Origin of the sequence: Burkholderia sp. MS389, from assembly GCF_016899425.1 — a bacterium.
Taxonomy (GTDB): Bacteria; Pseudomonadota; Gammaproteobacteria; order Burkholderiales; family Burkholderiaceae; genus Burkholderia; species Burkholderia sola.
On the sequence record NZ_CP045994.1, the window covers coordinates 3,306,730 to 3,364,400 of the forward strand.

Consider the following 57,671-nt stretch of genomic DNA (forward strand, 5'->3'; position numbering starts at 1 on the left):
GCCGTTCGCGAAGGTGAGCGGCGGCGTGTCGAACGTGTCGTTCTCGTTCCGCGGCAACGACCCGGTGCGCGAGGCGATCCACACCGTGTTCCTGTACCACGCGATCCAGGCGGGGATGGACATGGGCATCGTGAACGCGGGCCAGCTCGGCGTGTACGCCGATCTCGACCCGGAGCTGCGCGAGCGCGTGGAAGACGTGATCCTGAACCGCCGCGACGATTCCACCGATCGTCTGCTCGAAATCGCCGACAAGTTCAAGGCGGGCGGCGCGAAGAAGGAAGAGAACCTCGAGTGGCGCAACCAGCCGGTCGAGAAGCGGCTTTCGCATGCGCTCGTGCACGGCATCACGACCTTCATCGTCGAGGATACCGAAGAAGTGCGCGCGAAGATCGCCGCGGCCGGCGGCCGTCCGATCAACGTGATCGAAGGGCCGCTGATGGACGGGATGAACATCGTCGGCGACCTGTTCGGCCAGGGCAAGATGTTCCTGCCGCAGGTCGTGAAGTCGGCGCGCGTGATGAAGCAGGCGGTCGCGCACCTGATCCCGTTCATCGAGGAAGAAAAGCGGCTGCTCGCGGAAGCGGGCGGCGACGTGCGCGCGAAGGGCAAGATCGTGATCGCGACCGTGAAGGGCGACGTGCACGACATCGGCAAGAACATCGTGTCGGTCGTGCTCCAGTGCAACAACTTCGAAGTCGTCAACATGGGCGTGATGGTCCCGTGCAACGAGATCCTCGCGAAGGCGAAGGTCGAGGGCGCGGACATCATCGGGCTGTCGGGCCTCATCACGCCGAGCCTCGAGGAAATGGCGTACGTCGCGTCCGAAATGCAGCGCGACGACTACTTCCGCGTGAAGAAGATTCCGCTGCTGATCGGCGGCGCGACGACGTCGCGCGTGCACACGGCCGTGAAGATCGCGCCGCACTACGAAGGCCCGGTCGTCTACGTGCCGGACGCGTCGCGCTCGGTGTCGGTCGCGTCGAACCTGCTGTCGGACGAAGGCGCGGCGAAGTATCTCGACGAGCTGAAGTCCGATTACGAACGCATTCGCGACCAGCACGCGAACCGCAAGGCGCAGCCGATGGTCACGCTCGCCGACGCGCGCGCGAACAAGACGAAGATCGACTGGGCCGGCTACCAGCCGGTGAAGCCGAAGTTCATCGGCCGCCGCGTGTTCAGGAACTACGACCTGAACGAACTCGCGAACTACATCGACTGGGGCCCGTTCTTCCAGACCTGGGATCTCGCGGGCCCGTACCCGGCGATCCTGAACGACGAGATCGTCGGCGAATCGGCGCGGCGCGTGTTCTCCGACGCCAAGTCGATGCTCGCGCGCCTGATCCAGGGCCGCTGGCTGACCGCGAACGGCGTGATCGCGCTGCTGCCGGCCAACACGGTCAACGACGACGACATCGAGATCTACAGCGACGAGTCGCGCTCGGAAGTGCTGCTCACGTGGCGCAATCTGCGCCAGCAGAGCGTGCGCCCGGTGGTCGACGGCGTGATGCGGCCGAACCGTTCGCTCGCCGATTTCATCGCGCCGAAGGAGTCGGGTGTGGCCGACTACATCGGGATGTTCGCGGTGACGGCCGGCCTCGGCGTCGACGTGAAGGAAAAGCAGTTCGAAGCCGATCACGACGACTACAGCGCGATCATGCTGAAGGCGCTCGCCGACCGCTTCGCGGAAGCGTTCGCCGAAGCGATGCACGCACGCGTGCGGCGCGAGCTGTGGGGCTATGCGAGCGGCGAGACGCTCGACAACGACGCGTTGATCGCCGAGAAGTATGCGGGCATCCGCCCGGCGCCCGGCTACCCGGCCTGCCCCGACCACCTCGTGAAGCGCGACATGTTCGACGTGCTGCACGCGGACGAGATCGGCATGAGCGTGACCGATTCGCTGGCGATGCTGCCGGCGGCGAGCGTGTCGGGCTTCTACCTCGCACATCCGGACAGCCGTTACTTCTCGGTCGGGAAAATCGGACAGGATCAGCTGGAGGACTACGCGCAACGTATGGCGCTGTCGCTCGACGACGCGCGCCGCGCGCTCGCGCCGCAGCTCTGATCGACGCAAATTTCATCAGACAAAAGAAAAAGCCCGCTCGAACGCGGGCTTTTTTCGTGTCGGGCGAACCGTTCGATCCGCCAGGCAAGGACGCTCAGAAGCCCCAGTGCACGTCGGCCTGGCCCGCCTTCGCTTCGCGCAGCATCGTCAGGAACGGCGCGACGCGCTGGGCCAGGCTCGGCGGCACTTCATGGTGCGCGTGGTCGGCTTCGTCCTCGTGGAAATGGCCGGCGTGCTCGGCGCGCTCCTGCTTCGCCTGCGCGACCGCGCCTTCCAGCTTGGCGATCGCGTGGTCCAGTTCGTCGTGCGTAATGACACCGCGCTCGCCCAGCTGCTTGCCGACGAGACCCAGCACATACACGGCGAAATCCTTCAGCACGTCGAGATCCTGTGCCGCCTTGCTCTTGAACGTAATCATGACAATTCCCTTTTCATCTTGTTGTGCCTGCGCGGCGCGGTTGGGGAACGCCGACAGACCGGCGTCCGGCCTCGCGGACGCGGACCGCCTGAGCGGCATATTAGCACCTGTTAAAATTCTGCGATCCCTGAAACGCGCGCTTAAAAAGCGCGCCGGCGGGCCCGCGTTTCCGGCCGCCACCAACGAAGCCTTCTACCAGCATGCTGCCAGCACACAAACAGACCCTCGAAGCCCTGCTCGCGGATAGCGTCAAGCAGGTCGCACACGCGCTGAAAGGCGCCGACGCGGCGTTCGTCGCCCCCGCCATCACGCTGGAGCGCCCGAAGGTCGCCGCGCACGGCGACGTCGCGTGCAACGTCGCGATGCAGCTCGCGAAGCCGCTCGGCGCGAACCCGCGCCAGCTCGCCGAGCAGATCGTCGCCGCACTGACCGCGCAGCCGGCCGCGCAAGGCCTCGTCGAAGCCGCCGAGATCGCCGGCCCCGGCTTCATCAACCTGCGCCTGTCGGCCGCCGCGAAACAGGCGGTGATCGCCGCCGTGTTCGACCAGGGCCGCGCGTTCGGCACGTCGGATCGCGAGAAAGGCAAGCAGGTGCTGCTCGAATTCGTGTCGGCCAACCCGACCGGCCCGCTGCACGTCGGCCACGGCCGCCAGGCCGCGCTCGGCGACGTGCTCGCGAACGTGATCGCGAGTCAGGGCTATGCGGTACACCGCGAGTTCTACTACAACGACGCGGGCGTGCAGATCGGCAACCTGGCGATCTCGACGCAGGCGCGCGCCCGCGGCCTGAAGCCGGGCGACGCGGGCTGGCCGGAAGCCGCGTACAACGGCGAGTACATCGCCGACATCGCGCGCGACTACCTGAACGGCGAAACGGTCGCCGCGTCGGACGGCGAGCCGGTGAAGGGCGCGGGCGACGTCGAGGATCTCGACGCGATCCGCAAGTTCGCGGTCACGTACCTGCGTCGCGAGCAGGACATGGACCTGCAGGCGTTCGGCGTGAAGTTCGACCAGTACTACCTCGAGTCGTCGCTGTACAGCGAAGGCCGCGTCGAGCAGACGGTCGACGCGCTGGTCAAGGCCGGCATGACCTACGAGCAGGACGGCGCGCTGTGGCTGCGCACGACCGACGAAGGCGACGACAAGGATCGCGTGATGCGCAAGTCGGACGGCACGTACACGTACTTCGTGCCGGACGTCGCGTACCACGTGACGAAGTGGGAGCGCGGCTTCACGAAGGTGATCAACATCCAGGGTTCGGACCACCACGGCACGATCGCGCGCGTGCGCGCCGGCCTGCAGGGGCTGCACATCGGGATCCCGAAAGGCTATCCCGACTACGTGCTGCACAAGATGGTCACGGTGATGCGCGACGGCCAGGAAGTGAAGATCTCGAAGCGCGCGGGCAGCTACGTGACGGTGCGCGACCTGATCGAATGGTCGGGCGGCGCGGCCGCGGGCCAGGAAGCGGCACCCGACCTGATCGACGAGGCGACCATCACGCGCGGCCGCGACGCGGTGCGTTTCTTCCTGATCTCGCGCAAGGCCGATACCGAGTTCGTGTTCGACATCGACCTCGCACTGAAACAGAACGACGAAAACCCGGTCTATTACGTCCAGTACGCGCATGCGCGGATCTGCTCGGTGCTCAACGAACTGAAGTCGCGCTACAACGTCGACGTCGCGCAACTGCCGGGCGCCGACCTGTCGCAACTGACGAGCGCGCAAGCGGCGTCGCTGATGCAGAAGCTCGCCGAGTATCCGGACATGCTCACGCACGCGGCGAACGAGCTGGCGCCGCACGCGGTCGCGTTCTACTTGCGCGATCTCGCTGGCGAATTCCACTCGTTCTACAATGCGGAGCGCGTGCTGGTCGACGACGAAGCGCCGCGCAATGCGCGCGCCGCGCTGCTCGCCGCGACCCGGCAGGTGCTCGAGAACGGCCTGGCGGTGCTCGGCGTATCCGCGCCCGCCAAGATGTAAGGATGTCAGCGCGGCCCCGAACCGGGCCGCGAATGGCCGCGGCAGCACCGGCCGGCGGATGCCCGTCGCCGGATGCCCGCCGCGGCCCTCTCACGATTCTTTTTGCAGGTGACTCAAGCAATGGCACAACCACGCCGAACTTCGAAGCAATCGAAACAAGCAGGAGGGACATTTCTTGGAATCGTGCTGGGCCTGATCGTCGGCCTCGCGATCGCGGTGGTGGTGGCGCTGTACATCACGCGTTCGCCGTCGCCGTTCGTGTCGAAGGTCGCGCCGCCGCCGGCCGACAACGGCGCGAGCCAGCCGCAGCAGTTCGACCCGAACCGCGCGCTGCAGGGCAAGACGCCCGGCCAGCCGGTGCCGCAGGCCGCGCAATCCGCGCCGCCCAACACCGCGCCCGGCCAGGCCGCGAACCAGACCCAGAACGGCCTGCTGCCCGAGCCGCAGATCGTCGAAGTGCCGCCGTCGGGCAACACGAACGGCGCCACCGGCTCGAACAACACCGCCGCGTCGAACAATCCGTCGTCGGGCAACGGCGTCGCCGTCGCACCGAAGCCGGCCGACACCACGCCGCCGCCGAAGAAGACGCAGCAAGCGCAGCAGCAACAGCAGCAAGGCGGCGAGGACGACCTCGCACGCTTCGCCGCGCAGAAGCAGGCGCAGCAGGCCGCCGCGCAAAAGCAGCAGCAACAGCAGCAGGCCGCGAACACGCCGAAGCCGACGTCGTCGGCCGCAGCCGCCGCGGCAACCACGGCGAAGCCGCCGACCGCGAACGACGCGAACACCGGCTACTTCCTGCAGGTCGGTGCATACAAGACGGAAGGCGATGCCGAGCAGCAGCGTGCGCGCCTCGGCTTCCAGGGCTTCGAGTCGAAGGTGTCGAAGCGCGACGTCAGCGGCGTGACCTACTTCCGCGTGCGCGTCGGCCCGTTCTCGAAGTTCGAGGATATGAACTCGGCCCGTCAGCGCCTGTCCGATGCAGGTGTCGACACGGCGGTGATCCGCTTCACGAAGCAGTAAGCCAACCGGCCGCGTCCACGCAGAACCCGTTACGTTCCGTAACCCGAGCAACTGATTCGACGTTCACAACATGAAAAAACTACTTAGCACGCTCCTTCTGTCCCTGGGCCTGGCCGCCGGCCTCGCGCAGGCTTCGCCTGCCGCGCCGGCCGCCGGCAAGGACTTCGAGGTGATGAAGTCGCCGCAGCCGGTGTCCGCGCCGGCCGGCAAGGTCGAGGTCATCGAGTTCTTCTGGTACGGCTGCCCGCATTGCTACGAATTCGAGCCGACGATCGAGGCCTGGGTGAAGAAACAGGGCAACAACATCGACTTCAAGCGCGTGCCGGTCGCATTCCGTGACGATTTCCTGCCGCACTCGAAGCTGTTCTACGCGGTGTCCGCGCTCGGCATTTCCGAGAAGGTCACGCCGGCGATCTTCAACGCGATCCACAAGCAGAAGAACTATCTGCTCACGCCGCAGGCGCAGGCCGACTTCCTGGCTACGCAAGGCGTCGACAAGAAGAAGTTCATGGACGCGTACAACTCGTTCAGCGTGCAGGGCGAGGTGAACCAGTCGGCCAAGCTGCTGAAGGACTACGCGATCGACGGCGTGCCGACGGTCGTCGTCCAGGGCAAGTACAAGACGGGCCCCGCTTACACGAACAGCATCCCGGGTACCGCGCAGGTGCTCGACTTCCTCGTGAAGCAGGTTCAGGACAAGAAGCTCTGATCCCCACCCGCGCGCCGGCATGACTACTCCGCTGAAGGTCTTCATCACCGGCGCGTCGAGCGGCCTCGGCCTCGCGATGGCCGAGGAATACGCCCGCCAGGGCGCCACGCTCGCGCTCGTCGCACGGCGCACCGATGCACTCGATGCGTTCGCGCGGCGGTTCCCGAAGCTGTCCATCTCCGTCTATTCCGCCGACGTGCGCGACGCCGACGCGCTCGCGACGGCCGCCGCGTCGTTCATCGCCGCGCACGGCTGCCCCGACGTCGTGATCGCGAACGCGGGCATCAGCCAGGGCGCCGTCACGGGCCAGGGCGATCTCGCCACGTTCCGCGACGTGATGGACATCAACTACTACGGGATGGTCGCGACGTTCGAGCCGTTCGTCGGCCCGATGACGGCCGCCCGCCACGGCACGCTGGTCGGCGTCGCGAGCGTCGCCGGCGTGCGCGGGCTGCCCGGCTCCGGCGCGTACAGCGCGTCGAAATCGGCCGCGATCAAGTATCTGGAAGCGTTGCGCGTCGAGCTGCGTCCGGCCGGCGTCGGCGTCGTGACGATCGCGCCCGGCTACATTCGCACGCCGATGACCGCGCACAACCCGTACAAGATGCCGTTCCTGATGGACGCCGACCGCTTCGCCGCGCGTGCGGCGCGCGCGATCGCTCGGCAGCACGCGTTCCGCGTGATTCCGTGGCAGATGGGCGTCGTCGCGAAAGTGCTGCACGTGCTGCCGCGCTGGCTGTACGATCGCCTGTTCGAAAAGGCGCCGCGCAAGCCGAAGGCCGGCGCGCACTGAGTGCGTCGCGGATCCGGCGCGCGTCTCGCCGGATCGCTGTCGCGCCGCAGCCTGATCTGCATCGCCATACCGCGCGAATCCGTGCGGATCTCTCCCCTCGTGTCGCACCGCTGCGGCGACCTGTTGGTTCCATTGAGCGCGCGGCGCCGCGCATTTCCGCCGCGCATTCGCAGCCGCCCGCCTCGCCCCGACCCGGAACGTCGCCTCCCACGCCGCGCTCGCACTACCCGCTCCGCCGCATCAACACCCGTTCCGTCGCGAACGCAGCCGTTTTTCGGTCAATTCGCTGCGTTCCGACGCCTTTTTTCACGCGTCGCGCGCTTTGACGGTATCCTATTCGCCAGCCGCGCGGCCCCGCCCGCTTCCGGGCCGCGCCTGCCTCCGTCATCCAGCGAAAAACACACGCCACGTGGGAGATCCTATGCACGTCAAGCCGTTCGCCGTGGCCGCGCTCGCGGTCGCCCTTGCCGCCCCCGGCCTCGCCGCCGCCAAGCCGCTTACCGTCTGCACGGAATCGAGCCCGGACGGTTTCGACGTCGTGCAGTACAACTCGCTCGTCACGACCAACGCATCGGCCGACGTGATCTTCAACACGCTCGTGTCCTACGACGAAGCCGCGAAGAAAGTCGTACCCGCGCTCGCGGACAAATGGGAAGCGAGCGCCGACGGCCTCACGTACACGTTCCACCTGCGCCCGAACGTCGCGTTCCAGACCACCGACTATTTCAAGCCGGGCCGCGCGCTCAATGCGGACGACGTCGTGTTCACGTTCGCGCGGATGCTCGACGACGCGAATCCGTGGCACAAGGTGGCCGGCGCGAGCGGCTTCCCGCATGCGCAGTCGATGGGCCTCGTGAAGCTCGTGAAGTCGGTCACGAAGGTCGACGACAGCACGGTGAAATTCGTGCTGAACGAGCCGAACGCGACGTTCGTGCCGATCCTGACGATGGGCTTCGCGTCGATCTACTCGGCCGAATACGCGGACCAGCTGCTGAAGGCCGGCAAGCAGGCCGACCTGAACGCGAAGCCGGTCGGCACCGGCCCGTTCGTGCTGAAGAGCTATACGAAGGACGCGCTGATCCGCTACGACGCGAACCCGACGTACTGGGGCACGAAACCGAAGGTCGACCGGCTGATCTACGCGATCACGCCCGACCCGTCGGTGCGCCTGCAGAAGGTGAAGGCCGGCGAATGCCAGATCGCGCTGTCGCCGAAGCCGCAGGACGTGCTCGCCGCGAAGGGCGAAAGCGCGCTGAAGGTCGTGCAGACGCCCGCGTTCATGACCGCGTTCGTCGCGCTGAACACGCAGAAGAAGCCGCTCGACAACGACAAGGTGCGCGAGGCGCTGAACCTCGCGTTCGACCGCGCGACCTACCTGAAGGTCGTGTTCGACAACACCGCGACGGCCGCGAACAATCCGTATCCGCCGAACACGTGGAGCTACGCGAAGGACGTCGCGCCGTATGCGTACGATCCCGCGAAGGCGAAGCAGCTGCTCGCGCAGGCCGGCTTCCCGAACGGCTTCTCGACGACCATCTGGACGCGCCCGACCGGCAGCGTGCTGAACCCGAACCCGAAGGTCGGCGCGGAACTGCTGCAGGCCGACCTCGCGAAGGTCGGCGTGAAGGCCGAGGTGAAGGTGATCGAATGGGGCGAGCTGATCAAGCAGGCGAAGCTCGGCCAGCATGACATGCTGTTCATGGGCTGGGCCGGCGACAACGGCGATCCGGACAACTACCTGTCGCCGCTGTTCAGCTGCAACGCGGTGAAGTCGGGCATCAACTTCGCGCGCTTCTGCGACGCGCAGCTCGACAAGCTGATCGCCGACGGCAAGTCGACCGCGGATCAGGCCAAGCGCGCGAAGCTGTACGAATCGGCGCAAAAGATCATCCACGATCAGGCGCTGTGGATTCCGCTCGGCTACCCGACCGCGGCCGCGTTGACGCGCACGAACGTGAGCGGCTATCACGTGAGTCCGTTCGGCCGGCAGAACTTCACGACGGTCGCCGTGCAGTAACCGTGCGTGGCGCGCAAGCGACGGCGTTCGCGCCGCTCGCTTGCGGCCCGCGCGCCGCGCTTGCTACACTGCGCGCTCATTCCTCATACCGGACGCCAGCCAAAGTGAACAACTAAGCCTTCCCGAAATGTTTTCGCCGCCCGTGCCACGCACGCCGCGCGCGAAGGTCTTCATGCATTTTTGGAGGTGCTTATGGCTGCAGCCACGCCCACCGGCGCGCTCGTCGCGCTTCATCACGTTTCCTTCCGCTTCGACGACGGCGTCACGCTGTTCGATTCGCTCGACCTGTCCATCGACCGCACGCCGACCGGCATCGTCGGCCGCAACGGCGTCGGCAAGAGCCTGCTCGCGCAACTGATCGCGGGGCGGCGCACGCCGAGCGCGGGGACGATCGAGCGACATACGCACGTCGTCTACGTCGCCCAGCAGCACGATCTCGACCGCGACGACGCGGCCGCCGCCCCGCCGACCGTCGCGCAGATCGCGGCGCTCGATGCGCCGCTCGGCGCGCTCGCGCGTCTCGCGGACGGTCGTGCGACGCCGCACGACTTCGACCTGATCGGCGATCGCTGGGATCTCGCGGAGCGGCTGCGCACGGCGCTCGACGCGGCCGGCCTGCACGACGTCCACGCCGACACGCCCGCGCATGCGCTGAGCGGCGGCCAGCTCGCGCGCGTCGCGCTGATCGGCGCGCTGCTGTCGGGCGCCGGCCTGCTCGTGCTCGACGAACCGACCAACCATCTCGACGCCCCGGGCCGCGCGTGGCTGCGCGCGGCGCTCGACGGTTGGCGCGGCGGCGTCGTCATCGTGAGCCACGACCGTGCGCTGCTCGCCGGCGTGCAGCGCATCGTCGAGTTGACGCCGCACGGCGCGCGCTCGTATGGCGGCAATTACGCGCTCTACCGCGCGCAGCGCGACGCGCAACAGGAGGCCGCACACGCGGCGCTCGACCATGCGCGCACCGAGCGCGGGCGCGTGCGGCGCAGGCTCGAACAGGAACACGACACGATCCAGCGCCACGCGGCCGCCTCGCTGCGCGACGCGAAGACGGCCAACCTGTCGTCGATGGCGCGCCAGAGCCGCAAGGGCGCGGCGCGCGCGATCATGGGGTCGGTCCGGCGTCATCAGAGCGACTTCAAGGCGACACTCGACACGCGCGTGCAGGAGGCAGCCGCGCGCATCGAAGCCGACGCGCCGGTGCTCGTCTCGCTGCCGGGCACGGAAGTCAGCGCGCGCCGCCAGCTGTTCACGCTCGAGCGCGCGCGATTGCCGTGGCGCGTCGCGGGCGACGCCGACGCGATCACGTGGTCGGCGAGCGGCGCCGTGCGCATCGCGCTGACGGGCCCGAACGGCTGCGGCAAATCGACGTTGCTGAGGATGCTCGCGGGCGAGCTCGCGCCGCGCTCAGGTACCTGCACGACGCACGTGAGCGCCGCGTATCTCGACCAGCGGCTCGCGCTGCTCGACCCGGAGCGCTCGATCGTCGAGCAACTGGGCCTGCTCGATACGCCGCTCGCCGAAGGCGATCTGCGCAGCCGTCTCGCGCTGCTGCAGCTCGACGCGACGCGCGCGACGCAACCGGCGCGGCAACTGAGCGGCGGCGAACGGCTGAAGGCCGCGCTCGCCTGCGCGTTGTGGCGCGGCACGCCCGCGCAATTGCTGCTGCTCGACGAGCCGACCAATCACCTCGATCTCGAATCGGTGCGCGCGATCGAAGCGGCGCTGGCCGGCTTCCCCGGCGCGATCGTGGTCGCGTCGCACGACGCCGCGTTTCTCGCGGCGCTCGAACCGACGCACACGATGCAATGGCATCGCGACGGGTGGCGCTACGAACCCGCCGCGTGATTGGCGCTGACGATCACTTATCTGTGCGCGCACCGCCCGAAACGACGAATTTCTGCGTGAAGAGACGCTCCGATTCCCGCAGGCCTTCCTCCGTCAGGAGGACAGATTTCGCCTTGTTGATCGAGTCGCCGATCAACCCGCGCTCATGCAACCGATTCAGCACATCCCAATCGAAGCCTTTCCATGCGCGATTGCCGTCGTGCAGCGTCAGACGCAAGAGCGCGAGGACGGTGTCGTCGACTGCCTGCAGATCGATATTCATTTCCATGCCCTCCCGTGCCTGTCAGCCGGATCACGCGTCGAGCTTCCCGAGCAGCTTGATGAAATTGCGCTTCGCGCGGTAGGTCTTGCGAATCGCTTCGAGTTCGTCGTCGAATACCGTCTGCTGGCGATGCGCAACGCGCAGCGCGCGAATTTCGCGCACGACGCCGAACGCCTCGTCGTATCGTGCGCTGCCCGCGCCATGGTCGAGCGCGAACGGCAGATAGCGGTGATACAGCGCGATCGCGTCCTCGGGATGCGTCTTCGCCCGCGCAGCGGCCACCGCCGGCCATACGAGGGCTTCGACCGGCCCCTCCTGGAACGCGGCCCACGCTGCGTTGTCGTCCCGCTCCGCAAGCAAGAGCTTCACCAGCTCGGTGCGCGGCGGCGGTTCCCAGCGTCGTGCGCCGTTGCCGGGCCTCCCGGCCGCTTCGCGCTTGCGGGCAGCAGACTGCAGATGCGAGATCGCGCGCGCCTTCACGGTAGCGTCCCGCCCCGTCCGCTTTGCGACCTTCATCAATGCACGGAATGCGTCGGCCGTCGGGTGGTCCGCGAAGCGCTCCCACGCCAGTGCGTCTGCTCGATCGAACGCACGCCGGCGCAAATATTCGTCGATGCAGAAGCCCATCAGCCGATCGTCGTGCCGGTCCTTCATCTCGCGCATTCCGCGTTCGGCCCAGGCCAGCCCTTCATCGAATCGACGGTGCTCCGCGCACAGTTCCGCGATCTGCGCATACCGGTACGAAGCGGACAGATCCTTCGACCAGATGCCGATCAGCGCGTCGACATCACCATCGTGCCTCGCCAGCGACTCCAGCGCATGCTCGAGATTCAGGCGCGCCGTTTCGTACGAGCCCCGATCGTCCCGCCCCGGCAGCAGCGGCGGCAACTCGGCCCAACGAGCCTCGACCTGTTCCCGATAATGGGTCAGACCCGCATCGCCCAATACTTCCGCATAGGCCGGCACCACGTCGCGAAACGTATCCCACTGCCCGCCGGCCTGCAGGCGGAACAGGCGTTCGGCCAGTTTCACCGGATCCGGCCGCGTCTGAATGCATGCGTCGAGATGCAATGCCGCGAGTTCCTCAATCCCCGGCGCCACGCTGCCGTCCGAGTCGTCGATCTGCTCGAGACTCGCTTCGGCCTCGGCAATCGCCAGTTCCGCCAGCTCGACCACCTGCGCGGCATGGGATCTCGTCAGTTGCCGCCGCAGCATGTCGGCGAGCTCGAACAGGCCTTCTCCGTAGGTGTGCGCCTCGTCCCAGCCGAGCGGCCGCGACACGCGCGCCAGTTGTCGGACGGCGGCACGCAGGCTCGCCACATCATCGACATTCGCGCTGCGTGCGTCGAACAGCAGCCTGTCTCGCAACGAGCGGTCGCGCTCGGCCGCATCGAGCAGCCAGTGCCGCAACGCGCGCTCGTCGAGCGTCTCCAGATAGTCACGAATCAGCTCCGTCTGCGTCTTGCGCTTGCGACGCGGCTTCGACGACGGCTCGCGCTCCGCTTCACGGAAGACTTCCTCTCCGCTGTTTTCGAGCCACGACAACGCGACGGCCACCGCATGCTTGCAGAACGCGCCTTCGCCGCCCACCGGGCAATTACACGTGTAGCCGAGCGTGTCGTCGTCGCCCACCGACAATTCGACGCGATAGCGATACGTGCCGCGCACGGTCGCCGACAGCTCGCCGTCGCGCTCGGTCAGCCGCGAGACGGCGCCGTCGTGGTAGTACGCGGTACCGCGCTCGAAGGATTTCGGGTCGGCCAATGCGCGTATTTCCGCGAGCGTGATGACGTCGGCTAGAGAGGTATTGCGAGACATGGATCGCTACGGGTATTCGGATCGGGATCTGGAAATCGCACCAAAGCGCGCCGCGCAACTGCGCCAATGCGCATGCTCACGGTCGCACGAAGCGAATCACGCCGTCGTCCCCCTGCTCGCGCACGAGCTCGCCCGCGAGCCACAGCAGGTTCAGGTGCGCGAGCGCCTCGCCGAGCGCGAAGGTCATCTGGTGGATGTCGAGCTCGCGGCGGCGGAACATGATCGGCACGATATCGGCCGCGCTCATCGGCTGCTCCGCGCACGCGACGCGCACTTCGGCCAGGCGCGCATCGTGGTGTTCGCGCAGTTGCGCGATGCGCGTGCGCACGCCGCGGAACGGCTTGCCGTGCGACGGCAGCACGAGCGTGTCGGGCGCCATCGTCTCGTAGCGGCCGAGCGATTCGAGGTACAGCGCGAGCGGGTTCGCTTCCGGCTCGAGATCGAACACCGACACGTTCGTCGAGATGCGCGGCAGCACCATGTCGCCGGAAATCAGCACGCCGTCCGCTTCGCTGTGGAGCGCGCAATGTTCAGGCGAATGGCCGAAGCCGGTGACGACGCGCCACGTGCGCGCGCCGATCGTCACCGCGTCGCCTTCGCGCAGGCGCCGGTAGCGCGGCGGCACGGCCGGCACGAGATCCGAGTAATAGCCGCGGCGGTTGCGCAGCTTGTCGAGCGCGGCCGGATCGGTCAGCCCGTGGCGCGCGAAGTGCTCGGCAGCCGCCGCGCCGCCCGCGTTCGAACCGTTGCCGGCCGCCATCAGGCAGCCGAACAGATATTCGCCGAGCGTCATCCACAGCCGCACGTTCCAGCGGCCCTTGTCGCCGCCTTCGCACAGCCAGTTCGCGAGGCCGAAGTGGTCGGGGTGGCAGTGCGTGACGAGCACGCGCAGCACGGGCAGGCCGTCGAGCTGCGTGTCGAAGATCTGCTCCCAGTGCGTGCGGATCGCGTCGGACGAGATCCCGCAATCGACGATCGTCCAGCCGGCCTGCCCGTCGATTTCGTCGCGCAGCAGCCAGAGATTGATGTGGTCGAGCGAGAACGGCAGCGGCATGCGCAGCCAGCGCACGCCGGGCGCGACCTCGAACGTGTCGCCCGCGGCGGGCAGCGTATCGGCGAAGGGATAGTCGAGTTGGTGTTCCAGGGCGTTCATCGGTGGGGCGTCTCGTCGTTATCGGTGCGAATGCGCGCCGGCGGCAGGCGCGGCGGGCGGTGCGTCGATTCTATCGCCGTCGCGCGAAACAGGTTCTCGACGACCGCCGGCCCGCCGCAAAAAAGTTCGTGTCAGAATCGGCTCCGTACCCGTATCTTTACGCGAAGATGCACCGAACGGCGCCCAACGGCGAACAACACGCCGATTGACGGCCGCTCGCGCGTCACCCCGAAAGTCATTGAAACGCCGACTTGGGCGCTAAAATGGCGGGTGCTTACAGCCCCTTGAACGAGCCTGCACGCGATGAATCACTTCCCCAAACTGCTGTCGTCGCAGATCGGTTTCGACGTCGCGCAGACGATGCTCGAATACTTCGATCGCCATTACCGGATCTTCCGCGAAGCGGCGGTCGATGCGAAGACGCTGTTCGAGCGCGGCGACTGGCACGGGCTGCAGCGGCTCGCGCGCGAGCGGATCACGTCGTACGACGATCGCGTGAAGGAATGCGTCGAGGTGCTGGAAGACGAATACGACGCGGAGAACATCGACGACGAAGTGTGGCAGCAGATCAAGCTGCACTACATCGGGCTGCTCACGTCGCACCGCCAGCCCGAGTGCGCGGAAACCTTCTTCAATTCGGTGTGCTGCAAGATCCTGCACCGCTCGTATTTCAGCAACGATTTCATCTTCGTGCGCCCGGCGATCTCGACCGAGTATCTGGAGAACGACGAACCGGCCGCGAAGCCGACCTACCGCGCGTACTATCCGGGCACCGACGGGCTCGCGGTCACGCTCGAGCGCATCGTCACGAACTTCCAGCTCGAGCCGGCGTTCGAGGATCTCTCGCGCGACATCGGCTGCGTGATGCAGGCGATCGACGACGAATTCGGCCGCTTCGACGAAGCGCCGAATTTCCAGATCCACGTGCTGTCGTCGCTGTTCTTCCGCAACAAGAGCGCGTACATCGTCGGCCGCATCATCAACGCCGACCGCGTGCTGCCGTTCGCGGTGCCGATCCGCCACGTGCGCCCGGGCGTGCTCGCGCTCGACACCGTGCTGCTGCGCCGCGACCTGCTGCAGATCATCTTCAGCTTCTCACATTCGTACTTCCTCGTTGACATGGGCGTGCCGTCCGCGTACGTGGATTTTCTCTGCACGATCATGCCGGGCAAGCCGAAGGCCGAGATCTACACGTCGGTCGGGCTGCAGAAGCAGGGCAAGAACCTGTTCTACCGCGACCTGCTGCACCACCTGTCGCATTCGAGCGACCGCTTCATCATCGCGCCCGGGATCAAGGGCCTCGTGATGCTCGTGTTCACGCTGCCGTCGTTCCCGTACGTGTTCAAGATCATCAAGGATCACTTCCCGCCGCCGAAGGAAACGACGCGCGCGCAGATCATGGAGAAGTACCAGCTCGTGAAGCGCCACGACCGCCTCGGGCGGATGGCCGACACGCTCGAGTATTCGAGCGTCGCGCTGCCGCTCGCGCGGCTCGATCATGCGCTCGTGCGCGAACTCGAGAAGGAAGTGCCGTCGCTGCTCGAGTACGAGGACGACAAGCTCGTGATCGAGCACCTGTACATCGAGCGCCGGATGACGCCGCTGAACCTGTATCTGCAGAACGGCAGCGACGCGGACGTCGAGCACGGCGTGAAGGAATACGGCAACGCGGTGAAGGAGCTGATGAAGGCGAACATCTTCCCCGGCGACATGCTGTACAAGAACTTCGGCGTCACGCGCCACGGCCGCGTCGTGTTCTACGACTACGACGAGATCGAGTACCTGACCGACTGCAACGTACGACGCGTGCCGCCGCCGCGCAACGAGGAAGACGAACTGTCCGGCGAACCGTGGTATACCGTCGGCCCGCACGACATCTTTCCGGAGACCTACGGGCCGTTCCTGCTCGGCGACCCGCGCGTGCGCGACGTCTTCATGAAGCATCACGCGGACTTTTTCGATCCCGTGCTGTGGCAGGCGAGCAAGGACAAGCTGATGCAGGGCGAATTGCCCGATTTTTATCCGTACGACACGGCCCTGCGCTTCAGCGTGCGCTACCCCGCGCGCTTCGACGCGACGGGCCGCAACGACGGCGCAGGCGACGCGCAGCGCGCCGCCTGACGCCGGCAACACCCGATCCGATATCGACTTGATTTCCGCCAACGGAATCCACACCGATGACTACCCAAGACAATCCGCTTTCACATCTGTTCGACAATAACGATGCCTGGGTCAAGCGCCAGCTCGCCGACGATCCCGATTTCTTCGCACGGCTCGCCGACCAGCAGGCGCCGGAATATCTGTGGATCGGCTGCTCCGATTCGCGCGTGCCGGCGAACCAGATCATCGGCCTGCCGCCGGGCGAAGTGTTCGTGCACCGCAACATCGCGAACGTGGTCGTCCACAGCGATCTGAACTGCCTGTCGGTGATCCAGTTCGCGGTCGACATCCTGCGCGTGAAGCACATCATGGTCGTCGGTCACTACGGCTGCTCGGGCGTGAACGCAGCGCTGCACAACCGCCGCGTCGGCCTCGCCGACAACTGGCTGCATCATGTGCAGGACGTGCGCGAGCGCCATGCGGCGCTGCTCGACGAATGGCCGGTCGGCGAAGCGCGGTATCGCCGCCTGATCGAGCTGAATTCGATCGAACAGGTCGTCAACGTGTGCCGCACCACGATCGTCAACGACGCGTGGGCGCGCGGCCAGTCGCTTACCGTGCACGGGCTCGTGTACGGCGTGCACGACGGCCGGATGCGCAACCTGGGGATGTCCGTGTCGAACTTCGACGCGCTCGACGCCACCTACAAGCGCTGCGTGGCGGCGCTGACCGCACGCGGCCAGCACGCGCCGGACAACGACATGGTCGCGGCGGACGCGGCACGGCTCGAAGACGTCGCGCAGGCGGTCGCCGCCACGCTGAAGCCGTGCGACGATGCGCAGTAACGTGCAGTGACGCGCCAGTCGCCTGACGGCGGCTGCCACGCGGGCGCGGCGCGCATCGAACGAATCTGACACCGGCACTGCCTCGGCGGCGCCTACCCAAGGAGCGACGGCATGAAAACCGTATTGATCGTCGGCGCATCGCGCGGCCTCGGCCGCGAATTCGTCCGGCAATACCGGCGCGACGGCTGGAACGTGATCGCCACCGCGCGCGACGCGGCGTCGCTCGATGCGTTGCGTGCGCTGGGCGCGCAGCCGCATGCGCTCGATATCGCGCAGCCCGCGCAGATCGCGGCGCTCGGCTGGAAGCTCGACGGCGAGCGGCTCGATGCGGCCGTGCTCGTGTCGGGCGTGTACGGGCCGCGCACCGAAGGCGTCGAGACGATCACCGCCGAGGATTTCGACGCGGTGATGCATACGAACGTGCGCGGGCCGATGCAGTTGCTGCCGATCCTGCTGCCGCTCGTCGAGGACGCGCGCGGCGTGCTGGCCGTCGTGTCGAGCCGGATGGGCAGCATCGCCGAGGCGACCGGCACGACCGGCTGGCTGTACCGCGCGAGCAAGGCCGCGCTGAACGACGCGCTGCGCATCGCGTCGCTGCAGACGCGCCATGCCGCATGCATTGCGCTCCATCCCGGCTGGGTGCGCACCGACATGGGCGGCGCGCAGGCCGCGATCGATCCGGAAACGAGCGTGACCGGCATGCGTCGCGTGATCGCCGAATCCGGTTCGGACGTGTCTCAGGCGAACGGCCGGTTCTTCCAGTACGACGGCATCGAGCTCAGTTGGTGAGCCGCGCCGGCAACCGGGCGTTGTTAATTCACATTGCGCATGATTTCGAACCGACCTGACGCGTGCCCGTGCGGCGGCGCATCCCCCGCGCCCGCCGGCAACGCGCCGGCACCGCGCTACGCGGCCTGCTGCGGCCGCTTCATCGACGGCGGCGAAGCCGCCCCGACCGCACTCGAATTGATGCGCTCGCGGTACAGCGCGTACGTGCTCGGCGCGACCGATTACCTGCGCGCGACATGGGCCGCGCGCACCTGCCCGCCCGATCTCGACACCGACCCTGACGCGCCGGACGCGCCGCGCTGGCTCGGCCTCGCGGTCAAACGGCACGTACCGCTCGACGACCGGCATGCGGAGGTCGAATTCGTGGCGCGCTACAAGGTCGGCGGACGCGCTTACCGGCTGCACGAGACGAGCCGTTTCGAGCGCGACGAGCAGGGATTCTGGCGCTATGTCGACGGCGAAGTAAGTGAACGCTGACAAATAGTTGCCATGTCAGACGCCGGGTAATTCCCGCATTGCACAACCTGATTTTGTCGGGCTACGATGGGCTCGACTTGGTCATGTTGCATGGCAGGGCTTACGGATGGCGTTCAGCAAGGTATTGGTGGGATGGATGGCGGCGTGTGCGCTGTCGGCCGCTCAGGCCGGTACGCTGCCGAGCGCCAATACGGGTGCGGGCGCCAGCGGGTCGCTCGCTCATGCCGAGCATTTCGACTACGCCGACTCGAACCTGCCGCAGGTCGCCGCCGATCTCAACGAGCAGATCCTTCGCATTCCGGCCGATGCGTCGGGCGCCATCACGCTCGAGGCCACGCTGTTCAAGCCGAACGGCCCCGGCCCGTTCCCGCTCGTCGTCTTCAACCACGGCAAAAATACCGGCGATCTCCATCTGCAGCCGCGCAGCCGGCCGCTCGCGTTCGCGCGCGAATTCGTGCGCCGCGGCTATGCGGTGATCGCGCCGAATCGCCAGGGCTTCGCCGGTTCCGACGGCACGTACCAGCAGGAAGGCTGCAACGTCGGCAAGAACGGCCTCGCGCAGGCCGCCGACGTCGATGCGACGGTGCGCTACATGTCGCGCCAGCCGTACGTCGATGCGTCGCGCATCGTCGTCGCCGGCACGTCGCACGGCGGGCTCGCGTCGGTCGCGTACGGCACCGAAGCCGCGGCCGGCGTGCGCGGCATCATCAACTTCTCCGGCGGGCTGCGCCAGGACCTGTGCGACGGCTGGCAGCGCAACCTCGTCGACGCGTTCGACCACTACGGCGCGCATACGGCCGTGCGGTCGCTGTGGCTGTACGGCGACAACGATTCGGTGTGGACGCCCGCGCTGGTCGCGCAGATGCACGATGCATACGTGTCGCACGGCACGCAGGCCCGCTTCATCGATTTCGGCCGCTACAAGGACGATGCGCACCGGCTGATCGTCGATCGCGACGGCGTGCCCGTGTGGTGGCCGGCCGTGAACGCATTCCTCGCCGAACTGAACCTGCCGACCGCGGTGCGCTATGCGGTCGCGGACCCGCACGAGCCGAAGGCCACCGGCTACGCGTCGATCGATGCGGTCAACGCGGTGCCGTACGTCGACGAAGCCGGCCGCGAAGGCTATCGCCGCTTCCTGAACCAGCATCCGAGCCGCGCGTTCGCGGTGTCGTCGGAAGGCGCGTGGTCGTGGGCCGAAGGCGGCGACGACCCGATGGCGCTCGCGCTCGACAACTGCGCGAAGCAAGGCGCCGGCGCGTGCCGGCTGTATGCGGTCAACGACCGCGTCGTGTGGAACGCCAACACGACGCAGACGGCCGACAACGGCGACGATCGCACCCGCGATACCGATACGCGCGCGCTGGCTTCGCGCTGACGCTCGGCTGTCGTTCCTCTCGCTTCCCCTTTGCGCACCGTCGATTCAAGATCATCGCGGTGCTCCGCCGCATGCTCGTCAAATCGAGCACGCGCCGCGTAATGCTCGTTTTTACGAGCAATCGACTTGAATTCGCGCCAGATCTCGTCCAGCCGTCCGGGCCTTCCGCGCCCCTGTCGAACTGACGATGCACGAAGCAAGACCGCCCCTCGTCGCCGCCCAACCCGCACCATCATCGTTCCCCATATTTCGCCACCCGGCCGCCCCTCGCCCAGCGATTTTTTCTGTCGGGGGCGTCACTCGAACGTCGTCATCTGCGCGCATTTCGCCCGATCCGCCGCGTTCCGTTCCGAGCCCCTCCGAACTGCGTCGAACTCCCGCCCAGCAAGGCTGTGCGGCGTTTGTAACCGCTAGTGCAACGCGCGGCGGAACACGCTAATCTCTGCGCGTTTCGTATCCCGCCGCGCGGCATCCCGTCGATGCCGCGCGGTCGTTTTACCCCCGGAGTCGCCTTGAGTACGCCAGCCACCGACGACTGGGTCGCGCGCAGCCTGCGCGCGGTCTGGCATCCCTGCACCCAGATGAAGCACCACGAGCGCCTGCCGCTCGTCCCCGTCGCGCGCGGCGCGGGCGTGTGGCTGGTCGACCGTGACGGCCGCCGTTACTTCGACGCGATCAGCTCGTGGTGGGTCAACCTGTTCGGCCATGCGAACCCGGACATCAACGCGGCGCTGAAGGACCAGCTCGACACGCTCGAGCACGCGATGCTCGCCGGCTGCACGCACGAACCGGCGATCGAGCTCGCCGAACGCCTGCATGCGCTGACCGCGCGCACGCTGGGTCATGCGTTCTTCGCGTCGGACGGCGCGTCGGCCGTCGAGATCGCGCTGAAGATGAGCTTCCACGCGTGGCGCAACCGCGGCCGCGCGAACAAGCAGGAATTCGTCTGCGTCGCGAACAGCTATCACGGCGAGACGATCGGCGCGCTCGGCGTGACCGACGTCGCGCTGTTCAAGGATGCGTATGACCCGCTGATCCGCCACGCGCACGTGGTCGCGTCGCCCGACGCGCGCGGCGCGCTGCCGGGCGAGACGGCCGCCGACGTCGCGGGCCGCGCGCTCGCGGACGTGCGGCGCCTGTTCGCCGAACGCGGCGACCGGATCGCCGCGCTGATCGTCGAGCCGCTCGTGCAGTGCGCGGCCGGCATGGCGATGCACGATCCGTCGTACGTGCGCGGGCTGCGCGCGCTGTGCGACGAATTCGGCGTGCACCTGATCGCCGACGAGATCGCGGTCGGGTGCGGGCGCACCGGCACCTTCTTCGCGTGCGAGCAGGCCGGCGTCTGGCCCGATTTCATGTGCCTGTCGAAAGGGATCAGCGGCGGCTACCTGCCGCTGTCGCTGGTGCTCACGCGCGACGACGTGTTCGCGGCGTTCTACGACGACGACACGACGCGCGGCTTCCTGCACTCGCATTCGTACACCGGCAATCCGCTCGCGTGCCGCGCTGCAGTCGCGACGCTCGACCTGTTCGCGCGCGACGACGTGCTCGCGAGCAACGCGCGCAAATCGGCGACGCTGCGCGCGGCGCTCGCGCCGCTCGACGCGCACCGCCAAGTGCGCCATCTGCGCGAGCGCGGCACGCTGTTCGCGTTCGACGTCGCGCTCGACGGCGACGCGGCGCGCGGCTTCTCGCGGCGCTTCTTCGAACACGCGCTCGAACGCGAGCTGCTGCTGCGCCCGATCGGCACGACCGTGTACCTGATGCCGCCGTACGTGATGAATGACGACGACATCGCGTGGCTCGCGCAGCGCACGCGCGACACGCTCGACGCGACGCTGGAGGACCTCGGCCGATGAGCCTGCTCGACACCCTGCAACGCGGCCTCGCCGACCTCGACGCGCAAGGGCTGCGCCGCGTGCGCCGCATCGCCGACACCGCGTGCGACGCGCGCATGACCGTGAACGGCCGCGAGATCGTCGGCTTCGCGAGCAACGACTACCTCGGCCTCGCCGCGCATCCGGCGCTCGTCGCCGCGTTCGCGGAAGGCGCGCAGCGCTACGGCTCCGGCAGCGGCGGCTCGCACCTGCTCGGCGGCCATTCGCGCGCGCACGCCAAACTGGAAGACGAACTCGCCGGCTTCGCGGGCGGCTTCTCCGATGCGCCGCGCGCGCTGTACTTCAGCACCGGCTACATGGCGAACCTCGCGGCGATGACGGCGTTGGCCGGCAAGAGCGCGACGATCTTCTCCGACGCACTGAACCACGCGTCGCTGATCGACGGCATGCGGCTGTCGCGCGCGAACGTGCAGGTCTATCCGCATGCGGACATGGCCGCGCTCGCCGCGCTGCTCGACGCATCGGATGCGGAAACGAAGCTGATCGTCAGCGACACCGTATTCAGCATGGACGGCGACCTCGCGCCGCTTGCCGAGCTTGTCGCGCTGGCCGAGCGCCACGGCGCGTGGCTCGTCGTCGACGACGCACACGGCTTCGGCGTGCTCGGCCCGCAGGGTCGCGGCGCGCTCGCGGCCGCCGCGCTGCGTTCGCCGCATCTGGTGTACGTCGGCACGCTCGGCAAGGCGGCCGGTGTCGCAGGCGCGTTCGTGATCGCGCATGAGACCGTGATCGAATGGCTGATCCAGCGCGCGCGCAGCTACATCTTCACGACGGCCGCGCCGCCGGCCGTCGCGCATGCGGTATCGGCAAGCCTGAAGGTGATCGCGGGCGACGAAGGCGACGCGCGCCGCGCGCACCTCGCCGCGCTGATCGGCCGCACGCGCGCGCTGCTGCGCAATACGCGCTGGCAGCCGGTCGATTCGCACACGGCCGTGCAGCCGCTCGTGGTCGGCAGCAACGACGCGACGCTCGCGGCGATGCGCGCGCTCGACGCGCACGGCCTGTGGGTGCCGGCGATCCGGCCGCCGACGGTGCCGGCCGGCACGTCGCGGCTGCGCGTGTCGCTGTCGGCCGCGCATTCGTTCGACGATCTTGCTCGGCTCGAAGCCGCGTTGATCCAGGCCAGCGAGGAGGCCGCGGCATGACCGCCGCCCCGCTGTCCGTCTTCGTCACCGGCACCGACACCGAAATCGGCAAGACCTTCGTGTCGGCCGCGATGCTGCACGGCTTCGCACGGCATGGCCTGCGCGCGGCCGCGCTGAAGCCGGTCGCGGCCGGCGCGTACGAACGCGACGGCGTGTGGCGCAACGAGGACGCGGACCAGCTCGACGCGGCCGCGAACGTCGTGCTGCCGCCCGAGCTGCGCACGCCGTTCCTGCTGAAGGCGCCGGCCGCGCCGCATATCGTCGCCGCGCAGGAAGACGTGACGCTCGATCTCGACACGATCGTCGCGTGCCATCGCGAAGCGCTGACGCGCGCGGACGTCGTCGTCGTCGAAGGCGTCGGCGGCTTTCGCGTGCCGCTGAACGACACGCAGGACACCGCCGATCTCGCGGTCGCGCTCGGCCTGCCCGTCGTGCTCGTCGTCGGCGTCCGGCTCGGCTGCATCAGCCACGCGTTGCTGACGGCCGATGCGATTCGCCAGCGCGGCCTCGCGCTCGCGGGCTGGGTCGCGAACCATGTCGACCCGGCCATGTCGTTCGCCGACGAGAACGTCGCGACGATTCGCGACTGGCTCGCGCGCGAGCACCGCGCGCCGCTCATCGGCCGCATTGCGCACATGACGCCGGCCGCCCCCGAATCCGCCGCGGCGATGCTCGACATTGCCGCGCTCGTCGAGTCGCTGCGCACCGCGCGGCCTTGACCCAACCGATCCCCCATCCCGCCAGGACAGGAAAACGAAATGACCCAAGCCCAGACCGCCACCGTGCAACCCGACGCGATTCCCGTGGCTGCACCGGCCCCGCAGCGCTGGCGCGTCGCCGACGTCGTCGCGCTGTTCGCGCTGCCGTTCAACGACCTGATGTTCCGCGCGCAGCAGGTGCATCGCGAGCACTTCGACGCGAACGCGGTGCAGCTGTCGACGCTGCTGTCGATCAAGACGGGCGGCTGCGAGGAAGATTGCGGCTACTGCTCGCAGTCGTCGCATCACGACACGGGCCTGAAGGCCGAGAAGCTGATGGACGTCGACACGGTGCTCGACGCCGCGCGCGCGGCGAAGGCGAACGGCGCGAGCCGCTTCTGCATGGGCGCCGCGTGGCGCAATCCGAAGGAGCGCCACATGCCGGCGCTGACCGAGATGGTGCGCGGCGTGAAGGAGCTCGGCCTCGAGACCTGCATGACGCTCGGCATGCTCGAAGACGAACAGGCTCGGCAGCTCGCCGACGCGGGCCTCGACTACTACAACCACAACCTCGACACGTCGCCGGAGTTCTACGGCCAGGTGATCTCGACGCGCACGTACCAGGATCGCCTCGACACGCTCGACCGCGTGCGCGACGCGGGCATCAACGTGTGCTGCGGCGGCATCATCGGGATGGGCGAATCGCGCCGCGAACGCGCGGGCCTGATCTCGCAGCTCGCGAACCTGAACCCGTATCCGGAATCGGTGCCGATCAACAACCTCGTCGCGATCGAAGGCACGCCGCTCGAAGGCACCGCGCCGCTCGACCCGTTCGAGTTCGTGCGCACGATCGCGGTCGCGCGCATCACGATGCCGAAGGCCGTCGTGCGCCTGTCGGCCGGGCGCGAGCAGCTCGACGACGCGATGCAGGCGATGTGCTTCCTCGCGGGCGCGAACTCGATGTTCTACGGCGACCAGTTGCTGACGACGAGCAACCCGCAGACGCAGCGCGACCGCGCGCTGTTCGAGCGCCTCGGCATCCGCGCGAGCCAGGCCGACGCGCTGGCGGACAACGCGTAAGCGGCAACGGCCGGCGCGCCGCGCCCGCCGACGAAAAGCCGGGGCGCGCCCCGGCTTTTTCACGCCCGCGCGCACGGTTCAGGTCGCGCCGCCCAGTGCGCGCGGCTCCATGAACGTGTGCCGGAAATAGTCGCGCACCGCGTGCATCGCGGGACTCAGCTCGATGTTCTTGCGCCACGCGAGGCCGACGCTCATCGGCGGCACCGGGTCGCGCAGCACGATCGTCTCGATGCGCCGCCCTTCGAGCGACCACGGGCGATACACCATGTCGGACAGGATCGCGACGCCGCTGCCGTTCGCGACCATGCTGCGCACCGCCTCGACCGACGAGGTGCGCAGGATCACGTTCGGCCGGTACGGCGTCTCGTTCCAGTAACGCAGCGCGGTCTGCCCGGCCTCGTCCACCGTCAGCATCACGAACGGCTCGTGCGCGACCTCCGCGAACGTGACGCTCTCGCGCCGCAGCAGCGGATGATGCGCGCCGACCCACAGCCTGCGCACCGAATGGATCACCGGCTCCAGCACGAGCTCCGGATTCGACACGTTCGACGTGAGCAGCACGGCCATGTCGTAGCGGCCCGCGATCAGCCCTTCCTCGATCGACTCGCGGTTCAGCTCGTGCAGGTGGATCGTCAGGCGCGGATAGAGCGTATTGAGCCGCAGCACGTGATGCGGCAGGAAGTAGCCGAGCACCGTGTAGCTCGCGGCGATCGCGAGCGTGCCGGTCAGCGTGCTTTCGAGATTCGGGATCCGCATCGCCTCGTCGACCGACGACAGGATCGTGTACGCGTGATTGAGAAAACGCCGCCCGGTATCGGTCAGCGTCACGCCCGCCGACGTGCGCACGAACAGCTGCGTGCCGAGACTGTCCTCCAGTTCCTTGATCGCGCTCGTCACGGCCGACTGCGAGATGGTGAGCTGGATCGCGGCCTGCGAGATCTGTCCGAGCTCGGCGGTCGCGACGAAGTACTTGAGCTGTCTGAGCGTCAGGGCCATGCGCGGTGGAAAACTGATGGGGGCATGGCAACCATCATATCAACCGTCCGTTTCGCGGCAATCCGGGCCCGCCCGACCCGCGCGCATCCGCCTGCCGCGACGCCGGGCGGCCGCTTTCGGCGATATCTGAAAAATCGATACGCTCGCATATAAAAATAGAACTATTTTGACGCACCCCGCACGGCTAACCTGCGTTCAACACGGTGTCGACACGCGCTGCAGCGCACGCGAAACCGGAGAACCTGGAGGAACGAACCGTATGAGGAAGCACAGTGTCGACCTGAATTCGGACATGGGCGAAGGTTTCGGCCCGTGGACGATCGGCGACGGCGTCGACGAGCAGATCATGCCGCTCATCAGCTCGGCGAACATCGCCACCGGTTTTCATGCCGGCGACCCGAACATCATGGCGCGCACGGTGCAGCTCGCGCGCGACGCCGGCGTCGGGATCGGCGCGCATCCGGGCTTTCGCGATCTGGCGGGCTTCGGTCGCCGCACGATCACCGAAACGCCGCAGGCGCTCGTCCACGACATCCTGTATCAGCTCGGCGCGCTGCGCGAGTTCGCGCGGCTCAACGGCGTGGGCCTGCAGCACGTCAAGCCGCACGGCGCGCTCTACATGCACGCGGCGGCCAACGAGGCGTTCTCGCGGCTGCTGATCGAGACGCTGCAGCGCGTCGATCCCGGCCTGTGGCTGTACTGCATGGAAGCGTCGGTCACGTATCGCGTGGCGCGAGAGTACGAACAGCCGGTGATCCGCGAGTTCTACGCCGATCGCGACTACGACCGCAGCGGCTCCATCGTGTTCACGCGCCGCGTCGGGCGCCCCGACCCGCAGCAGGTGGCCGACAAGGTGCTGCGTGCGTGCATCGACGGCAAGGTGCGCACGATCGACGGCGACGACATCGACATCGATTTCGATTCGGTCTGCATCCACAGCGACACGCCCGGCGCGCTCGAACTCGTGCGCGAAACGCGCGACGCGCTGGTCCGCGAAGGCATCCGGACCGCCGGCCCGCAACCGCTCGCCGCTCATCACTGAACCCGATTCAAGGAGACGCAAGATGGCATTGCACGACATCGTCAGCCCGCTGCCGGGCACGTTCTACCGACGCCCGTCGCCCGAGGCGGACTACTACGTCGCGGTGAATGCGACGGTCGCGGCCGGCGCGGTGGTCGGCCTCGTCGAAGTGATGAAGCAGTTCACCGAGATCGAAGCCGATGCGGCGGGCCGCGTCGTCGAGCTGCTCGTCGACGATGGCGAGCCGGTCGACGCCGGCCAGGTGCTGATGCGGATCGAGGGGTGATGCGATGAAGCCGGCAAACGCCCCCGACACCTTCTATCGACCGTCGCGGATCAAGACCGTGCTGGTCGCGAACCGCGGCGAAATCGCGGTGCGCGTGATCCGCGCGGCACGCGAGCTCGGCATGCGTGCGGTCGCCGTGGTCAGCGACGCGGACCGCGACAGCCTCGCCGCGCGCATGGCCGACGAAGCGATCCACATCGGGTCGTCGCATGCGGCGAAGAGCTATCTGAATCCGGCCGCGATCCTCGACGCCGCGCGGCAATGCGGCGCGGACGCGATCCATCCGGGCTACGGCTTCCTGTCCGAGAACGCGGCCTTCGCCGCGCAGGTCGAGGCGGCCGGGCTGATCTTCGTCGGCCCGGACGCGCAGGTGATCGCGACGATGGGCGACAAGGCGCGCGCCCGCGACACCGCGCGGCGCGCGAACGTGCCGACCGTGCCCGGCAGCGACGGCGTCGTCCAGTCGCTCGACGCGGCCCGCGCGGTCGCCGCGCGCATCGGCTATCCGATCATGATCAAGGCGGCCGCGGGCGGCGGCGGGCGCGGCATCCGCGTCGCGCACGACGCCGCGCAGCTCGACGCCGAACTGCCGCTCGCGCAGCGCGAGGCGCAGGCCGCGTTCGGCGACGGCGGCGTCTATCTCGAACGCTTCATCGCGCGGGCGCGGCACATCGAGGTGCAGGTGCTCGGCGACGGCCGCGACGTCGTCCACCTGTTCGAGCGCGAATGCTCGCTGCAGCGGCGCCGCCAGAAGATCCTCGAGGAAGCGCCGTCGCCGTCGCTCACGCCGGCGCAGCGCGACGCGCTGTGCGCGTCGGCCACGCGGCTCGCGCGCGAGGTCGGCTACCGCAGCGCGGGCACGCTCGAATACCTGTTCGACGATGCGCGCGGCGAGTTCTACTTCATCGAGATGAACACGCGCATCCAGGTCGAGCATCCGGTGACCGAGGCGATCACCGGCATCGATCTCGTGCGCGAAACGCTGCGCATCGCCGACGGCGAGCGGCTGCGGTTCGCGCAGGCCGACATCGCGATGCGCGGCGCCGCGCTCGAATGCCGGATCAACGCGGAAGATCCGCTGCAGGATTTCCGCCCGAATCCGGGCCGGATCGACGCACTGGTGTGGCCGACCGGGCCCGGCGTGCGCGTCGATTCGCTGCTCTACCCGGGCTACGTCGTGCCGCCGTTCTATGATTCGCTGCTCGCGAAGCTGATCGTGCACGACGAGAGCCGCGCGGCCGCATTGCGGCGTCTGTCTCGCGCGCTCGGCGAGCTGCAGGTCGGCGGCCTGAAGACCACCGCGCCGCTGCACGTCGCGCTGCTCGCGGACGACGACGTGCGCGCGGGCCGCTATCACACGAATTTTCTCGAAGCGTGGATGCCGTCATGGCGCGAGGCCGCGACGGCCGCCGCCCGGCAGCACGAAACTGCGGACGCCGCGCGCGTCGGGGAGGCCCTGTGACGACCCGTTATACGTTCGGCGGCGACGAATTCGTGTTCGTCGAGATCAGCGAGGCGATGTCGCTCGACGCCTTCTTCAAGGGCACGGCGATCACGCGCGAATTGCAGCGGCGCGCGGTGCCGGGCATTACCGAGATCTGTCCGGCGAACGCGTCCTACCAGGTGCGCTACGACCCGGACGTGATCGAGCCCGACACGCTCGTCGCGCTGCTCAAGGCGATCGAGGCCGAGGTCGGCGACGCGCCGCTCGAACTCGATACGCGCATCGTCGAGGTGCCGGTGCTGTACAACGACCCGTGGACGCACGAGACGCTGATGCGGTTTCGCGAGCGTCACCAGGACCCGTCGTCGACCGACCTCGAATATGCGGCGCGGATCAACGGCAAGCGCGACGTCGACGACTTCATCGCCGCGCACTCGGGCTCGCCGTGGTTCGTGTCGATGGTCGGCTTCGTCGCGGGCCTGCCGTTCATGTACCAGATGGTCGAGCGCGCACGCCAGCTCGAAGTACCGAAATACCTGCGGCCGCGCACCGACACGCCGAAGCTGACGGTCGGCCACGGCGGCTGCTTCGGTTGCATCTACTCGGTGCGCGGCGCGGGCGGCTACCAGATGTTCGGCGTGACGCCGGCGCCGATCTTCGATCCCGCGCAGCGGCTCGACTACCTGCGCGATTTCATGGTGTTCTTCCGGCCCGGCGACATCGTGAAGTTCCAGCCGATCGATCGCGACGCCTATGACGCCGCGGTGGCGGCCGTCGAAGCGGGTACCTTCTCGCTGCGCGTGCGCCCCGTGAAATTCTCGCTCGACGCGTTCCGGCGCGATCCCGATGCGGTCAACCGTTCTCTCGTCGAGGTGCTGCATGCCCGCTGACGCGCACAACCTGATCGAGGTCGTGAAACCCGGCCTCGCGACGTCGGTCCAGGATACGGGCCGGCAAGGCTACTACCACGTCGGCATCCCGCCGTCGGGCTCGCTCGACCAGTACGCGTCGCGCGCGGCGAACCTGCTGGTCGGCAATCCGGAACAGGCGGCCGTGCTCGAATGCACGCTGCTCGGCCCGGAGCTGCTGTTCCATGCGGACGCGCTGGTCGCCGTCACGGGCGCCGAGATGACCCCGAAGATCGACGGCGTCGGGCAGCGCTGCAACGTCGCGCTGTGGATTCGCGCGGGCAGCGTGCTGTCGTTCGCCTACGTGAAGGGCGGCGCCCGCGCGTACCTGGCCGTCGCGGGTGGCATCGACGTGCCGGTCGTGCTCGGCAGCCGCTCGACCTACACGCTCGGCGCGATCGGCGGCCACGCGGGCCGGCGCCTGCAGAAAGGCGACCGTTTGCCGATCGGCGCGGCGCGCGGCACGCTTCGCGAAGGGCGCGAACTGCCGGCGTCGGTCAGCCGGCCGCTGGACAGCCAGGTCGAACTGCGCGTGCTGCCGGGGCTGTACCACTACCGGCTCACCGACGCGTCGGCGCACACGTTCTTCGATGACGAATGGATGGTCGCGCCCGAGGCGGACCGCATCGGCTACCGCTACAAGAACGGCCGGCCGCTGCAGTTCCGGCCGCGCGAGCAGCCGTTCGGCGCCGGGGCCGATCCGTCGAACATCGTCGACGCGTGCTATCCGATCGGCTCGATCCAGGTGCCGGCCGGGGTCGAGCCGATCATCCTGCATCGCGATGCGGTGTCGGGCGGCGGCTACGCGACGATAGGCACGGTCATCAGCGCCGACATGGACCTGATCGGCCAGATGCAGCCGAACCATCGCGCGCGCTTCGTGCGCGTGACGATGGCCGACGCGCTCGCCGCGCGCCGCGAGTACCAGCGGCGCCTCGCGCTGCTGCGCGCCGTACTGAAGGACTGAGCGCCACGCGCCCGGCCGTCGCGCCGGGCGCCGTGCGCCGCCCTCCGCTTTCATCCTTCGCTTCCGTTTCCCGTCCGTGCGGCCGCGCGCGGCGCGGCGGGGACGCCTGCGCGCCGTTTTCGCCGGACCGGTTGCCCGCCCCGACGTCGGGGCAACCCCGCGGCTCGCATGGGCCGCGGCCCAGACGTCGTCCGCTGTTTCGCTCATCGAGGAGCACGCTCATGGCCAACCTGGCTCAGGCCCGCACCGACGAGGATCTCGACCTGTCGACGCTCGCCATTCCCGATCACGCACGCATGCCGCCCTTTGCGCTGACGATGGCGTGGTGGGCCGTCTGCAGCGCGGTGTTCTACATCGTCGTCGGTGCGACGCTCGCGCTCACCTACGGCGCGCGCAACGCGCTGATCGGGATGGCGCTGTCGGTCGTCTCGTACGGCATCGTCAATTCGATCATCAGCCGCTACGCGATCCGTACCGGCCTGTCGGTCGCGCTGTTCTCGCGCGTGCTGTTCGGCAGCGCGGGCGCGGCGCTCGCGACGCTGATCTTCTTCGCGACGGCGATCTACTACGCGGTGTTCGAGGGCTCGGTGATCGCGGTCGCCGCGCATCATCAGTTTCCGGCGCTCGACTACAAGTGGGCCGCGCTGATCGTCGTCTGCTACAGCGTGCCGCTCGTGTTCGGCAGCGTGCAGCACTGGCTCGACAAGTTCAACGGCGTGCTGCTGCCGTTCTACCTGTTCGGGTTGCTCGCAGCGGTCGGGCTCGCGACGGCCGAGTACGGCTATCACGCCGCGTGGCTTGATTTCGGGCCGGCGGGCGGCGCCCCGGCCGGCGGCTGGTGGCAGTGCTTCGTCTACTACATGGGCGTATGGGTGCTGATGATGTTCACGTTCGACTACGCGCGCTTCGGCCGCAAGGCCGACGCCCGCTATCACGGCCGCTTCAACTTCGGGATGCCGTTCTACCTCGTCACGTTCCTCGTCAACGGCGCGGCCGGCATCTATCTCGTCAGCACGATTCCCGGGCTCGGCACGCTGTCGGAAGTGTCGGTCGTGCTCGCGCTGCTGAAGCTGATGGGCGTGTGGGGGCTGCTGTTCGTGTGGGTCACGCAGTCGCGCATCAATACCGCGAACTACTACCTCGCGACCGTCAACATGCAGGCGTTCTTCCAGAAGGTCGCGGGGCTGCGCGCGCCGAAATTCGTGTGGGCGGTCGTGGTCGGCGCGGTCGTCTATGCGCTGATGATGGCCGACATCTTCTCGCGGATCCTGCAAGCGCTCGCGTACCAGGGCATCTTCGTCGTCGCGTGGGTCGGCGTCGCGCTCGCGCACATCCTGTCGGCGCGCTACGGGCAGCTCGTCGGCGACGACGTCGAATGCCGCGACGCGCACGTGCCGGTGTTCAATCCGGGCGGCCTGACCGCGTGGTTCGCGGGCGCGTTCGCGGGGCTCGCGCTGAACCAGGCGACCGGGTTCGCCGCGTCGCTGTCGGCGCCGGCCACCTTCGTCGTGTCGTGGCTCGTCTATCGCGCGCTGCTCGGCACCGCGAAGCGGACCTGGTTCGTGCGCAACACGTGACGCGCCGCGGCTCGGCGCCGGCCCTAGCCGATCGTCTGCACCGGATGGCCCTGCGCGTCGCGGATCACCGTCGGCTCGACCCGCCAGCGCACGCCGTCGAGCCCGTCGATCGCATACTCGCCGGCGCGCGGCTTCAGCGTGCGCGCCAGCGCCTGCACCGTCGCGTCGGTGAGCCGCAGCGTCAGCGTGCCGTCTTCGTCGCTCACGCCGTTCGCGTCGCCGCGCACGAACCGCACCGCGCCGTCGTGACCGACGAGGCGAAACGGCCGGTCGAACGGCAGCCGCAGCGGCAGTAGCGTGACGAGTTCGTCGACCTGCCGCGCGCCGACGGTGATCTCGATCACCGGCGCGCGCAGCAGCCGCTTGCGGGTGCCCCAACCGAGCACGTCGGTGAACAGGTAACCGCTCGCCGAGCCGTCGCGCTGCGTGCCCGCGTCGACCTGCTCGCGCACGTCCGCGCGTTCGAGCAGCGACGCGCGGACGAGATCGGTCACCCACAGCGGCATGTGCGGCAGCAGCGTGTCGAGCAGCGCACGCGTGCGCCAGCGCTTCGCGGCGCGTTCCTCGTCGAGCGTCAGCCCGACGACCTGCAGGAACGCGAGACGGCCGTGCGGCGTGTCGATCGCCGGCAGCTCCGGATCGAACGCGAAGCCCATCGAACAGAGCGCCGTATCGGTATCGAGCGCGATCGGGCCGTTGGCCGTCATCCAGTGGCCGTCGTCGAACGCGTTGCCGCTCTGGAACACGTAGCGCGCGAGATTCTGCAGGAAGCTGAACACCCAGCGCGGCGGCTCGTCGTCGCCAGCCACGCACGCGACGCGCATCGTCAGCTCGAAGCCGAAGCCGCTGACGGCCGGATCGTCCGACTCCTTCGCATACAGCTCGCTCAGCCCGTACGTGACGAAATGCCAGTGCGGCACGGGCGCCGCGCGCCGCCACACGCTGATCCCGTCGAGCGGATCGGGGCCGCCGAGCCGCCACTTGACCAGCGTGCCGTAGTGCTTCGGCTCCTGCCCCGGATAAAGGCGCGCGAGCGCGGCGTCGATCGCGTCCCAGCCGGGCGCGGCATCGTCGTCCGCGCCGTCGTGCGTGTCGTGCGTGGCGTCCGTCATGTGGCCCGCTCTCCCCGATGATGTCGTGTCGTGTTTGTGTCGTGCGGTGTTGGAACGTACGTCACACGTGCGACGCCGCGCCGTCGAGCGCCGCGCGCACGCGCTCGACGTGCAGCGCGTCGACGGGCGCGAGCACCTCGCCGCGCGGCCGCACGCCCGAACCGAAATGCACCGCGCGCACGCCGGTCGCGCGCACGAAATCGCCGACCGCGTCGATCGTGAGCCCGGAGCCGGCCAGCACCCTGCAGGTCGTGCCCGCCGCCTGCCGCACGAGCCGCGTGATCGTCGCGACCGCGTCGAGCACCGACGGATGGCCACCCGACGTCAGCACGGACGTGACGGCCGGCACGCGCAGCAGCGCGTCGAACGCGGCGTTCAGATCGCGCGCGACGTCGAACGCGCGGTGGAACGTGAGCGCGCGCCCGTCGGCGGCGGCCGCGATCCGGGCGAGCGCGCCGAGATCGACGTCGCCGCGCGGATCGAGCGCGCCGAACACGACGCCGTTCGCGCCGGCCGCGACTGCCGCGCGCACGTCGCGCTCGATCACGCGCAGGTCGTCGGCGTCATAGACGAACGAGCGGCTGTGCGGACGCACGATCACGTTGACGGGAATCGGCACGGCGGCCACGACGGCCTCGATCAGGCCGACGCTCGGCGTCAGCCCGCCTTCGGTGATCGCGGTCACGAGTTCTAGGCGGTCGGCGCCCGCGCGGGCGGCGACCTTCGCATCGCCGACGGTCGTGGCGATCACTTCGAGGAGAATGGGAGAAGCGGCATGTCGGTTCATGGGCGGCCCGCGAATCGTCTGGACAATTCGCGCATCCTAGCCGAGCCGCGCGACGGACGCCAGCGTGCCGGCCGCCGCAGACTTCAGCCGCGCATTTCAGCCCGGTACGTCAGCCGCGCCGCACGAGCCAGACGCCGACGAGCGCGGACAACGCCGTGACGGCGGTGCCGGGTACGAACCGGAACATGCGCGCGTTGAAGTACGCGCCCTGCTGCTGCATCACGTCGACGATCGCCGGCGTGAGCACGAGCATCGCCCAGCCGATCATCCCGAAGGCGGTGGTCGCGGCCGCGACGAGCAGCACGATGCCCGCGCCGCGCGCACGCGGCCGGAATGCGCCGGCAAACATGCCCGCGGCGAGCAGCACGGCCGACACCGCGAACAGCACGACGACGAATACGGTCGTCGCGCCCGCCTGACCGACCTTCATGAACGCGATCATCTGCGCGGCGATCACGCAGAAGCCGGCGATCGAGAACAGCACGATCGCCAGCGCGTTGCGCACGACGCTCACGCAACGGCCTGCCGGAAATACGCGGTCGCCGGGCGCCGGAACAGCAGGTAGACGAACACCGCGAACAGCAGGACGCCCGGGATCAGCACTGCGAGCATCGACGCCGGCATGTTGATCAACGAGAACGCGATGCCGAACACGAACGTCACGATATAGGCGTTGCGCGACCATTCGCGCCCCTTGAGGATCGCGATGCCGATCACGACATTCGCGGCCTCGACGATCATGCTGATGCCGAACGTCGCCCACACGGGCAGCAGGTAGTGCGACATCAGCGCCTGGGTGGTCGGCATGCCGATCGAGAACGGCGTATAGACGCAGGTGATCGCGTTGGTCACGATGATGATCCACGCGAGGATGGTCAGCGAAATCGGTCGCTTCATGGCGTTTTCCTTTTATATTCGCCGCCATGGTGGCCCCCGGGACGGCGCGCGGTCACGACGGCCGCGGTCGCGCCATTGTCGGGGAAGCGCGCGGCGAACGCAACGGCCGCCCCGGCGCCGTCGGTCGCCGCATCCCGACCGAGTGCCGCTACGCCGCTTGCGCGTCCTCGTCGATCCAGTCGATATCGCCGCACAGCACGCGCTGCGCATCGCCGACGCGCACGGCCACCGACAGCGTCACGCACGGCTGCGCCTCGTTGATCGACAGGTACGGCCGCGTGACCTGCACGCGCCCCGGTTCGGCGATCGCCGAGCGGAAATACGGCCGGCGCAGCCAGTTCGCGCCCTGCGCGTCCGCCAGCGGCGAAAAGCGCGCCTCGGCGAGCGCGCGATCGGCGCGCAGCACGACGTTGCGGCCCGACTGCCGGCCCTGCGCGTCGAGCAGGAAGCAGCGTGCGGCCGCGTCCAGCGCGAGGAAGTTCCAGCACACCTCGTCGAGCGGCTCGCCGCCCGCGAGGCGCTCGGCCGCCCGTTCGAACGCGCGCAGGTACGGTGCGAGCCGCTGCGCGTCGCGCCGCTCGCGCGCTTCGGTCTGCTGACGAAAGCGCTCGGTCAGCTCGCCGATGCAGCCGGTCGCGGCCGCGCTGTCGGGCAGCCCCGGCGCCGGGCGGCCGAAGTAGTAGCCCTGCACGAAATCGGCCTCGCACGACAGCGCGATCTGCGCTTCGTGCTCGGTCTCGATCCCTTCGACGAGCACCAGCTTGCCGGCCTCGTGCAGCAGCGTCACGAGCCCGTGCAGGATCGCGGTGAGCCCCGTGCGGTGCGCCGCGTGCGACAGCATGATCCGGTCGAGCTTCACGATGTCCGGGTTCAGCTGCCAGATCCGTTCGAGGTTCGAGTGACCCGCGCCGAAATCGTCGAGCGCGATCAGGAAGCCGTGCGTGCGGAACTCGCGCACGGCCTCCGCGAGCCGCTCGACGTCCTCCGCGCGCTGTTCGAGCACTTCGAGCACGATGCGCCGCGGCGGCATGCCGAGCCGTTTCAGGTTCGCGAGCAGCGCGGCCGCCTGGAACGGATCGGTGAGCACGCCCGGATGGACGTTGAGAAACAGCCACTCGCGCTCCGCGCCGAGCAGCGCGAAGTTCTCCAGATGCAGCGCCTGCGCGAGCCGGTCGAGCTGCAGCAGTTCGTCCCGGCGCGCGGCTTCGCCGAACACGTCGAGCGGCGACACGGCGCGGTCGAGCGCATCGTGCGCGCGCAGCAGCGCCTCGTAGCCCACCGCACGCTGGTGCGACAGGCTGAATATCGGCTGGAACACGGTCGTGAGCGTCAGGTCGCGGTGCTGCGTCGCCAGCCGTTCCAAGCCCGAGCTCATCTCCCGCTCGAACCGGTACGGCGACGCGGCGGCCGGACGCTCCTGTTGCACGATCGTCATACCTTCCTCCTGGTGATGCAGTCGAACGCGACGTCCGGCGTCCGGCGAAAACGACGAACGGGACGGCGCGCCATGTCATTGGTTGGACCCTCGGTGACCCGGCGCAAGCCGGGCGGCTGCTCTCCCTCAAGCAAGCTCCGTGCGAGGTGCCGACAACCCGTGCGCCATGCGGCTGTGCCGGGCGGCCGCACCACCGTGGCGCGTGTTCGACGCACCATTCCCGTGCGCACGCACCGGCCACTCGAGCGCACCCGTTACGCCGACACGCTACACTCCGTACGATCGTTTCATTCCGCGTTATTCGCCGTCTCGATGGAAATCGTTTTCACAGTCCTCATCCTGCTGCTGACCGTCGCGCTGTCCGGCGCCGTCACGCGTCTCCTGCCGTTGCAACTGCCGCTGCCGCTGATGCAGATCGCGTTCGGCGCGATGCTCGCGTGGCCGAAGCTGAACCTGCACGTCACGTTCGACCCCGAGATCTTCATGCTGCTGTTCATTCCGCCGCTGCTGTTCGCGGACGGCTGGCGGATTCCGAAACGCGAGCTTTACCTGCAGCGCCGCGCGATCCTGATGCTCGCGTTCGGGCTCGTGTTCATGACGGTACTCGCAGTCGGCTACTTCGCGCATTGGCTGATTCCCGAGTTGCCGCTGCCGATCGCGTTCGCGCTCGCGGCGGTGCTGTCGCCGACCGACGCGGTCGCGCTGTCCGGGATCGCCGGCAAGGGTCGCATTCCGCCGCAACTGATGCACATCCTCGAAGGCGAGGCGCTGATGAACGACGCGTCGGGCCTCGTCGCGCTGAAATTCGCGATCGCGGCCGCGCTGACGGGCGTATTCTCGCTGCGCGCCGCGTCGGTCACGTTCGTGATCGTCGCGGCCGGCGGGCTCGCGACGGGCGCGATCGTCGCGTGGCTATTCAGCGCGCTGTCGACGCGCTTCCTGAATGCCGAGCAGGAAGGCGACCCGGCGCCCGGCATCGTGATGACGCTGCTGGTGCCGTTCGCGGCCTACCTGTTCGCCGAGCACCTCGACCTGTCGGGCGTGCTCGCGGCCGTGTCGGCCGGGATGATGATGAACTACACGAGCTTCTCGCGTAAAAGCACCGTCGCGTCGCGCGTGCGCGCCGAAAGCACGTGGGCGCTGATCGAGTTCGTGTTCAACGGCATGGTGTTCATCATGCTCGGGCTGCAGCTGCCGCACATCATCGGCCGTGCGCTCGTCGACGCGCACCATACGAGCGACGCGCTGGTCGGCCGGATGATCTTCAACGTGTGCGCGATGATGCTCGCGCTGTATGCGATCCGCTTCCTGTGGGTGTGGCTGCTGCGCTGGTTCGCGAGCCGCCGCGCCGCGCGCCATGGCCTCGCCGGCACGATGGCCGGCGTGCGCACGATCGCGGTGATGACGGTCGGCGGCGTGCGCGGCGCGGTCACGCTCGCCGGCGTGCTGTCGATCCCGGTCGCGCTGTCCGACGGCGCGCCGCTGCCGGGCCGCGACACCGCGGTCTTCATCGCGTCGGCCGTGATCCTCGGCTCGCTGATCGTCGCGGTGATCGGCCTGCCGCTGCTGCTGCGCGGCGTGCGCTCGTCGCGCAACCCGCTCGGCGACGAGGAGCGCATCGCACGCTCGGCCGCCGCGCAGGCCGCGATCCGCGCGATCGATGCGTCGCACGACGCGATCTCGACCGATCTCGACGAATCGGGCGCGGCGCGCTGCGCGGACATCTCCGCACGCGTGATGGATCAATACCGCCGACGGCTCGCCGCGCTGGCCGACGATGGCCCCACGCCGCGCGCGGAAGCGAAGCAGGCCGAAACGATGGAGCTGCAGATGCGGATCGCGGCCGTGCGCGCGGAACGCTCGGCGCTGTACCGGCTGCGCGGCGACAGCAAGATTTCCGACGAGACGCTGACGAAGCTGATTCGCGAGATCGACCTGTCGGAAACCGCGCTGTCGACGCGCAAGAAAGGGATCGTCTGACAGTAAGGCAGCGCGGTGCGCCGACCGTGCAGCCGCGTGTGAAGCCCCTGCCTGCCGGCAGCCCGAGGCCGAGCCCCGTGTCATACGGCGCTCGGCCTCGTTGTTTTGGCCGATGCATGCGCGGCGCGGTCTTCAGCAGCTTTCAAAAAAATTAAACAATACATCCTTATTATTTTCTGCACGCCGACGCGATACCGATTCCCGCTCGTGCGTCGAGACGATCGACGCCATGCAAATCGGTCTCGTCACGCGTCATCGCTAACCGGGGCCGCGCGGAATCGTTGATGCGATGCATGCGAAGTGTCCCCGGCTCCATGCCCATTTAATTGCTCTCCTAATCAAAATGCGCACGTCATTCCGCGCGAAACGACCGAACCCATGATCAAACCCCTCTCGCTCCAGAGCCGGCGACGCTTTCTCGCACAAGGCGCCGCCGCCCTCGGCAGCGGCATGCTGTCCGCCTGCGGCGGCGATTCGATCGACTCCGCGGACGCATCGGCCCGCTTCGCCAACGATTTCGTGTGGGGCGTCGCCACCGCCGCGCCGCAAATCGAAAGCCGCGACGGCCGAGGCCGAAGCAACTGGGATGTGTTCGCCGACCAGCCCGGCACGATCGCCGACGGCTCGACGAACGCACGCTGCATCGAATTCGAGCAACGCTACCCGGGCGACTTGTCGCTGCTCGCGAACGCGGGCGTCCGGGCGTTCCGTTTCTCGACCGCATGGCCGCGCGTGCAGCCGGACGGCGCCGGCACGCCGAGCGAAGCGGGGCTTGCCACCTATGACCGCATGGTCGATGCGATGCTGGCGCGCAACCTCACGCCGTACCTGACGTTGTTTCACTGGGACATCCCCGTATGGGCCGGCGATTTCCGCGACCGCGACATCGCGTACCGGCTGGCCGACTACGCGCAGATCGTGGCGCGCCGCGTCGGCGATCGCGTCAAGCACTGGATGATGCTGAACGAACCGAACGGCGTCGCGCTGTCGGGCTACGCGTACGGCGCATCGCCGCCGCGTGCGCAGTCGATGGGGGCGATGTTCGCCGCGATCCACCATCAGAATCTCGCGCAGGGATTGATGTTCCAGGCCGTGCGCGCGAACGTGCGGGGCGCCGCGCAGATCGGCATGACGATCAGCGGGCGGCCCGTGCTCGCCGTGACGAATTCGGCCGCCGACCAGGCCGCCGCCGCGCAGTTCGATGCGATCTGGCATCGCGCGTTTCTCGATCCGCTGTACGGCAAGGGCTATCCGGCCGAGCTGCAGACGGCGCTGGCGCCGCTCGTCCGGCCGGGCGACATGACGACGATCGCCGCGAACCCGGATTTTCTCGGCGTGCAGTATTACAACTGCTTCTACGTGAAGGCCAACGCCGGCGGCACGGGTTTCACGCTGGCCGCCAGCCCGGCAAACGAAATCCAGACGATGGGCTACCCGGTCGAGCCGTACGGGATGTCCGAGATGCTGCTGCGCGTCCACCGCGACTATGGCGCACCGCGCATCCTCGTCACCGAGACCGGGTTCGCGATCGCCGAACCCGCGCCAAGCGGCGGTTTCGTCGACGACGGCCCGCGCATCGACTATCTCGCGCGCTATCTGAACGCCGCGCACGATGCGTATCGGCAGGGCGTCCGCCTGGGCGGACTGTTCTGCTGGGCCGGCATGGACAGCTGGGAATGGTCGAGCGGCTTCGCGAAGAAATTCGGGCTGGTCCACGTCGACCCGGCAACGCAGGAACGCCTGCCGAAACGCAGTCTCGCGTACTACTCGCGCTGCATCGCCGGCAATCGCGTCGCGTAGGCGGCAAGAGCGACGCGGGCGAGGATGCCGCGAGCCGACGCGCCCGCCAGCCGTCGCGTGGCGCGGCACCCGATTGCCGCGCCGCGCGTTCGCGTTACTTCGCGACGACGACCGGAATCCCCTTCAGCATCCCCGCGCCCTTCATCTCGTCGAGCGCGTGCTGAACGGCCGCGCTCGTCGCCGCGTCGATGCCGAGCTGCAGCGCGAGCTCGCGTTCCGTGCGCTTCACGCCGGCCAGGTTGCGCACCTTCACGTGGCCGAAGCCGCGTACGCGCGCGTGCAGGTCGGCCAGTTGCACGACCTGCGCCGCATTGCCGGCGGTCAGCACGGCGAGCGCACGCGTGAGCGTGGTCTCGTAGTCGTCGGCCAGCGCGCGCTCCATCTTCCGCTCGACCGTGCGGCCGAACGGATCGAGCCACGTGCCGCGCAGGCTGCGCACGCGCGCGAGCATGCCGAGCACCGGCCACATCCACTGGCCGAACACGCGCTTCTTCGGCGTGCTGCCGTCGCTGCCGGCCTTCGCGACCGTCGGCGGCGCCAGGTTGAACTTCACGCGGTACGTCTGCCCCGGCACGCCTTCGAACTGCGCTTCGAGCGCGGTGCGGAACGCGTCGTCCGTGTACAGCCGCGCGACTTCGTATTCGTCCTTCACCGCGAGCAGCCGGTAGAACGTCGTCGCAACCGCGCGCGTCAGCGCGTCGTCGCCCTTCGCGCGCGCCACGTTCACCAGTGCCCGATAGCGCTCGACGTAGCGCGCACCGCCGTACGCGTCGAGACGCGCCTCGCGATCGGCGATCAGCTCGGCGAGCGTCTCCGGCGCCACGTGGGCGGCCACCGCGTGACGTGCGTTCCACAACGCATCGAGGCTCGCCGCGTCGCCGGCCGCCATCCGGCCGATCGAGAACGCGAGCTTGTTCATCGGCACCGCGACGTTGTTCAGCTCGATCGCGCGCATCATCGCGGCGAGCGACACCGGCACGAGGCCGAGCTGCCACGCGTAGCCGAGCATCAGGATGTTCGCGCCGATCGAATCGCCGAGGAACTTCGCGGCGAGCGCCTGCGCGTCGCAGCTCGACAGGTAGCCGTCGCCGGCCGCGTGGCGCATCTTCTCGAGCAGCGCATCCGCATGCAGGTTCGCGTCGGGGTTCTGCACGAATGACGCGTTCGGGATCCGGTGCGTGTTGACGACGATCCGCGTGCGCGCGTGACGCACCGTCTGCAGCGCCTCGGCGCTCGCACCGACGACCATGTCGCACGCGAGCAGCACGTCGGCCTGCTGCGTATCGATGCGCACCTGGTTCAGCCAGCGGTCGCTCGACGCGATCCGCACGAACGACAGCACCGAGCCGCCCTTCTGCGCGAAGCCCATGAAGTCGAGCACCGACGCGCTCTTGCCTTCGAGGTGCGCGGCCATGCTGATCAGCGCGCCGACCGTCACGACGCCCGTGCCGCCGACGCCCGTCACGAGCATGTCGAACGGCGCCGCGTCGAGGTGCGTGGCCGGCACCGGCAGCGCGTCGACGCGCGCGGCGAGCGCCGCTTCGTCGAACGCCGCGCCAGCGGCCTTCTTCAGCGCCGCGCCTTCGACCGTCACGAAGCTCGGGCAGAAGCCGTTCACGCACGAATAGTCCTTGTTGCACGACGACTGGTCGATGCGGCGCTTGCGGCCGAGCGGCGTCTCGAGCGGCTCGACCGACAGGCAGTTCGACTGCACGCCGCAGTCGCCGCAGCCTTCGCACACCGCGTCGTTGATGAACAGACGCTTGTCCGGGTCGGGGAATTCGCCCTTCTTGCGGCGGCGGCGCTTCTCGGCCGCGCAGGTCTGGTCGTAGATCAGCACGGTGACGCCCGGCGTCTCGCGCAATTCGCGCTGCACCGCATCGAGTTCGCTGCGGTGATGGAACGTCGTGCCGGTCGGGAACTGCCCGTGATGGCCGTCGTACTTCTCCGGTTCGTCGGACACGACGACGAAGCGCGACACGCCTTCCGCCTCGACCTGCCGCGCGATCTGCGGCACCGAGATGCTGCCGTCGACCGGCTGGCCGCCCGTCATCGCGACCGCGTCGTTGTAGAGGATCTTGTACGTGATGTTCGCTTTCGCGGCGACCGCCTGGCGGATCGCGAGGATGCCCGAGTGGAAGTAGGTGCCATCGCCGAGGTTCTGGAACACGTGCTTCGTGTTCGTGAACATCGCGTGCGCGGCCCAGTCGACGCCTTCGCCGCCCATCTGGATCAGGCCGGTGGTGTCGCGCTCCATCCACGACGCCATGAAGTGGCAGCCGATGCCGGCCTGCGCGATCGAGCCTTCGGGCACCTTCGTCGACGTGTTGTGCGGGCAGCCCGAGCAGAAGTACGGCGTGCGCTTCACCGCATCGGCCTCGTTCGACAGGATCTGCGGCGCGACGAGATCGACGACGCGCTCGCGGCGGTCGAGCGCCGGCTTGTGCCGCGCGAGCCAGTCGGCGAACACCGGCAGGATGCGCGACGGACGCAGTTCGCCGAGTTCGGACAGCAGGCACGCGCCCGCCGCATCGTGCTTGCCGAGCACGCGCGGGCGCGCGCCTTCGGTGCGGTTGTACAGGTAATCCTTGATCTGCTGCTCGATCACCGGCCCCTTTTCCTCGATGACGAGCACTTCCGACAGACCGTCGACGAAGGTTTCGATCCGTGTCATTTCGAGCGGATACGACAGGCCAACCTTGTAGATTCGCACGCCGGCCGCGTCGAGATCGGCGACCGTCAGGTCGAGGCGGCGCAGCGCTTCCATCAGGTCGAGGTGCGCCTTGCCGCAGGTGACGATGCCGACGTTCGCGTGCGTGCTCGGCGCGATCCACTTGTCGATGCTGTTGGCACGCGCGAAATGGCGGACCGCGTCGAGCTTCGCCGCGAGGCGCGCCTCGATCGTGAGGCTCGGCAGGTCGGGCCAGCGGTTGTGCAGGCCGCCCGCCGGCGGCGTGAAGCCTGCCGGCGCCGGCCAGCGCGTCTGCAACGCATCGAGGTCGACGGTGGAGCCGGACTCGACCGTTTCCGAGATCGCCTTGAAGCCGACCCATGCGCCCGAGTAGCGCGACAGTGCCCAGCCGTACAGGCCGAATTCGAGCATGTCGGCGATGTTCGACGGGTTCACGACCGGCATGTGCCACGCCATCATCGCGAAGTCGCTCTGGTGCGGCATCGACGACGACACGCAGCCGTGATCGTCGCCGGCGACGACCAGCACGCCGCCATGCGGCGACGAGCCGTACGCGTTGCCGTGCTTCAGCGCGTCGCCCGCGCGATCGACGCCCGGGCCCTTGCCGTACCACATCGCATACACGCCCTCGACCGTGCGTTCGGGGTCGGCCTCGACCCGCTGCGTGCCGAGCACGGCCGTGCCGCCGAGTTCCTCGTTGATCGCGGGCAGGAAGTGCACGCCGCTCGTGTCGAGGAGTTTCTTCGCCTTCCACAGCTGCTGGTCGACCATCCCGAGCGGCGAGCCGCGGTAGCCGCTGACGAAGCCGGCCGTGTTGAGACCTTGCTCGGTATCGACCGTGCGCTGCATCAGCAGCAGGCGGATCAACGCCTGCGTGCCGGTCAGGAAGATCCGGCCGCGCGTCGCGGTCAGGTTGTCGGTCAGGCGGTAGTCGGACAGGGCGGGCGGGCCGTCGACGGGCAGGCGGGCGGTCATGTGGGGAAGTCTCCGGATTGTGCTGTTGTGCTGTTCTCGGCCGTGCGCGGCGGGCGCCGGGTGACGCATGAGTGCGGCAGCGAATGGCTCTATTTTTTCGCGCGCCGCCGAGAATGTTTTTTCTCATCTTGCTCGGACCGGCGTGCGGTGAGAAAAACTGTGCAGCTTTTTAGCGGGATTTGAGAGAGTTTTCGCGCGGGGTGCCGGAGTGGGATGGGTCGGTGCTTCGCAGCGGTCGGGCAGTCTGGCGGAAAAGGCGGCGCGGGCCGTCAGGCGCGCAGCTTGGCCGGAGAATGCCGCTCGACGCCCGTGCGACAAGGGTTTCAGCGGCATCGGACCATCACTCTCACCATTGAAATGCACAGGATTCCGATTGATCGGCGGCGACGGATGTCCACAATGTCGCGCCCTTCGGCCGACCGGGCTCGCGCGCTCACCGTTCGATTGCACAGCGTTTCGAGTGGCGTCGGGGGCGGGATGTCCACATCCGGAATCGGCATGCAGGGCACTCGGGGCAGCGACGCTCACCGTTGAAATTCACAGCGCGGCAAGTGGGTTGCGGCGGTGGATATCCACATGGGAAATCGCGCGTTTCGTCGGTCCGACTTTCGCACTCACCGTTCGAATACCCTGGGCTTCGACTGGCTGCGGTGGCAGTTGTCCACGTCCGGATCTGCATTGCCTCGTGACCATCCGCGCACCCTCACCGTTGAAAACCACAGCGCTTCGAGTGTTTGAGTGGGCTGGATATCCACATGGACGGGCGCTCCCCGATGTATGGCAAAGGCACGCTTCGAAGGGTACCGACGACGGGCAATCCATGCCGGAAGCGGCTCATCACCCGATCGGGCGCCGATGCTCACCGTCGAAATACACAGTGCCGCGAGTCGTTTCGGCGGACGGATATCCACACGAGCATGCACATCGTCGTTGCTCCCGCTCTTGCGCTCGAACCTGACAGAAACACCGTTTCGCGCGGCATCGGCGGTCCAACGGCCGCATCCTGACGGGCTGCACGCCGATCGCGAGCTGACGCTCACCATTGAATTACACAGCGTGCCGAGTCGCTGGAGAAGGCGACCGGCGCATCGAAATCCGCACGTTGCGAACCGCGCGCCTGCGCTCACCGTTAGAATGCACAGCCCTTCGATTGGGGGCCGGAGCCGGATATCGACGTCGCGCGGCCCGGAGGTGATGGTCACGCATTCACGCCATTCGGCTAGAATGCGCGTCGCCCCGAGCCACGGCAACGGCTGGAAACCCACGCCAGTGCGGGCGCACCGCCAGATCGGGCGCGACACTCACCGTTGAATTTCACAGCATTTCGCTTCGTCTTGCCGCGAGTTGTCCACAACCCGCTTGATGTCTCGCGCACCGTCCGGTCTCCTCACCTGTGAAAACCACAGGTCGCCGACTCGTTTCGATGCCCGGATATCCACAACCGGGCGCACGACCAGATCTTCATCTGCCGATCGACGGACGACCCGGCGCGCGACAACCGCGAAATGCCGCAATGGCTTGTCCGGACGGCCTCAGCGGCACACTCACCGTTCAAATGCACAGCGTTTCGACTCGCTCTGGCGGAGGGTTGTCCACATCCCTCCGTCGACGCTTCATCACGCCGGCACGCGGGCCCGGGCGACTTTATTCCGCAATCGCTCGAATGATCTTCGCCGGATTGCCGCCGACCAGCGTATTCGGCGGAACGTTCCGGGTGACGACGGCTGCGGCCGCGACGACCGCGTTCTCGCCGATCGTCACGCCGCCGATGATCGTCGCGCCCGCGCCGATCCATACGTTGCGGCCGATCACGATCGGCTTCGCGACCACGCAATCGCGCCGCCGCGAAGGCTCGACCGGATGGCCGGACGTGATCAGGCTGACGTTCGGGCCGATCATCACGTCGTCGCCGATCTCGAGCCCGCCCAGGTCGTAGAACGTGCAGTTCTGGTTGACGAACACGTTGCGCCCGACCTTCATGCCGGTGCCGCCCGTTGCGTAGAACGGCGGGATCAGCGTGAAACCGTCGTCAACCTGCGTGCCGATCAGTTCACCGAACAATGCGCGTACGTCCGCCGCATCGTCGAACGTCAGGCGGTTGAGCCGCGCAGTGATCGCCATTGCTCGTTGAACCTCGGCCACCATGGCCGCCGATTCGGGCGTTCTGCGCGGAATGATCGTGATGCGGTCGTCGTTTGCCATGCGTGAGAGGGGCTCCGGTGAGTGCGGCGTTGGGTGATGCGTCGGCGATCGCGGACGGCGATGGCGTTCCTCTGTGCGGGTACGACCGAACGGGTCGGGCATCGCGTAGTCATGCGGATTTACGCCGGGGATTTCGATGAATTTTCATCACTAGTTTTTATATAACCAGTTACCCACTGAACGCCCATTGTGCAAGGCGCTACGCGGTATTTCGCCCGATTCACCGGATGCAATCGAACCGGACGCCCCCCGCCGCGCGCCCCTGTCCCAACCTCCTGCGCTCGGGTACGCTTGAGCATCCACCGGATCGACACCTGCACCCAAACGCGGAGGCATGATGAAGCTCTACTACTGGCCGAAGACCCGGGCATTCCGGGCGCTGTGGATGCTCGAGGAAATCGGCGTGGTGTACGAACTCGTGCCGATCGACCTGCGCTCGCACGAACAGGGCAGCGATGCGTTCGTGCAGGTCAACCCGATGGCCAAGCTGCCCGCGCTCGACGACGGCAGCGCGCCGTTCGCCGAATCGGGCGCCGTGCTGCTCTATCTCGCCGACCGCTGCTCGGCTGCCGGGCTCGGTGTCGCGCCCGACGATCCGCTGCGCGGCCGGTTCCTCCAGTGGATGTTCTTCACGCCGACCTGCCTCGAACCGGCGATGGCCGAGAAATTCACCGGCGCGTCGGGCAACCCCGTCGCGTTCGGCTGGGGCAACATCGCGCGCGTGCAGCGCGCCCTCGCGCAAGCGCTCGCCCATAGCCGCTGGCTCGTCGGCGAACGCTTCACCGCCGCCGACCTGCTGCTCGCGAGCACGCTGAAGATCGCGTTCGACGCGCATCTGCTGCCGCACGAAGGCGTGCTCGGCGACTACGTCGCGCGCGCCGAGGATCGCGACGCGTTCCGCCGCGCGGTCGCGATCGAACAGCGCGAAGCGGCGCGCCTGCTGCACGCGTGACGCGCAGCGTGGCCGCACCCGCCGCCCTCGATCACGCCTGCCCGACGGGCCCCGGCGCCGACGTGTCCGCGTCGATCACCACGCCCGGCGAACCGCGTTCGTCGGTGTCGTCGTCGATCGGCACGACTTCATGAAAATGCGTGTAATCGATGTGCGTGATGCCGTCCTCGTCGTGCATCAGGTCGACATAGCGGTGGCGCCAGCGGATCTCGCCATGCGCCCACGCATGACGCGCCTGCATGACCTGCGCGGTGGTCTCGTCCGAACCCTCGATCGTGATCAGCAATTGCGCGTCGCGCGCGGCGAGCGATTCGGGCGTCTCGCCGAACAGCGCGCTCGACTCGTCGATCACGTGCATCAGGTTCCAGCCGAGCAGGAAGATCGGATGCTCGTTGCGCACGAGCGGCAGGTCGTGAATCTTGCGCAGCGCGTAGCCCTCGTGCGTGCCTTCGACGCGCATCAGCCGCAGTTTCGCCTGCGCCTCGGCAATCACGTTCTGGCGGGCATTCGCGGCGCGCACCATCAGCGTCATCCGGCCGTTCAGCGGCCGCACGATCGCGTTGCGCGCGAACAGGATCTTCGCCTGCGGCCGCGAAAAACGCGCGAACACGAGCCCGGTGGCCAACGCGATGCTCGACATCCCGACGAAGATCTCGAACGTCGCGACGAGATGCGCATAGACCGTCTGCGGATGCATGTCGCCGTAGCCGACGGTCGCGAGCGTCTCGACGCTGAAGAAGAATGCGCCGCCGAAGCCGGGCGGCGCCTGGTTCGCGATCGGCTCATGGCCGAGCAGATAGAGCATCGCGAAGCCGCTGTTGAGCAGCAGGAACAGCACCGCGAGCGACAGGAAGAACACGGGCCAGCTCACCGTCAGCGCGCGGTGATAGAAGTCGCGCCAGCCGAGCGGCGGCATCCCGTACGCGATCACCGGGCGGGTGCCCGACCAGATCTTGCGGCCACGGCCGCGGGAGGCTGGGGAAGACGAATCGACGTTCATCGCGCGGCGCCGGTTGCAGGAAGGCGATGAGCGTAGCACGCGCGGCGGTGGCCGGGAATGCAGGCCGCTTCGGAACCGGAAGCCGCCGCGCAGCCGCAAAAAAAGCCGGCCGCACGAGCGGCCGGCTAAATCGTCATGCGGGGTCGCGCGTGGCGCGCGCCGCGATCACTTCCGGTCGACGATCACCTGGTCGAACGTGCCGCCGTCGGCGAAATGGGTCTTCTGCGCGTTCGCCCAGCTGCCGAAGACCTGCTCGACGCTGAACGTCTTCAGCGCCTTGAACTCGGCCGCATGCTTCTTCAGCACGGCCGCGTCGCGCGGGCGCAGATGGTGCTGCGCGATGATCTCCTGCGCTTCCGGCGTGTACAGGTAGTCGAGATACGCCTGCGCGACCTTGCGCGTGCCTTTCTTGTCGACCACCTTGTCGACGACCGCGACGGGCGGCTCCGCGAGGATGCTCGCCGACGGATACACGGCGTCGAACTGCGCGCCCGATGCGCCCGTGTCCATCAGCGCGACTTCGTTCTCGAACGTGACGAGCACGTCGCCGATGCCGCGCTGCGTGAACGTCGTCGTCGCGCCGCGGCCGCCCGAATCGAGCACCGGCACGTTGCGGAAGATCGCCTTCTCGAAGTCGAGCGCCTGCGGGTCGGTCGCGCCCTTCTGCTTCTGGAAGCCCCACGCGGCGAGATACGCATAGCGGCCGTTGCCCGACGTCTTCGGGTTCGCGATGATCACCTGCACGCCCGGCTTCGCGAGATCGCTCCAGTCCTTGATCGCCTTCGGGTTGCCCTTGCGCACGAGGAACACCATCGTCGTCGAGTACGGCGAGCTGTTGTCCGGGAAACGCGCGCGCCAGTCCTTCGGCAGCAGCTGGCCGCGCTCGGCGAGCAGGTCGATGTCGTTCGGCTGGTTCATCGTCACGACGTCGGCCTGCAGCCCCTGCAGTACCGACAGCGCCTGCGCGCTCGACGCGCCGTGCGACTGCTTGATCGTGACCGTCTCGCCGGTCTTCTGCTTGTAGGCCGCGGCAAAGCTCGCGTTGATGTCCTTGTACAGCTCGCGCGTCACGTCGTACGACACGTTCAGGATCGACGTGTCCGCGTGCGCGGCCGTCGCCGCCACGACCAGCGCCGCCGCCGCGCCCGTGTGCAGCCAGCGACCGATCCCCTTGATGCTTGCCATCGTGATATGCCCCGTTTCCAGTGGTGGTGAATGTGCGTGACCGCCCGCGTACGCGCTGTCATCGAAACGTAAGCGGGCATTCTAGCGGCCGGCCGCGGCGCGCCTTCCAATCAGTCGTGGAAAGCAAATCTCGAAACATGCTAAACGACGGCCGGGGCTCGCGCGCGCCGCCGCCCCGGTGTTAAGATCGCCGCTCAGCCCACTCACGGTTCATCCATGTCCGCTTTCCTGCGCTCGCCCTCGATCCTCGCCGCCGTCGCGGCAGGTGCGCGCGCGGCCGGGCTGAAACTGAAAAAACGACTCCTCGACTGACGGGGACGTCGCGTCCCGTCAGGCGAATGCCGGACGGGATGCCCGCAGGTCGTTTCTTTCTCCTTGCTCGCACGCCTCGCTCCGGCACTCCGCCGGCGGAACGGTTCCTTCCCACTCCGTTTCCACCATGAGGCTTTGCATGAACACACGTTTCGAAGGTATCTGGCTGCCGATCATCACGCCGTTCCACCACGGCGAAGTCGACCATGCCGCGCTCGCGCGACTCGCGCGCCACTATGCGGCCGCAGGCATCGCGGGCTTCGTCGCGGGTGCGACGACCGGTGAAGGCGTGCTGCTCGACGCGCGCGAACAGGACGCGGTGTTCGCGACGCTGCGCGACGCGGCGCCCGGGCTGCCGATCGTCGTCGGGCTGACCGCGAGCGCGACGCATTTCGCGGCCGCCCGCGCGCGCGAACTCGCGGCGTTGCGGCCCGACGGGCTGCTCGTCACGCCACCCGTCTACGTGCGGCCGACGCAGGACGGCATCCGCCGCCATGTCGAAGCGATCGTCGACGCGGCCGACCTGCCGGTGCTCGTCTACAACATCCCGTACCGCACCGGCGTGAACGTCGAACTGGACACGCTGCAGGCGCTCGCCCGCGATCCGCGCGTCGCGGGCATCAAGGAATGCGGCGGCACGCTCGACCGGATGAGCCGGCTGGTACACGACACGCCGCTCGCGATCCTGTCCGGCGACGACAACCAGAACTTCGCGGCGATGTGCGCGGGCGCGCACGGCGCGATCGCGAGCAGCGCGCACGTGCTGCCCGAATGGCATGTGCGGATTCACGCGTGGCTGCGCGACGGGCGGCTCGCCGACGCGCGGCGCCTGTCGGTCGCGCTGCAGCCGCTCGTCGCGGCGCTGTTCGCGGAACCGAACCCGGCGCCGGTGAAGGCCGTGCTCGCCGCGCAAGGATGGTGCGAGGACGGGTTGCGGCTGCCGTTCGTGCCGGCGAGCGACGCGTTGCGGGCGCGGTTGGAGAAGCTCTGTGCGGGGCTCGAGGCGATCGAGCCGGACGCCGCCGCGGCATAGGAATCACGCGGCAAGCGCCTGCTCCGTCGCTCCCCGCACCGCCTGCGTCACGATCCGCGCGAGCCGCTCGACCGTCGGCGTCGCCGCCGACGTGCGTCGCAGCAGGATCAGCGGCAAGCTCGGCAGCGCCGGCAGCCCGCACGACGCGGCATCCAGCACGCGCACCGACGCGGGCAGCCCGTAATGCGAGCGCACCGTCAGCCCGAGGCCGGCCGCCGCGGCCGCCCATAGCCCGGCCAGGCTCGGCGTCGTGAACGCGACGCGCCACGGCACGCCGGTGCGGTCGAGCGCATCGGTCGCCGCGCCGAAGAACCGGCACGGCCGGTCGAACACGACGAGCGGCAACGGCTCGTCCGTCCCCCGCACCGCACGACCGCCCGCTTCGCCGACACCGCCCTCCCCACCCGCATCCCCGCCGCCATCCGGCATCCCGACACCCCCGCCCGCCACCGCGCCGATCCATTGCATCGGCACGTGCGCGATCGCTTCGCCGTCGATCCCCGCCCGCGACACGAGCGCCGCCGACGCCGGATCGCCCCACACGAGCGCCAGATCGAGCTGGTTCGCATCGAGCCGGTCGAGCAGGTCGGCATTGCGCGCCACGCGCGCCTCGATCTTCACCTTCGGATGCGCGCGCGCGAACCGCCCGAGCACGTCCGGCAGGATCGCCTCGCCGAAATCCTCCTGCAGCCCCACCCGTACCCAGCCGTCGAGCTTCACGCCGCGCACGGCCGCGGCCGCCTCGTCGTTCAGCTCGATCATCCGCCGCGCGTAGCGCAGCATCGCGTCGCCGGCGTCGGTCAGCGCGAGCCCGCGCCCGGCTTTCACGAACAGCGGCGTGCCGGCCTGCTCCTCGAGCTTGCGGATCTGCGCACTCACCGCCGACGACGAGCGCGCGACGCGGTCGGCCGCCTTCGCGAAACTGCCGAGATCCACGCCCGCGACGAGGCTGCGCAACGCCGCGACGTCGAAGTTGGGCCGCGCCAGCGCCGCGTCGGCGCCCGCGAGCGGCTCGCCGCCGTCGCGCGCAATGTCGTGTTCGGGCATCTCAATCATCCTGATTTATCGAACGATTCATCAAAAACTTTCCGATTTTCAGGATGAATGTAGGCCGCCAGACTGTGGACGTCAACTTCGAATCGGGCCTCCGTCATGGATACCTCGTGCATCGCTTCCCCCTCTTCGACTGCCCGCGACGTGCGCGGGCCGGCCCATCGCTGGCGCGTGCTGGGCGCCGGCGTCGCCGCGAACCTGAGCTTTTCGGCTGCCGCGGCCGGCATTCCGACCACGGCCGTCTGGATGCGCTCGGCCTACCACCTCGACAACGGCGCACTCGGCCTCGTGCTTGGCGCGCTCGGCTTCGGCGTCGCGCTGTCCGAGCTGCCGTGGGGCATCGCCGCCGACCGCTTCGGCGACCGCCGCGTGCTGCTGACCGGGCTCGTCGCGACGGCCGCGATGCTCGCGCTGATGATGTGCACGATCGCCCCGACCGCGCACGCGGTGCCGCCGCTGATGCGGGTCGTCGCGGCCATGGGCTGCGTCGGGCTGCTCGGCGGCAGCGTGAACGGGTCGAGCGGGCGCGCGGTGATGCGCTGGTTCGGCGAGCGCGAACGCGGGCTCGCGATGAGTATCCGCCAGACGGCCGTGCCGCTCGGCGGCGGCCTCGGTGCGGCGCTGCTGCCGTCGCTCGCGTCGCATGCCGGCTTCGCCGCGGTGTTCGGTGCGCTGATGCTGCTGTGCGCGGGATCGGCGGCGCTCACCTGGCGCTGGCTGCACGAGCCGCCCGCCGCGCCAGCCCCGGCGCACGTCGCCACGTCCCTAGCCACGCCGCTCGCCGTGCCACAGCCGCAGCCCGCCGGCCACGCGCGCAACCCGCTCGCGAGCGGCCCGGTGTGGCGCATCGTGCTCGGCATCGGCCTGCTGTGCGCGCCGCAGTTCGCGGTGCTCACGTTCGCGACGGTGTTCTTGCACGACTTCGGCCGGCTCGGCCTCGCCGGTATCAGCACGGCGATGGTCGCACTGCAGCTCGGCGCGATGGTGATGCGCGTCTGGAGCGGCCGCCATACCGACCGGCACGGCAACCGGCGCGCGTACCTGCGCGGTTCCGTGTTCGTCGCGGCCGGGTCGTTCACGTTGCTCGCGGCCGCGACGGCCGGCAGCCCGCATGTGCCGCTCGCCGCGATCGTCGCGATTCTCGTGTTCGCCGGCGTGTGCGTGTCGGCATGGCACGGCGTCGCGTACACCGAGCTCGCGACGCTCGCGGGTGCGAACCACGCGGGCACCGCGCTCGGGATGGCCAACACGGTCGTCTACCTCGGCCTGTTCGCGACGCCGCTCGCGATTCCGCCGCTGCTCGCCGCGACTTCTTGGAGCGTGGTGTGGCTCGCCGCGGCGTTGATCGCCGCCGCGACCTACCCGCTGTTCGCGCGCTGACGGGCGCGCGCGGCGGCCGACGGCGTCGAGCGGCGGCCGCCGTCGCGCGGTGCGGTCAGAACTTGTACACGGCCGACAGCATCGCCGAACGGCCGTCGCCGAACTCGACCGCCGATGACCGCGATTCGCTGCCCGACACCTGCCGCACGCGTTCGACGTACGCGCGATCGAACAGATTGTCGACGTTCAGCTGGATGCGCAGCCGGCGGCTCACGTCGTAGCTCGCCATCAGGTTGTGCACCCAGTACGCGCCGAGCTTGCCGTCGCCCTGCGACGTCACGTTGCGCCGACCGACGAAGTGCGAACCGTAGCCGAGCGTCCAGCCCGCCGGCAACCGATAGGTCGTCCACACGTTGAACGCGTGCCGCGGCGTGTTGCCGAGCGCCTGCCCGTCGCGCCGCGGCGACGACGGCGAGCTGAGCGTCACGCTCGCGAGGTACGTGTAGTTCGCGAACACGTCCCAGCGCGGCGTCACCTTGCCGGCGGCGCCGAGCTCGACGCCGCGCACGCGTTGCCGGCCCACGAGCGCATAGCTGCCGTCGGCCATTCGTTCGCGCGCGTTCTTCTTTTCGGTCTGGAACAGCGCGCCGTTCAGCGCGATGCCCGCGAGCCCCTCCCATTTCGCACCGAGTTCGAAGCTCTCGTTTTTCTCGGGCGCGAGCGCGCCGGTCGCCGCGCTCACGCCGGAGCCGGTGGTCACGAGGAATTCGGCGGACGGGTTGAACGACGTCCCGTACGCGAAATACGCGCGACCGTTGTCGGTCGGCTTGAACACGAGCCCCGCGCGCGTGCTCAGATGCCGATCGGCCGTATCCGCGCGCTCGGTGGGCTTGCCGGCCGCGGTGCCTTCCGACCGGCCGTCGATCCAGTCGTGCCGCAGCCCGACGTCGATGTCCCAGTAGCGGCCCACCGAGATCGTGTCGAACGCGTACAGCGCCTTCACGACCAGCGCTGTGTCGTTGCGCGCGCTGTCCTGGCGCTGCGCCGGGCCGCGCCACACGCCGGGCGGCGCGGCGAGCGCGAAGCCGTCGGCCGGGTAGAAGCGGTTGAGCCCGTACGAATAGGTCGTGCGGCCGTACGTCTCGCGCGAGATCTCGAAGCCCGTGACCAGCGTATGCCCGATGCCGAACGTCGAGAACGCGCTGGTGACGTTCGTCTGGTTCGCCCACATCGCGGTCGACGCATCGCGGCCATAGCCCTGCGGCCCGGCCGGCTTGTAGCGCCCCGGCGGCAGGCCCTGCAGGTTCACGTGCGACGCCGAAATCACCGTGTCGCGATTCAGGTGCGCATAGCGGCTCAGGTTCTGCACCTTCAGGCCGGACGACACGTCGTGTTCGGCCTTCACGGTGAACGTATCCGACGTGATGCGTTCGCGGTCGAGATTGCGCCAGCCGAAATAGCGGTCGCGCGACACGCCGGCCAGCACCTGGCCGTTGTGCGCCGGCAGCCCGTAGTCGGGCAGGTTGTTGTCGTACTGGTGGAAATAGCCGAGCGTGACGCGGGTCGGCGTGCCGAGACCGAACGCGAGCGACGGCGCGATGCCCCAGCGCCGCTTGCGGATGTCGTCGCGGCCGGGCACGTCGTTGACGTGCGCCATCGCATTCAGGCGGAACGCCGCGCGGCCGTCGGTGCCGGCCAGCGGCCGGTTCGCATCGAGCGTCACGCGGCGGTAGTCCGACGTGCCGAGCATCGTGCCGGCCTCGGTGAACGCGCCGGCCTTCGGTGTCTTGCTGACCAGGTTCACCGAGCCGCCCGTCGTGCCCGCGCCGCCGAACACCGAATTCGGCCCCTTGATCACCTCGACCGCCTCGACGTTGAACAGGTCGCTGCGATTGTTCTGCGCGCTGTCGCGCAGCCCGTCGAGCTGCAGGTTCGCGTTCGCGCCGAAACCACGGATATTGAACATATCGCCCGACCCGCCGCCGCCCTCGCCGGCGTTGAACGTGATGCCCGCGACGTTCGACAGCGCCTCGCGCAAGCTCAGCGCCTGCTGTTCGTCGAGCACCGCGCGCGGGACGACGGTGATCGTCTGCGGCACGTCGAGCAGCGGCGTCGCATATTTGGCGGAACCCGACCGGTCGACGCGCGACCCGGCGTCGCGCGCGCCGTGCACGACGATCGGGTCCAGGTGCGGCGCGCGGCGCGGCTCGCCTTCCTCCGCGCAGGCCGGCGCGGCCGCACAGGTCATCATCGCGAACGCGACGGATGCGGTCGCGCGGCGCGGCGGCGTCGCGCTCGACTGGATACAACGGCTCATGTTCACTCCATTCCATTGATGAGAATGCTTCTCATTCAATAGAATTGAGCGCGACATGACAATTGGACACGTCCGAACTTCGCGGTCCGAACGAACCGCCGCACGGAACGGCCGCGCCGCCGGCTGCCCGCGCGCCGCCGTGTCAAACCGCCTCGCGCGCCAGCGCACGCCGCGCGGCCGGCCGTTCGGCCTCGCGCTGTGCATGCACGGTCCATGCGGGATGCCGCGTCATGTCGAGCCCGATCGCGACGCCCCAGCGATACAGCACGAGCAGGAACGGATCGACGATCGAATGCGCACCCGGCTCGGCCCACGTGCGGCCGTCGGCCAGCAGAGCTTCGATCGACGCGTTCGCGGCGTCGATCGTGCTGCGTCCGTGCGCGCTGACCGCGCCGTGCAGCGCCGGATCGTCGATGAAGCGACCGGGCCGCCACAGCGCGCCGTAGCCGACGCCGTGCACCCAGCCGACCAGCCAGGCGAGCCATTCGTGGCACCGCGCCTCGCGCAGCGGATCGACGAGCGGCAGCAATTGCGCGTCTGGATAGCGGCGTGCGAGATACGTGAGGATCGCCGGCGTTTCGGTCAGCACGCGCGGCTCGCCCGGAATCGCGAGCACGGGTACGCGCGCCTTCGGGTTGATCGCGAGATAGCGCGCGTCGAGGTTCTGCCGCTCCTTCACCGAGACGATTTCGACGTCGAACGGCGCGCCGGTTTCCTCCAGCGCGATGTGGGCGGCGAGCGAGCAGGCGCCCGGCGAAAGATAGAGACGATAGGCGTTCATGGCGGCTTGGCGTGACGGGCTGTGGAAGACGGAACCGAGTGTAGGAACGCATGCCGATGCGCGACAAACGATGAATTGTCGTGCTCGGACATTAGTGTTACTAATACCCGCATGCGACGCATCCACCTCCCTCCGCTGCAGACGCTGCGCGCGTTCGAAGCCGCCGTGCGGCTGCAGAGCTTCACGCGCGCGGCCGACGAGCTCGCGCTCACGCAAGGCGCGGTCAGCCAGCACATCCGCGCGCTCGAGGCGCAGCTCGGCTATCCGCTGTTCACGCGCGAACGCAACGGCGCGACGCCGACGCATGCCGCGCACGCGCTCGCATTGCAGGTGCGCCAGGGCCTGAGCGTGCTCGAACGCGCGTTCGAACCCGCGCTGACGGTGCGCAGCCGCCCGCGCACCTGCGACGTGACGCTGAACGTGAGCGTGCTGCCGAGCGTCGCCGAGCGCTGGCTCGCGCCGCGCCTGCCGCGCTTCTCGGCGGCACACCCGCACATCGCGATCGTGCTGCATCCGAACGTCGCGCTCGCGCCGCTGCGCAAGCGCGACCGCATCGACGTCGCGCTGCGCTACGGGCCCGGCACGTGGCCCGGCGTCGTCGCCGAGAAGCTGATGAACGAGACGATCTTTCCGGTCGCGAGCCCCGCGTACCGCAATCGCGACGGCGTCGCCCCGCGCACGCCGGCCGACCTCGTGCGCGCGACGCTGCTGCGCCATCCCGCGCAGCCGTGGGAACCGTGGTTCCAGGCCGCGCGGCTCGACCTCACCGAATCTGCGCGCGCACCGCGCTTCACCGATGCGAACGCGCTGATCGACGCCGCGCTGCAAGGCCGCGGCGTCGCCCTCGCGCGCCGCTCGCTGATCGAGCCCGAACTCGCTGACGGCACGCTCGTGCGCGTGTCGACGGTGCGCATCGCCGACGTGTACGCGCACTACGTCGTGTGGCGCCCCGGCCATCCTCAGGAAGCGGTGATCCGCACGTGGCTCGACTGGCTGCGCGGCGAAGTGCGGCGCAGGACGCCGCGGCGCTGACGCCGACGGCGACGCTCACGCGCGCATCGGCATCGCCACCTTGTCGAGCGTGATCGGCAGATCGCGCACCCGCACGCCGGTCGCGTGATAGACCGCATTGGCGATCGCGGCCGGCACGCCGGTGATGCCGATCTCGCCGATGCCGCGAATGCCGAGCGGATTGAAATGCGTGTCGTTTTCGTCGACGAAACTCACGTCGAGCTCGCCGATGTCCGCGTTCACGGGCACGTGATATTCGGCGAGATTCGCGTTCGTGAAGCGGCCGTACCGCACGTCGAGATGCGAACCCTCCTCGAGCGCGGTGCCGAGCCCCCACACCATCCCGCCGATCAGCTGGCTGCGTGCCGTTTTCGCGTTGAGCAGGCGGCCGACGCTGTAGACGCCGACGATGCGCGGTACGCGAATCGTGCCGAGTTCGGCATCGACGCGCACTTCGGCAAACACCGCGCCGAACGAATGGGATGCATAACGCGACTTCTCGTCGCCCGGCTTCGTCGTCGCCTGCGCGTCGATCGGCCGGCCGCCCGCACGCGCGATCACCGCCGCGGCCGGATCGCGCCGCGACGGCTCGCCGCGATGCACGACCCAGCCGTTGTCGACCGTCACGTCATCGGCCGCGGCGCCGTGCAGCGGCGAACCCGGATCGGCGATCGCCAGCGCGATCAGCTTCGCGCGCGCCTGCAGCGCGGCCTCGCGCACGGCGGGCGCCACGCTCGCCGCCGACTGCGAGCCGCCCGATACCGGCGCGCGCGGCAGGCTCGAGTCGCCGAGCGCGAAGCGCACGTTCTGCGGCGCGAAACCGAGCGCGTCGGCCGCGACTTGCGTCATCACCGTATAGGTGCCGGTGCCGATGTCCTGCGTGCCCGACGCGACCTCGGCCGTGCCGTCCGGCAGGATGCGCGCCCGCGCCGACGCTTCGCTGCGGTTCGCCGGATACGTGGCGGCCGCCATCCCGAGGCCGATCAGCGTGTCGCCGTCGCGCAGCGTGCGCGGCGCGCCGGTGCGGCGCGACCAGCCGAAGCGCCGCGCGCCGACCTCGTAGCATTCGCGCAGCTTGTTGCTCGACCACGGCTTGCCGTCCTGCGGATCGACTTCCGCGTAATTCGCGAGCCGCAGCG

General features: G+C 68.6%; 46 protein-coding genes (2 of these 46 only partly in view). 28 read left to right on the forward strand and 18 right to left on the reverse strand.

Features of this window, described 5'->3' with window-relative positions; all coding sequences use genetic code 11:
• Positions 1–2,062, forward strand: the 3' portion of a protein-coding gene (gene metH, locus GJG85_RS15395) for a methionine synthase (protein WP_050017797.1). It extends 656 nt beyond the left edge of the window; the window shows 2,062 of its 2,718 coding nt (coding positions 657–2,718); the start codon falls outside the window, past its left edge; its stop codon occupies positions 2,060–2,062.
• Between the two features lie 94 nt (positions 2,063–2,156).
• On the opposite strand, the gene GJG85_RS15400 is transcribed toward metH, so the two are convergent.
• Complete coding sequence (locus GJG85_RS15400; RefSeq protein WP_006489103.1) at positions 2,157–2,480, reverse strand: DUF1840 domain-containing protein; 324 nt, start codon at positions 2,478–2,480, stop codon at positions 2,157–2,159.
• A 200-nt stretch (positions 2,481–2,680) separates the two neighbouring features.
• On the opposite strand from GJG85_RS15400, the gene argS reads away from it, so the two are divergent.
• The 6 genes from argS (at position 2,681) to GJG85_RS15430 (ending at position 10,846) form a co-directional block, all read left to right on the forward strand.
• Positions 2,681–4,462, forward strand: a complete 1,782-nt coding sequence (gene argS / locus GJG85_RS15405; RefSeq protein ID WP_050017796.1) for an arginine--tRNA ligase — start codon at positions 2,681–2,683, stop codon at positions 4,460–4,462.
• A 120-nt stretch (positions 4,463–4,582) separates the two neighbouring features.
• Positions 4,583–5,482, forward strand: a complete 900-nt coding sequence (locus GJG85_RS15410) for an SPOR domain-containing protein (protein WP_124556186.1) — start codon at positions 4,583–4,585, stop codon at positions 5,480–5,482.
• A 70-nt stretch (positions 5,483–5,552) separates the two neighbouring features.
• A complete protein-coding gene (locus GJG85_RS15415) occupies positions 5,553–6,191 on the forward strand; it encodes a thiol:disulfide interchange protein DsbA/DsbL (RefSeq protein ID WP_011694426.1) in 639 nt (212 codons plus the stop codon).
• A gap of 19 nt (positions 6,192–6,210) precedes the next feature.
• The gene (locus tag GJG85_RS15420) at positions 6,211–6,984 is read left to right on the forward strand and encodes an SDR family oxidoreductase (RefSeq protein ID WP_050017794.1); all 774 of its coding nucleotides are present in this window, start codon (positions 6,211–6,213) and stop codon (positions 6,982–6,984) included.
• Positions 6,985–7,405: 421 nt separating this feature from the next.
• Positions 7,406–9,001, forward strand: a complete 1,596-nt coding sequence (locus GJG85_RS15425) for an ABC transporter substrate-binding protein (protein WP_089488859.1) — start codon at positions 7,406–7,408, stop codon at positions 8,999–9,001.
• Positions 9,002–9,193: 192 nt separating this feature from the next.
• Positions 9,194–10,846: an ABC-F family ATP-binding cassette domain-containing protein gene (locus GJG85_RS15430; RefSeq protein WP_204383439.1), complete on the forward strand. Its 1,653-nt coding sequence runs from the start codon at positions 9,194–9,196 to the stop codon at positions 10,844–10,846.
• A gap of 13 nt (positions 10,847–10,859) precedes the next feature.
• Here the strand turns inward: GJG85_RS15430 and GJG85_RS15435 are convergent, their stop codons facing one another.
• The 3 genes from GJG85_RS15435 to GJG85_RS15445 form a co-directional block, all read right to left on the reverse strand.
• Complete coding sequence (locus GJG85_RS15435; protein WP_176016579.1) at positions 10,860–11,108, reverse strand: DUF6429 family protein; 249 nt, start codon at positions 11,106–11,108, stop codon at positions 10,860–10,862.
• 30 nt (positions 11,109–11,138) lie between these two features.
• Positions 11,139–12,926: a DUF6880 family protein gene (locus GJG85_RS15440; protein ID WP_089488861.1), complete on the reverse strand. Its 1,788-nt coding sequence runs from the start codon at positions 12,924–12,926 to the stop codon at positions 11,139–11,141.
• A gap of 76 nt (positions 12,927–13,002) precedes the next feature.
• A complete protein-coding gene (locus GJG85_RS15445; RefSeq protein ID WP_050017789.1) occupies positions 13,003–14,079 on the reverse strand; it encodes an MBL fold metallo-hydrolase in 1,077 nt (358 codons plus the stop codon).
• Positions 14,080–14,382: 303 nt separating this feature from the next.
• Between GJG85_RS15445 and aceK the strand changes: the two genes are divergently transcribed.
• From aceK to bioB, 9 genes are all read left to right on the forward strand, one after another.
• On the forward strand, positions 14,383–16,200 hold the full coding sequence (gene aceK / locus GJG85_RS15450) for a bifunctional isocitrate dehydrogenase kinase/phosphatase (RefSeq protein ID WP_050017788.1): 1,818 nt from the start codon (positions 14,383–14,385) through the stop codon (positions 16,198–16,200).
• Positions 16,201–16,256: 56 nt separating this feature from the next.
• Positions 16,257–17,024 carry a carbonate dehydratase gene (gene can / locus GJG85_RS15455; RefSeq protein ID WP_050017787.1) on the forward strand — a complete coding sequence of 256 codons (768 nt, stop codon included), beginning with the start codon at positions 16,257–16,259 and terminating at the stop codon, positions 17,022–17,024.
• 111 nt (positions 17,025–17,135) lie between these two features.
• A complete protein-coding gene (locus tag GJG85_RS15460; RefSeq protein WP_050017786.1) occupies positions 17,136–17,813 on the forward strand; it encodes an SDR family oxidoreductase in 678 nt (225 codons plus the stop codon).
• A 39-nt stretch (positions 17,814–17,852) separates the two neighbouring features.
• Positions 17,853–18,290: a YchJ family protein gene (locus tag GJG85_RS15465; RefSeq protein ID WP_050017785.1), complete on the forward strand. Its 438-nt coding sequence runs from the start codon at positions 17,853–17,855 to the stop codon at positions 18,288–18,290.
• A gap of 106 nt (positions 18,291–18,396) precedes the next feature.
• Positions 18,397–19,668 (forward strand): CocE/NonD family hydrolase, encoded by a 1,272-nt coding sequence (locus tag GJG85_RS15470; RefSeq protein ID WP_050017784.1) that lies wholly within the window; start codon positions 18,397–18,399, stop codon positions 19,666–19,668.
• Between the two features lie 512 nt (positions 19,669–20,180).
• Positions 20,181–21,527, forward strand: a complete 1,347-nt coding sequence (gene bioA / locus GJG85_RS15475; protein WP_176016582.1) for an adenosylmethionine--8-amino-7-oxononanoate transaminase — start codon at positions 20,181–20,183, stop codon at positions 21,525–21,527.
• On the forward strand, positions 21,524–22,711 hold the full coding sequence (gene bioF / locus GJG85_RS15480) for an 8-amino-7-oxononanoate synthase (protein ID WP_050017782.1): 1,188 nt from the start codon (positions 21,524–21,526) through the stop codon (positions 22,709–22,711). The genes bioA and bioF overlap by 4 nt, the downstream gene beginning before the upstream one ends.
• On the forward strand, positions 22,708–23,430 hold the full coding sequence (gene bioD, locus GJG85_RS15485) for a dethiobiotin synthase (protein ID WP_204383441.1): 723 nt from the start codon (positions 22,708–22,710) through the stop codon (positions 23,428–23,430). Before bioF ends, bioD begins: the two co-directional genes overlap by 4 nt.
• Before the next feature lie 39 nt (positions 23,431–23,469).
• Positions 23,470–24,489 carry a biotin synthase BioB gene (gene bioB, locus GJG85_RS15490; protein WP_089488864.1) on the forward strand — a complete coding sequence of 340 codons (1,020 nt, stop codon included), beginning with the start codon at positions 23,470–23,472 and terminating at the stop codon, positions 24,487–24,489.
• A 78-nt stretch (positions 24,490–24,567) separates the two neighbouring features.
• Here the strand turns inward: bioB and GJG85_RS15495 are convergent, their stop codons facing one another.
• Complete coding sequence (locus GJG85_RS15495) at positions 24,568–25,485, reverse strand: LysR family transcriptional regulator (protein ID WP_006483476.1); 918 nt, start codon at positions 25,483–25,485, stop codon at positions 24,568–24,570.
• 259 nt (positions 25,486–25,744) lie between these two features.
• Between GJG85_RS15495 and GJG85_RS15500 the strand changes: the two genes are divergently transcribed.
• From GJG85_RS15500 to GJG85_RS15525, 6 genes are all read left to right on the forward strand, one after another.
• Positions 25,745–26,527, forward strand: coding sequence for a 5-oxoprolinase subunit PxpA (locus tag GJG85_RS15500; protein WP_050017778.1), 783 nt, complete (start codon positions 25,745–25,747; stop codon positions 26,525–26,527).
• 22 nt (positions 26,528–26,549) lie between these two features.
• Entirely contained in the window at positions 26,550–26,792 is a 243-nt protein-coding gene (locus GJG85_RS15505) for an acetyl-CoA carboxylase (RefSeq protein ID WP_006483474.1), read from the forward strand.
• A 4-nt stretch (positions 26,793–26,796) separates the two neighbouring features.
• Entirely contained in the window at positions 26,797–28,254 is a 1,458-nt protein-coding gene (locus GJG85_RS15510) for an acetyl-CoA carboxylase biotin carboxylase subunit (RefSeq protein WP_050017777.1), read from the forward strand.
• Positions 28,251–29,126: an allophanate hydrolase subunit 1 gene (locus GJG85_RS15515; protein WP_006495445.1), complete on the forward strand. Its 876-nt coding sequence runs from the start codon at positions 28,251–28,253 to the stop codon at positions 29,124–29,126. The genes GJG85_RS15510 and GJG85_RS15515 overlap by 4 nt, the downstream gene beginning before the upstream one ends.
• Positions 29,116–30,111, forward strand: coding sequence for a biotin-dependent carboxyltransferase family protein (locus GJG85_RS15520; protein WP_050017776.1), 996 nt, complete (start codon positions 29,116–29,118; stop codon positions 30,109–30,111). The genes GJG85_RS15515 and GJG85_RS15520 overlap by 11 nt, the downstream gene beginning before the upstream one ends.
• A gap of 221 nt (positions 30,112–30,332) precedes the next feature.
• A complete protein-coding gene (locus GJG85_RS15525) occupies positions 30,333–31,688 on the forward strand; it encodes an allantoin permease (protein ID WP_006484074.1) in 1,356 nt (451 codons plus the stop codon).
• 23 nt (positions 31,689–31,711) lie between these two features.
• Here the strand turns inward: GJG85_RS15525 and GJG85_RS15530 are convergent, their stop codons facing one another.
• From GJG85_RS15530 to GJG85_RS15550, 5 genes are all read right to left on the reverse strand, one after another.
• Positions 31,712–32,800, reverse strand: coding sequence for a suppressor of fused domain protein (locus GJG85_RS15530; protein ID WP_089488866.1), 1,089 nt, complete (start codon positions 32,798–32,800; stop codon positions 31,712–31,714).
• A 61-nt stretch (positions 32,801–32,861) separates the two neighbouring features.
• Positions 32,862–33,587, reverse strand: coding sequence for a copper homeostasis protein CutC (locus tag GJG85_RS15535; RefSeq protein WP_050014337.1), 726 nt, complete (start codon positions 33,585–33,587; stop codon positions 32,862–32,864).
• Positions 33,588–33,696: 109 nt separating this feature from the next.
• A complete protein-coding gene (locus GJG85_RS15540; protein ID WP_089488867.1) occupies positions 33,697–34,101 on the reverse strand; it encodes a hypothetical protein in 405 nt (134 codons plus the stop codon).
• Positions 34,098–34,484 carry a hypothetical protein gene (locus GJG85_RS15545; RefSeq protein ID WP_050014335.1) on the reverse strand — a complete coding sequence of 129 codons (387 nt, stop codon included), beginning with the start codon at positions 34,482–34,484 and terminating at the stop codon, positions 34,098–34,100. The genes GJG85_RS15540 and GJG85_RS15545 overlap by 4 nt, the downstream gene beginning before the upstream one ends.
• Positions 34,485–34,632: 148 nt before the next feature.
• Positions 34,633–35,919, reverse strand: a complete 1,287-nt coding sequence (locus GJG85_RS15550; RefSeq protein ID WP_050014334.1) for an EAL domain-containing protein — start codon at positions 35,917–35,919, stop codon at positions 34,633–34,635.
• A 312-nt stretch (positions 35,920–36,231) separates the two neighbouring features.
• Between GJG85_RS15550 and GJG85_RS15555 the strand changes: the two genes are divergently transcribed.
• Together GJG85_RS15555 and GJG85_RS15560 are read left to right on the forward strand one after the other, a co-directional pair.
• On the forward strand, positions 36,232–37,899 hold the full coding sequence (locus GJG85_RS15555; RefSeq protein WP_050014333.1) for a Na+/H+ antiporter: 1,668 nt from the start codon (positions 36,232–36,234) through the stop codon (positions 37,897–37,899).
• A gap of 378 nt (positions 37,900–38,277) precedes the next feature.
• Complete coding sequence (locus GJG85_RS15560) at positions 38,278–39,699, forward strand: family 1 glycosylhydrolase (RefSeq protein WP_204383443.1); 1,422 nt, start codon at positions 38,278–38,280, stop codon at positions 39,697–39,699.
• A gap of 94 nt (positions 39,700–39,793) precedes the next feature.
• Here GJG85_RS15560 and GJG85_RS15565 read toward each other — a convergent pair whose 3' ends face one another.
• Positions 39,794–43,366, reverse strand: a complete 3,573-nt coding sequence (locus tag GJG85_RS15565) for an indolepyruvate ferredoxin oxidoreductase family protein (RefSeq protein ID WP_089488870.1) — start codon at positions 43,364–43,366, stop codon at positions 39,794–39,796.
• A gap of 1,644 nt (positions 43,367–45,010) precedes the next feature.
• On the reverse strand, positions 45,011–45,568 hold the full coding sequence (locus tag GJG85_RS15570) for a DapH/DapD/GlmU-related protein (protein ID WP_050014330.1): 558 nt from the start codon (positions 45,566–45,568) through the stop codon (positions 45,011–45,013).
• 337 nt (positions 45,569–45,905) lie between these two features.
• Here GJG85_RS15570 and GJG85_RS15575 point away from each other — a divergent pair, with 337 nt between their 5' ends.
• On the forward strand, positions 45,906–46,520 hold the full coding sequence (locus GJG85_RS15575; RefSeq protein WP_050014345.1) for a glutathione S-transferase: 615 nt from the start codon (positions 45,906–45,908) through the stop codon (positions 46,518–46,520).
• 31 nt (positions 46,521–46,551) lie between these two features.
• Here the strand turns inward: GJG85_RS15575 and GJG85_RS15580 are convergent, their stop codons facing one another.
• Entirely contained in the window at positions 46,552–47,520 is a 969-nt protein-coding gene (locus tag GJG85_RS15580) for an ion channel (protein ID WP_050014329.1), read from the reverse strand.
• 165 nt (positions 47,521–47,685) lie between these two features.
• Positions 47,686–48,705, reverse strand: coding sequence for a sulfate ABC transporter substrate-binding protein (locus tag GJG85_RS15585; RefSeq protein WP_050014328.1), 1,020 nt, complete (start codon positions 48,703–48,705; stop codon positions 47,686–47,688).
• Positions 48,706–49,156: 451 nt separating this feature from the next.
• Between GJG85_RS15585 and dapA the strand changes: the two genes are divergently transcribed.
• A complete protein-coding gene (dapA, locus tag GJG85_RS15590) occupies positions 49,157–50,050 on the forward strand; it encodes a 4-hydroxy-tetrahydrodipicolinate synthase (RefSeq protein ID WP_050014327.1) in 894 nt (297 codons plus the stop codon).
• Positions 50,051–50,053: 3 nt separating this feature from the next.
• On the opposite strand, the gene GJG85_RS15595 is transcribed toward dapA, so the two are convergent.
• Complete coding sequence (locus tag GJG85_RS15595) at positions 50,054–51,097, reverse strand: LysR substrate-binding domain-containing protein (protein ID WP_050014326.1); 1,044 nt, start codon at positions 51,095–51,097, stop codon at positions 50,054–50,056.
• 105 nt (positions 51,098–51,202) lie between these two features.
• On the opposite strand from GJG85_RS15595, the gene GJG85_RS15600 reads away from it, so the two are divergent.
• Entirely contained in the window at positions 51,203–52,483 is a 1,281-nt protein-coding gene (locus tag GJG85_RS15600) for an MFS transporter (protein ID WP_124630942.1), read from the forward strand.
• A gap of 55 nt (positions 52,484–52,538) precedes the next feature.
• Here the strand turns inward: GJG85_RS15600 and GJG85_RS15605 are convergent, their stop codons facing one another.
• The gene (locus GJG85_RS15605; protein WP_124630943.1) at positions 52,539–54,740 is read right to left on the reverse strand and encodes a TonB-dependent siderophore receptor; all 2,202 of its coding nucleotides are present in this window, start codon (positions 54,738–54,740) and stop codon (positions 52,539–52,541) included.
• Between the two features lie 142 nt (positions 54,741–54,882).
• Positions 54,883–55,521 (reverse strand): glutathione S-transferase, encoded by a 639-nt coding sequence (locus GJG85_RS15610; protein ID WP_050014323.1) that lies wholly within the window; start codon positions 55,519–55,521, stop codon positions 54,883–54,885.
• Positions 55,522–55,632: 111 nt separating this feature from the next.
• Here GJG85_RS15610 and GJG85_RS15615 point away from each other — a divergent pair, with 111 nt between their 5' ends.
• Positions 55,633–56,553 carry a LysR substrate-binding domain-containing protein gene (locus GJG85_RS15615; RefSeq protein WP_050014322.1) on the forward strand — a complete coding sequence of 307 codons (921 nt, stop codon included), beginning with the start codon at positions 55,633–55,635 and terminating at the stop codon, positions 56,551–56,553.
• Between the two features lie 15 nt (positions 56,554–56,568).
• Here GJG85_RS15615 and GJG85_RS15620 read toward each other — a convergent pair whose 3' ends face one another.
• Positions 56,569–57,671, reverse strand: the end of a protein-coding gene (locus tag GJG85_RS15620; protein ID WP_089488875.1) for a xanthine dehydrogenase family protein molybdopterin-binding subunit. Its footprint extends 1,123 nt past the window's final position; only the last 1,103 of its 2,226 coding nucleotides appear in the window; the start codon falls outside the window, past its right edge — the gene reads right to left on this strand; its stop codon occupies positions 56,569–56,571.

Bases quoted from the DNA above. Each gene is read 5' to 3' on its own strand.
- GJG85_RS15400 (WP_006489103.1), bottom strand. From the start codon at position 2,480: ATGATTACGTTCAAGAGCAAGGCGGCACAGGATCTCGACGTGCTGAAG.
- argS (WP_050017796.1), top strand. From the start codon at position 2,681: ATGCTGCCAGCACACAAACAGACCCTCGAAGCCCTGCTCGCGGATAGC.
- GJG85_RS15410 (WP_124556186.1), top strand. From the start codon at position 4,583: ATGGCACAACCACGCCGAACTTCGAAGCAATCGAAACAAGCAGGAGGG.
- GJG85_RS15415 (WP_011694426.1), top strand. From the start codon at position 5,553: ATGAAAAAACTACTTAGCACGCTCCTTCTGTCCCTGGGCCTGGCCGCC.
- GJG85_RS15420 (WP_050017794.1), top strand. From the start codon at position 6,211: ATGACTACTCCGCTGAAGGTCTTCATCACCGGCGCGTCGAGCGGCCTC.
- GJG85_RS15425 (WP_089488859.1), top strand. From the start codon at position 7,406: ATGCACGTCAAGCCGTTCGCCGTGGCCGCGCTCGCGGTCGCCCTTGCC.
- GJG85_RS15430 (WP_204383439.1), top strand. From the start codon at position 9,194: ATGGCTGCAGCCACGCCCACCGGCGCGCTCGTCGCGCTTCATCACGTT.
- GJG85_RS15435 (WP_176016579.1), bottom strand. From the start codon at position 11,108: ATGAATATCGATCTGCAGGCAGTCGACGACACCGTCCTCGCGCTCTTG.
- GJG85_RS15440 (WP_089488861.1), bottom strand. From the start codon at position 12,926: ATGTCTCGCAATACCTCTCTAGCCGACGTCATCACGCTCGCGGAAATA.
- GJG85_RS15445 (WP_050017789.1), bottom strand. From the start codon at position 14,079: ATGAACGCCCTGGAACACCAACTCGACTATCCCTTCGCCGATACGCTG.
- aceK (WP_050017788.1), top strand. From the start codon at position 14,383: ATGAATCACTTCCCCAAACTGCTGTCGTCGCAGATCGGTTTCGACGTC.
- can (WP_050017787.1), top strand. From the start codon at position 16,257: ATGACTACCCAAGACAATCCGCTTTCACATCTGTTCGACAATAACGAT.
- GJG85_RS15460 (WP_050017786.1), top strand. From the start codon at position 17,136: ATGAAAACCGTATTGATCGTCGGCGCATCGCGCGGCCTCGGCCGCGAA.
- GJG85_RS15465 (WP_050017785.1), top strand. From the start codon at position 17,853: ATGATTTCGAACCGACCTGACGCGTGCCCGTGCGGCGGCGCATCCCCC.
- GJG85_RS15470 (WP_050017784.1), top strand. From the start codon at position 18,397: ATGGCGTTCAGCAAGGTATTGGTGGGATGGATGGCGGCGTGTGCGCTG.
- bioF (WP_050017782.1), top strand. From the start codon at position 21,524: ATGAGCCTGCTCGACACCCTGCAACGCGGCCTCGCCGACCTCGACGCG.
- bioD (WP_204383441.1), top strand. From the start codon at position 22,708: ATGACCGCCGCCCCGCTGTCCGTCTTCGTCACCGGCACCGACACCGAA.
- bioB (WP_089488864.1), top strand. From the start codon at position 23,470: ATGACCCAAGCCCAGACCGCCACCGTGCAACCCGACGCGATTCCCGTG.
- GJG85_RS15495 (WP_006483476.1), bottom strand. From the start codon at position 25,485: ATGGCCCTGACGCTCAGACAGCTCAAGTACTTCGTCGCGACCGCCGAG.
- GJG85_RS15500 (WP_050017778.1), top strand. From the start codon at position 25,745: ATGAGGAAGCACAGTGTCGACCTGAATTCGGACATGGGCGAAGGTTTC.
- GJG85_RS15505 (WP_006483474.1), top strand. From the start codon at position 26,550: ATGGCATTGCACGACATCGTCAGCCCGCTGCCGGGCACGTTCTACCGA.
- GJG85_RS15510 (WP_050017777.1), top strand. From the start codon at position 26,797: ATGAAGCCGGCAAACGCCCCCGACACCTTCTATCGACCGTCGCGGATC.
- GJG85_RS15520 (WP_050017776.1), top strand. From the start codon at position 29,116: ATGCCCGCTGACGCGCACAACCTGATCGAGGTCGTGAAACCCGGCCTC.
- GJG85_RS15525 (WP_006484074.1), top strand. From the start codon at position 30,333: ATGGCCAACCTGGCTCAGGCCCGCACCGACGAGGATCTCGACCTGTCG.
- GJG85_RS15530 (WP_089488866.1), bottom strand. From the start codon at position 32,800: ATGACGGACGCCACGCACGACACGCACGACGGCGCGGACGACGATGCC.
- GJG85_RS15535 (WP_050014337.1), bottom strand. From the start codon at position 33,587: ATGAACCGACATGCCGCTTCTCCCATTCTCCTCGAAGTGATCGCCACG.
- GJG85_RS15545 (WP_050014335.1), bottom strand. From the start codon at position 34,484: ATGAAGCGACCGATTTCGCTGACCATCCTCGCGTGGATCATCATCGTG.
- GJG85_RS15550 (WP_050014334.1), bottom strand. From the start codon at position 35,919: ATGACGATCGTGCAACAGGAGCGTCCGGCCGCCGCGTCGCCGTACCGG.
- GJG85_RS15555 (WP_050014333.1), top strand. From the start codon at position 36,232: ATGGAAATCGTTTTCACAGTCCTCATCCTGCTGCTGACCGTCGCGCTG.
- GJG85_RS15560 (WP_204383443.1), top strand. From the start codon at position 38,278: ATGATCAAACCCCTCTCGCTCCAGAGCCGGCGACGCTTTCTCGCACAA.
- GJG85_RS15565 (WP_089488870.1), bottom strand. From the start codon at position 43,366: ATGACCGCCCGCCTGCCCGTCGACGGCCCGCCCGCCCTGTCCGACTAC.
- GJG85_RS15570 (WP_050014330.1), bottom strand. From the start codon at position 45,568: ATGGCAAACGACGACCGCATCACGATCATTCCGCGCAGAACGCCCGAA.
- GJG85_RS15575 (WP_050014345.1), top strand. From the start codon at position 45,906: ATGAAGCTCTACTACTGGCCGAAGACCCGGGCATTCCGGGCGCTGTGG.
- GJG85_RS15580 (WP_050014329.1), bottom strand. From the start codon at position 47,520: ATGAACGTCGATTCGTCTTCCCCAGCCTCCCGCGGCCGTGGCCGCAAG.
- GJG85_RS15585 (WP_050014328.1), bottom strand. From the start codon at position 48,705: ATGGCAAGCATCAAGGGGATCGGTCGCTGGCTGCACACGGGCGCGGCG.
- dapA (WP_050014327.1), top strand. From the start codon at position 49,157: ATGAACACACGTTTCGAAGGTATCTGGCTGCCGATCATCACGCCGTTC.
- GJG85_RS15595 (WP_050014326.1), bottom strand. From the start codon at position 51,097: ATGCCCGAACACGACATTGCGCGCGACGGCGGCGAGCCGCTCGCGGGC.
- GJG85_RS15600 (WP_124630942.1), top strand. From the start codon at position 51,203: ATGGATACCTCGTGCATCGCTTCCCCCTCTTCGACTGCCCGCGACGTG.
- GJG85_RS15605 (WP_124630943.1), bottom strand. From the start codon at position 54,740: ATGAGCCGTTGTATCCAGTCGAGCGCGACGCCGCCGCGCCGCGCGACC.
- GJG85_RS15610 (WP_050014323.1), bottom strand. From the start codon at position 55,521: ATGAACGCCTATCGTCTCTATCTTTCGCCGGGCGCCTGCTCGCTCGCC.
- GJG85_RS15615 (WP_050014322.1), top strand. From the start codon at position 55,633: ATGCGACGCATCCACCTCCCTCCGCTGCAGACGCTGCGCGCGTTCGAA.